Annotated in this window: 48 protein-coding genes and 1 tRNA gene (1 of these 49 running past the window's edge); 20 read left to right on the forward strand and 29 right to left on the reverse strand. The window is 57.0% G+C overall.

Annotated features, from left to right (window positions below; all coding sequences use genetic code 11):
* Positions 1-383: 383 nt before the first annotated feature.
* Entirely contained in the window at positions 384-881 is a 498-nt protein-coding gene (locus ACTU46_RS14150) for a MarR family winged helix-turn-helix transcriptional regulator (RefSeq protein ID WP_443382893.1), read from the reverse strand.
* A 164-nt stretch (positions 882-1,045) separates the two neighbouring features.
* Here ACTU46_RS14150 and ACTU46_RS14155 point away from each other — a divergent pair, with 164 nt between their 5' ends.
* Positions 1,046-2,113 (forward strand): substrate-binding domain-containing protein, encoded by a 1,068-nt coding sequence (locus ACTU46_RS14155; RefSeq protein ID WP_443382896.1) that lies wholly within the window; start codon positions 1,046-1,048, stop codon positions 2,111-2,113.
* On the opposite strand, the gene ACTU46_RS14160 is transcribed toward ACTU46_RS14155, so the two are convergent.
* The 7 genes from ACTU46_RS14160 to ACTU46_RS14190 all read right to left on the reverse strand — a co-directional run bounded on the left by ACTU46_RS14160 (position 2,106) and on the right by ACTU46_RS14190 (position 8,502).
* Positions 2,106-3,293 carry an SLC13 family permease gene (locus tag ACTU46_RS14160; protein ID WP_443382899.1) on the reverse strand — a complete coding sequence of 396 codons (1,188 nt, stop codon included), beginning with the start codon at positions 3,291-3,293 and terminating at the stop codon, positions 2,106-2,108. The genes ACTU46_RS14155 and ACTU46_RS14160 overlap by 8 nt on opposite strands.
* A 13-nt stretch (positions 3,294-3,306) precedes the next feature.
* Positions 3,307-3,966, reverse strand: a complete 660-nt coding sequence (locus ACTU46_RS14165; protein WP_443382902.1) for an AmiS/UreI family transporter — start codon at positions 3,964-3,966, stop codon at positions 3,307-3,309.
* Between the two features lie 98 nt (positions 3,967-4,064).
* On the reverse strand, positions 4,065-5,492 hold the full coding sequence (locus tag ACTU46_RS14170; RefSeq protein WP_443382905.1) for an amidase: 1,428 nt from the start codon (positions 5,490-5,492) through the stop codon (positions 4,065-4,067).
* A complete protein-coding gene (locus ACTU46_RS14175; RefSeq protein WP_443382908.1) occupies positions 5,485-5,667 on the reverse strand; it encodes a hypothetical protein in 183 nt (60 codons plus the stop codon). The genes ACTU46_RS14170 and ACTU46_RS14175 overlap by 8 nt, the downstream gene beginning before the upstream one ends.
* 576 nt (positions 5,668-6,243) lie before the next feature.
* Complete coding sequence (locus tag ACTU46_RS14180) at positions 6,244-6,897, reverse strand: hypothetical protein (RefSeq protein WP_443382911.1); 654 nt, start codon at positions 6,895-6,897, stop codon at positions 6,244-6,246.
* Between the two features lie 133 nt (positions 6,898-7,030).
* A complete protein-coding gene (locus ACTU46_RS14185; protein WP_443383042.1) occupies positions 7,031-7,750 on the reverse strand; it encodes an AAA family ATPase in 720 nt (239 codons plus the stop codon).
* 8 nt (positions 7,751-7,758) lie between these two features.
* A complete protein-coding gene (locus ACTU46_RS14190; RefSeq protein ID WP_443382914.1) occupies positions 7,759-8,502 on the reverse strand; it encodes an AAA family ATPase in 744 nt (247 codons plus the stop codon).
* A 144-nt stretch (positions 8,503-8,646) separates the two neighbouring features.
* Between ACTU46_RS14190 and ACTU46_RS14195 the strand changes: the two genes are divergently transcribed.
* A complete protein-coding gene (locus ACTU46_RS14195) occupies positions 8,647-9,897 on the forward strand; it encodes a YibE/F family protein (protein WP_443383045.1) in 1,251 nt (416 codons plus the stop codon).
* A gap of 28 nt (positions 9,898-9,925) precedes the next feature.
* Here the strand turns inward: ACTU46_RS14195 and ACTU46_RS14200 are convergent, their stop codons facing one another.
* Positions 9,926-11,497: a bifunctional metallophosphatase/5'-nucleotidase gene (locus ACTU46_RS14200; RefSeq protein WP_443382917.1), complete on the reverse strand. Its 1,572-nt coding sequence runs from the start codon at positions 11,495-11,497 to the stop codon at positions 9,926-9,928.
* Positions 11,498-11,809: 312 nt separating this feature from the next.
* On the reverse strand, positions 11,810-12,376 hold the full coding sequence (dcd, locus tag ACTU46_RS14205) for a dCTP deaminase (protein WP_443382919.1): 567 nt from the start codon (positions 12,374-12,376) through the stop codon (positions 11,810-11,812).
* Between the two features lie 104 nt (positions 12,377-12,480).
* On the opposite strand from dcd, the gene ACTU46_RS14210 reads away from it, so the two are divergent.
* Positions 12,481-12,554, forward strand: a tRNA-Gly gene (locus ACTU46_RS14210).
* Between the two features lie 159 nt (positions 12,555-12,713).
* On the opposite strand, the gene wecB is transcribed toward ACTU46_RS14210, so the two are convergent.
* Entirely contained in the window at positions 12,714-13,874 is a 1,161-nt protein-coding gene (gene wecB, locus ACTU46_RS14215) for a non-hydrolyzing UDP-N-acetylglucosamine 2-epimerase (RefSeq protein WP_443382922.1), read from the reverse strand.
* A gap of 400 nt (positions 13,875-14,274) precedes the next feature.
* On the opposite strand from wecB, the gene wecC reads away from it, so the two are divergent.
* Positions 14,275-15,528, forward strand: a complete 1,254-nt coding sequence (gene wecC / locus ACTU46_RS14220; protein ID WP_443382924.1) for a UDP-N-acetyl-D-mannosamine dehydrogenase — start codon at positions 14,275-14,277, stop codon at positions 15,526-15,528.
* 594 nt (positions 15,529-16,122) lie between these two features.
* Here wecC and ACTU46_RS14225 read toward each other — a convergent pair.
* The 4 genes from ACTU46_RS14225 to ACTU46_RS14240 form a co-directional block, all read right to left on the reverse strand.
* The gene (locus tag ACTU46_RS14225) at positions 16,123-17,667 is read right to left on the reverse strand and encodes a glycosyltransferase family 4 protein (RefSeq protein ID WP_443382926.1); all 1,545 of its coding nucleotides are present in this window, start codon (positions 17,665-17,667) and stop codon (positions 16,123-16,125) included.
* Positions 17,664-18,965, reverse strand: coding sequence for a glycosyltransferase family 4 protein (locus ACTU46_RS14230; RefSeq protein WP_443382929.1), 1,302 nt, complete (start codon positions 18,963-18,965; stop codon positions 17,664-17,666). Before ACTU46_RS14230 ends, ACTU46_RS14225 begins: the two co-directional genes overlap by 4 nt.
* A gap of 201 nt (positions 18,966-19,166) precedes the next feature.
* On the reverse strand, positions 19,167-20,747 hold the full coding sequence (locus ACTU46_RS14235) for a VanW family protein (RefSeq protein ID WP_443383048.1): 1,581 nt from the start codon (positions 20,745-20,747) through the stop codon (positions 19,167-19,169).
* Positions 20,748-20,932: 185 nt separating this feature from the next.
* The gene (locus tag ACTU46_RS14240) at positions 20,933-22,114 is read right to left on the reverse strand and encodes a glycoside hydrolase family 3 N-terminal domain-containing protein (RefSeq protein ID WP_443382931.1); all 1,182 of its coding nucleotides are present in this window, start codon (positions 22,112-22,114) and stop codon (positions 20,933-20,935) included.
* Between the two features lie 105 nt (positions 22,115-22,219).
* Here ACTU46_RS14240 and ACTU46_RS14245 point away from each other — a divergent pair, with 105 nt between their 5' ends.
* The 5 genes from ACTU46_RS14245 to ACTU46_RS14265 all read left to right on the forward strand — a co-directional run bounded on the left by ACTU46_RS14245 (position 22,220) and on the right by ACTU46_RS14265 (position 29,534).
* Positions 22,220-22,684, forward strand: a complete 465-nt coding sequence (locus ACTU46_RS14245; RefSeq protein WP_443383051.1) for a universal stress protein — start codon at positions 22,220-22,222, stop codon at positions 22,682-22,684.
* Positions 22,685-22,702: 18 nt separating this feature from the next.
* Positions 22,703-22,900: a DUF2613 domain-containing protein gene (locus ACTU46_RS14250; protein WP_443382933.1), complete on the forward strand. Its 198-nt coding sequence runs from the start codon at positions 22,703-22,705 to the stop codon at positions 22,898-22,900.
* Positions 22,901-22,913: 13 nt separating this feature from the next.
* On the forward strand, positions 22,914-26,153 hold the full coding sequence (locus ACTU46_RS14255) for a DUF3367 domain-containing protein (RefSeq protein ID WP_443382936.1): 3,240 nt from the start codon (positions 22,914-22,916) through the stop codon (positions 26,151-26,153).
* Positions 26,154-26,500: 347 nt separating this feature from the next.
* Positions 26,501-27,376 (forward strand): hypothetical protein, encoded by an 876-nt coding sequence (locus ACTU46_RS14260; RefSeq protein ID WP_443382939.1) that lies wholly within the window; start codon positions 26,501-26,503, stop codon positions 27,374-27,376.
* A 358-nt stretch (positions 27,377-27,734) separates the two neighbouring features.
* Entirely contained in the window at positions 27,735-29,534 is a 1,800-nt protein-coding gene (locus ACTU46_RS14265) for a heparinase II/III domain-containing protein (RefSeq protein WP_443382942.1), read from the forward strand.
* A 20-nt stretch (positions 29,535-29,554) separates the two neighbouring features.
* Here the strand turns inward: ACTU46_RS14265 and ACTU46_RS14270 are convergent, their stop codons facing one another.
* The 6 genes from ACTU46_RS14270 to ACTU46_RS14295 all read right to left on the reverse strand — a co-directional run bounded on the left by ACTU46_RS14270 (position 29,555) and on the right by ACTU46_RS14295 (position 36,730).
* Positions 29,555-30,379, reverse strand: coding sequence for an SGNH/GDSL hydrolase family protein (locus ACTU46_RS14270; RefSeq protein ID WP_443382945.1), 825 nt, complete (start codon positions 30,377-30,379; stop codon positions 29,555-29,557).
* 255 nt (positions 30,380-30,634) lie between these two features.
* Complete coding sequence (locus ACTU46_RS14275; RefSeq protein ID WP_443382948.1) at positions 30,635-32,803, reverse strand: hypothetical protein; 2,169 nt, start codon at positions 32,801-32,803, stop codon at positions 30,635-30,637.
* Entirely contained in the window at positions 32,803-33,744 is a 942-nt protein-coding gene (locus tag ACTU46_RS14280) for a hypothetical protein (protein WP_443382950.1), read from the reverse strand. The genes ACTU46_RS14275 and ACTU46_RS14280 overlap by 1 nt, the downstream gene beginning before the upstream one ends.
* Before the next feature lie 579 nt (positions 33,745-34,323).
* Positions 34,324-35,043 carry a hypothetical protein gene (locus ACTU46_RS14285; protein WP_443382953.1) on the reverse strand — a complete coding sequence of 240 codons (720 nt, stop codon included), beginning with the start codon at positions 35,041-35,043 and terminating at the stop codon, positions 34,324-34,326.
* Positions 35,044-35,082: 39 nt separating this feature from the next.
* Positions 35,083-35,898, reverse strand: coding sequence for an ABC transporter ATP-binding protein (locus ACTU46_RS14290; protein ID WP_443382955.1), 816 nt, complete (start codon positions 35,896-35,898; stop codon positions 35,083-35,085).
* Positions 35,882-36,730: an ABC transporter permease gene (locus tag ACTU46_RS14295; protein WP_443382958.1), complete on the reverse strand. Its 849-nt coding sequence runs from the start codon at positions 36,728-36,730 to the stop codon at positions 35,882-35,884. Before ACTU46_RS14295 ends, ACTU46_RS14290 begins: the two co-directional genes overlap by 17 nt.
* Before the next feature lie 134 nt (positions 36,731-36,864).
* Between ACTU46_RS14295 and ACTU46_RS14300 the strand changes: the two genes are divergently transcribed.
* The 4 genes from ACTU46_RS14300 (at position 36,865) to ACTU46_RS14315 (ending at position 42,185) form a co-directional block, all read left to right on the forward strand.
* Complete coding sequence (locus ACTU46_RS14300; RefSeq protein ID WP_443382961.1) at positions 36,865-37,632, forward strand: DUF6270 domain-containing protein; 768 nt, start codon at positions 36,865-36,867, stop codon at positions 37,630-37,632.
* Entirely contained in the window at positions 37,632-39,278 is a 1,647-nt protein-coding gene (locus tag ACTU46_RS14305; RefSeq protein WP_443382964.1) for a hypothetical protein, read from the forward strand. Before ACTU46_RS14300 ends, ACTU46_RS14305 begins: the two co-directional genes overlap by 1 nt.
* A gap of 55 nt (positions 39,279-39,333) precedes the next feature.
* A complete protein-coding gene (locus ACTU46_RS14310) occupies positions 39,334-41,211 on the forward strand; it encodes a glycosyltransferase family protein (RefSeq protein ID WP_443382967.1) in 1,878 nt (625 codons plus the stop codon).
* Between the two features lie 296 nt (positions 41,212-41,507).
* Positions 41,508-42,185: a DNA alkylation repair protein gene (locus ACTU46_RS14315; protein ID WP_443382970.1), complete on the forward strand. Its 678-nt coding sequence runs from the start codon at positions 41,508-41,510 to the stop codon at positions 42,183-42,185.
* A 69-nt stretch (positions 42,186-42,254) separates the two neighbouring features.
* On the opposite strand, the gene ACTU46_RS14320 is transcribed toward ACTU46_RS14315, so the two are convergent.
* Positions 42,255-43,136 carry a class I SAM-dependent methyltransferase gene (locus ACTU46_RS14320; protein WP_443382973.1) on the reverse strand — a complete coding sequence of 294 codons (882 nt, stop codon included), beginning with the start codon at positions 43,134-43,136 and terminating at the stop codon, positions 42,255-42,257.
* Positions 43,137-43,184: 48 nt separating this feature from the next.
* On the opposite strand from ACTU46_RS14320, the gene ACTU46_RS14325 reads away from it, so the two are divergent.
* The 3 genes from ACTU46_RS14325 (at position 43,185) to ACTU46_RS14335 (ending at position 46,704) form a co-directional block, all read left to right on the forward strand.
* Positions 43,185-43,754: a helix-turn-helix domain-containing protein gene (locus ACTU46_RS14325; protein WP_443382976.1), complete on the forward strand. Its 570-nt coding sequence runs from the start codon at positions 43,185-43,187 to the stop codon at positions 43,752-43,754.
* Between the two features lie 332 nt (positions 43,755-44,086).
* Complete coding sequence (ctaD, locus tag ACTU46_RS14330) at positions 44,087-45,838, forward strand: aa3-type cytochrome oxidase subunit I (RefSeq protein WP_443382979.1); 1,752 nt, start codon at positions 44,087-44,089, stop codon at positions 45,836-45,838.
* A 332-nt stretch (positions 45,839-46,170) separates the two neighbouring features.
* Positions 46,171-46,704, forward strand: coding sequence for an excalibur calcium-binding domain-containing protein (locus ACTU46_RS14335; protein WP_443382982.1), 534 nt, complete (start codon positions 46,171-46,173; stop codon positions 46,702-46,704).
* Between the two features lie 10 nt (positions 46,705-46,714).
* Here the strand turns inward: ACTU46_RS14335 and ACTU46_RS14340 are convergent, their stop codons facing one another.
* From ACTU46_RS14340 to ACTU46_RS14355, 4 genes are all read right to left on the reverse strand, one after another.
* The gene (locus ACTU46_RS14340; RefSeq protein WP_443382985.1) at positions 46,715-47,554 is read right to left on the reverse strand and encodes a PhzF family phenazine biosynthesis protein; all 840 of its coding nucleotides are present in this window, start codon (positions 47,552-47,554) and stop codon (positions 46,715-46,717) included.
* A gap of 65 nt (positions 47,555-47,619) precedes the next feature.
* A complete protein-coding gene (locus ACTU46_RS14345) occupies positions 47,620-48,570 on the reverse strand; it encodes a GlxA family transcriptional regulator (protein WP_443382988.1) in 951 nt (316 codons plus the stop codon).
* Positions 48,571-48,702: 132 nt separating this feature from the next.
* Complete coding sequence (locus ACTU46_RS14350) at positions 48,703-50,130, reverse strand: amidase (protein ID WP_443382991.1); 1,428 nt, start codon at positions 50,128-50,130, stop codon at positions 48,703-48,705.
* Positions 50,111-50,296, reverse strand: a complete 186-nt coding sequence (locus tag ACTU46_RS14355; RefSeq protein ID WP_443382994.1) for a hypothetical protein — start codon at positions 50,294-50,296, stop codon at positions 50,111-50,113. Before ACTU46_RS14355 ends, ACTU46_RS14350 begins: the two co-directional genes overlap by 20 nt.
* 632 nt (positions 50,297-50,928) lie before the next feature.
* On the opposite strand from ACTU46_RS14355, the gene ACTU46_RS14360 reads away from it, so the two are divergent.
* The gene (locus ACTU46_RS14360) at positions 50,929-51,273 is read left to right on the forward strand and encodes a DUF485 domain-containing protein (protein WP_443382997.1); all 345 of its coding nucleotides are present in this window, start codon (positions 50,929-50,931) and stop codon (positions 51,271-51,273) included.
* 3 nt (positions 51,274-51,276) lie between these two features.
* Positions 51,277-52,920: a solute symporter family protein gene (locus tag ACTU46_RS14365; protein WP_443383000.1), complete on the forward strand. Its 1,644-nt coding sequence runs from the start codon at positions 51,277-51,279 to the stop codon at positions 52,918-52,920.
* A gap of 69 nt (positions 52,921-52,989) precedes the next feature.
* Here the strand turns inward: ACTU46_RS14365 and ACTU46_RS14370 are convergent, their stop codons facing one another.
* The 3 genes from ACTU46_RS14370 to ACTU46_RS14380 all read right to left on the reverse strand — a co-directional run bounded on the left by ACTU46_RS14370 (position 52,990) and on the right by ACTU46_RS14380 (position 55,940).
* Positions 52,990-53,679: a YczE/YyaS/YitT family protein gene (locus ACTU46_RS14370; RefSeq protein WP_443383002.1), complete on the reverse strand. Its 690-nt coding sequence runs from the start codon at positions 53,677-53,679 to the stop codon at positions 52,990-52,992.
* A gap of 279 nt (positions 53,680-53,958) precedes the next feature.
* On the reverse strand, positions 53,959-54,441 hold the full coding sequence (locus tag ACTU46_RS14375) for a DUF4383 domain-containing protein (protein ID WP_443383005.1): 483 nt from the start codon (positions 54,439-54,441) through the stop codon (positions 53,959-53,961).
* A 341-nt stretch (positions 54,442-54,782) separates the two neighbouring features.
* Positions 54,783-55,940 carry an acyltransferase family protein gene (locus ACTU46_RS14380; RefSeq protein ID WP_443383007.1) on the reverse strand — a complete coding sequence of 386 codons (1,158 nt, stop codon included), beginning with the start codon at positions 55,938-55,940 and terminating at the stop codon, positions 54,783-54,785.
* Between the two features lie 62 nt (positions 55,941-56,002).
* On the opposite strand from ACTU46_RS14380, the gene ACTU46_RS14385 reads away from it, so the two are divergent.
* On the forward strand, positions 56,003-57,262 hold the full coding sequence (locus tag ACTU46_RS14385) for a porin PorA family protein (RefSeq protein ID WP_443383010.1): 1,260 nt from the start codon (positions 56,003-56,005) through the stop codon (positions 57,260-57,262).
* Positions 57,263-57,671, forward strand: partial view of a hypothetical protein gene (locus tag ACTU46_RS14390; protein ID WP_443383013.1) — the beginning only. It continues 1,157 nt past the right edge of the window; the window shows 409 of its 1,566 coding nt (coding positions 1-409); the start codon lies at positions 57,263-57,265; its stop codon lies off the right edge, out of view. It abuts the gene before it with no gap.

The raw sequence follows: 57,671 nt of genomic DNA on the forward strand, positions 1-57,671 counted from the left end.
CGCAGCCTCAGGTCCCTGACCTGAGGCTTTGTGCTTATCGACGCTGCGCCCAGCAGCCCCCGGAAATACCGGTCTCTCGTCCGTTCTGCCAGCTTAGAAGTTCATCCGCGATCTACCAGACGAAGCGTCAACCTCCGCTGTTGGCCAAATAGTGAGAGCCAATAACCAGCACTTAAGCCAGCGAAGTCTCGGAAAACACATCTCCCGCGCCGCCAAGCTATCGGGGGACTAGATGCCGGTTCTGCAGGCAAGAAACCGATCAGGCCTCGAGGATCAGGACTGCGGATGTTGATTGGAACATTCGGAGGCGAGTGAGTGTCAAGGCGCCACGGCCCGCTCTCAGTGCCGGATCAGCGCCCACGATCACACCGGCCAAAGTAGTCCTACCTCCCAGCTGCAGGATCCACAGTCACTGTCTGGAACGCTCCCAGCAGCTCAATTAGTGCCGACCGGTTGATATCCGAGCTTCCTATGAGCTCTTCGACAGAGAGTTCCAAGGTGCCGAGATGATTCTGGATACTGCGGTGAGCCGCTTTTCCCTGCTCACTGATAAACACCTCGACCTTGCGCCGGTCCGTCTGGCTTGCCTCCCGGTACACCAGGGAATTGGTGACGAGCTTGTCGACGGCACGCGTCAGGGATGCGCCAGAGCATCCTGAGGCGGCAGATATCTGCGACATGGAGCTTCCGTTGTTGTGCTCAATGCTGTCAAGAACCATCCACTCATCCAGCGTGAAACCCTGCCGAGAGACACACTCCGCCACCATCGCGGAAAAAACCTTGGTAGTGTGCACAAGTACCGTGACCAAGGACTCACTACCAGGGGACGATGTGATGTAATTAACCGTGGCGAGGTCTCGATGGCTCTCTGAGATGGTCATCGGCAGGGGCTCCTTCGGTCGCCAACCTTATGGCTTGGTCCCTCATTCTACTTCACGGACTCTTTTTAAACACCAGGGTTCAGGATTCTCAATAAGTCCCTGTCCCTCTCTTCGTGGTAGGTAGCCTATTTCCACGAGATTAACAGCGAGGAGGTTCCATCCCCATGAGCGGTGACTCCTATCGGATCGGCATGCTTGTTCCCTTCCAGGGCCCCGGAGGAATCTTCGGCCCCTCCTGTGTCGCAGTGTCTGAACAGGCCAAAAATGAAGTCAACCAGCATTGGGGCATTGGTGGCCGTCTCGTGGAACTGGTGTACATAGATGCCGGCCAAAGGCCCGAAAAGATCGTCGCTGAGGTGGCACAGCTCTTGGAAAGCGGCCGCCTCGACGCGGTGACCGGGTGGCACATCTCATCGATTCGCAAACTATTGGTCCCGGTATTACGCAACCGCATCCCTTATGTCTACACATCCTTATCGGAAGGGGATGCCCCAACCCCCGGGGTCTATCTCATTGGTGAGAATCCCGAGCAACAGATCTTCCCCGCTTTGAAGTGGATGCGCGAACACCTCGGTCATCGCAGGTGGCATGTTATTGGGGCCAGCTATATCTGGCCAGTTAAGTCATTGGAGAAAACCGCTCTCGCCGCAGGGGATCTCGGTCTGGAGATTGTCGGCAGCACCCTCGTGAAGATGGGCCAGGGCTCGGATCCGTTACTTCCCCACGCCGTGGCCGCCAGCGGATGCGATGCGGTACTGATTCTCCTCGTTGGCCAGGACGCGGTGGATTTCAACCGGAGTTTCGCAGCGGCCGGACTACACCAGTCAATTGCACGCTACAGCCCGCTGATGGAGGAAAATATGCTCCTGGCCAGCGGGCCGGAGGCGACAGACAACCTCTACTCCTCTGCGTCATATTTCCGGACGCTGACCAGTCCGGCTGCTTTGGATTTCCTGGGCCGCTACGTCGCCACACAGGGAGTTAATCCACCCGCACTCAATAATATGGCACAGTCCTGCTACCAGGGGATCTATACCCTCGCGGAGCTTTCCAAGCACACCCAAAGCACAGATATCGCTGATTTCAATCGCAACATCGACGACCTGGTATTTGACAGCCCCCGCGGGTCGGTGATGTTCCGCAATAACCAGGCAATCCAGTCGGTGAATATCGCGCGGGCAGATGGTGTGGATTTCGATGTCCTCGGCACGTTGAAGCCAACATTTAAATGACCTGGATAGCCAGGGCCGCTGTCGGCAGGAGCAGCGCGAACGGGGTCAGGACAACGCCCAGCATCATATAGGTGCGCCACCGGAACACCACCCCGGCCCTGACCAGCTGGTCGTGCCATAGCAGTGTGGCCAGCGACGCCCAGGGGGTGATCAGCGGGCCGGCGTTGACGCCGATGAGCAGCGCCAGATACCCCGTGGATGTGTTGACCGCAGGTTCCAGTGCTAAAAATGCCGGGATGTTGTTGATGAGATTACTGGCCAGAGCACCCGCTGCCGCAATCGCGAATAGCCCCGCAGAAGACTGTTCCGCCGCCCCCAATAAGGCACGGATCGTCTCCGCCCCGCCGAGGGAATTTACGGCCGTGGCCACCGTAGATAGCGCGGTGGCCAGGAGCAGGGAAGGCCAGGGGACCAGTGAGAAGGAGATCAGGTCACGGCGCATCACTGCACTGAGGCTAAACAGCACCACCGCAGCCACGGTGCTGGATATCCAGTACGGGATGGGCGAGGCTAATGCCGGAAGAAGCATCCCCAACGTGATCAGGGCAGCGAGAAGAAGAGGGTCACCGGGCATCCTTGCCGGTGACGGACGCAGCGTTCTCTCCGATTCAACCGGTGACCGGGCATAGACCGCCCAGGAAGCGACAACGACGACCGCGATGGCCACCAGCCCAGGAAGAAGTGCCTGGCTAATGTAGTCCGTTGCCGTGGAAAAACCCTGGCCACTTAACGCCAGCAGGTTCGTCAGGTTCGATACCGGAAGCGGCAGTGAGGCGATATTGGCAATCCACACGACGGCGAGTGAGACCGCCATAAGATTAAGACCGTTGCGCTTAGCCACCGCTACTGCCAACGGAGTAAGCAAAATAGCTGTCGTGTCCAGGGAGAGAAACACTGTGACGATGATGCTCAGCAGGATCAGTCCTGCCCACAGTGCATGTTGGCGCATGCTCGCTGACGCTGGGGCGACATGTTCCAGCATCTGGGTGACCACATCGAACACACCGATCTGGGCGGCAATATTGACCACCACTGACATGCCGATGACGAAGACGAAGATCGGCACCAGCCGGCTGGCAAGCGTGGCAGCCTCGGACAGATCAGTAGCCAGGAGGAGCACGGCGCCCGCGAGGGTTGATCCGAGAGCCAGGATATTTAGTTTCCCGCCTAGGACACCCATGATTCCCCTGACATCACAGGGCAGGCACAGACATCTTTGTGCTCTGAGGCACTGCTGCAGCAGTTGTTTTTCTGCGGAGAGGTGCTGCTACGGCCACATAAATATAGATAATAATGCTCACAATCTGCACGATGCCGACCACAGTGATGGATGTCGATGACCACGAGCCGTGAATCATCAACAAGCCAGGTATCGATGCAGTAGTCACCGAGTGAATGATCGCAAGTAGCCCGGCAGCATCGCTCAGCTGTTGCACCCCAGTAATCAGTGCCAGGAAGAATGAGAAGAACAGCACAGTCCAAGCCACCCAGAGCCACGCTATGGGTGAATTGCTGCCGTCAGCAAAGTTGACTACAGCCAAGACTGCTGCGATCACTGCTGCCCATCCGCAGTACCATCCCAAGGCGGTACCGGTGCCACCGAACAGGGAATTAGCGCCGACAGTCAGATAGGTGAATCCAAACAGCGTGTATCCGACAGCGGCGAAGCCTGCCGCTCGGTAGTCAGGTGAGGTGGGAGACACTGCGGTGAGATGCAGAATTGCAGCGAACACGAGGAGGAAACCGGTCAGGAGATTGATCGGGATTGCGGCTTTGGCATCGATACAGCCCAGAAAGACGAGTCCATTGACCAAAAGCACGGCCCCCACAAAGAGGAGAGCGAGACTAGCCATGATGTTGCTCCGATACTTCCGTGGAGTGAGCGGGAATAAACCCCGGGGGCTGGCAGCACCGGCCCCCGGGGTGTTGGATCGAGACGAGAGATGGGTGCTTACTGTGCCGGAACAGTGGCGCCGATAGGTGCGCGGCGCCCCTCCATCGGGTTGCCCGCTTCAATCTGTGAACCGACCTTGAGCACAGTCGCTTCATCGAAGGCTCTGCCGATGATCTGCAGGCCGACGGGGAGCCCGTCGTTGAGACCAACCGGAACTGTTAGCGCGGGCAGACCGGTGAGGTTGCTCGGGCCAGTGAACCGGATGAAGCTGTCGATCAGATCAACGGCGGTGCCGTTGAGGTCGGCGACCGGGGATCCAATATCGGGGGCCATCACCGGCAGGGTCGGGGCAATGATGACATCTACGTCTTGCAGGGCCGCGTTAAATTCTTGCTTGATCTGGCGGCGGACCTGCTGTGCCTGCAGGAAATCGACAGAGGAGAAGAGCTCTCCCAGCTCGAATAGGAACCTAATGTCGTTCCCGAAGTCATCCGGCCGATTCTGCAGGTCAGTGTGGTGAATGGCAGATGCCTCGGACAGGCTGGTGGCCAGCTCCGTCCACTCCGAATATGCCAGGCTCGGGATAGAGACTGTCTTAAGCCGTGCTCCCCGACTGACCAGGTCTTCAATCTGCTTGCGTACGAGTTGTTCGATCGGTGAATCGACATCCTTGAAGAAGTAATCCTCTTCCACACCGATGACCAGGCCCTTGGGATCTCCCCCAAGGTTGGAGGAGTAGTCATTGACGGGGACATTGACTGAGGTCGGGTCCCGATAGTCGTACCCTGCGATCGCTTGGAGTGTCGCGGCGGCATCCGCGACGCTCTTCGACATTGGGCCGATGTGGTCCAGACTCCAAGCCAGCGGGAAGCAACCGTACTTGGCGACACGGCCATGGGTGGGCTTGAGGCCTACCAGCCCACATGCGGCAGAAGGAATACGGATGGAGCCGGCGGTATCGGTACCCAGCGAGGTGAAGGTCATGTCTGCTGCCACTGCAGCTCCCGAACCGCCACTGGACCCACCGGGCACCTTGTCAAGGTTCCACGGGTTATGGACGGCACCGAAGTGCGGGCTGTTGTTGTCGATACCCCATGCATATTCATGCATGTTTAGCTTGCCAGTCAGAACCACACCGGCTTCACGGAGCTTTTTCACCACAGAAGCATCATCCTGGGAAACAAAGTCACCGTGGATCTTGGAAGCCATGGTGGTGACTTCACCGCCGACGTAGATATTGTCCTTGATCGCCATGGGGATACCGTGGAGGGGACCACGGTAGTTGCCATTCGCGATTTCCTCCTCAGCGACCTTAGCCTCTGCCAGTGCCGATTCGTCCCGGAAACTGATATAAGCATTGACGGTGTCATTGAGCTCATGTGCATGATCGAGCAGACTCTGCGTCAGCTCCACCGGTGAAACTTCCTTGCTCTCGATCAGGCCGGCAACCTCAGTCGCGGTTTTGTGCAGAAGTTCCCTAGACAAGGTGATCACCTCCGGGGATGTTACGCAGAGCAATATCTGCGTCATCTAGGTTCATATTCTCCAGGCCATCCTTGAGTTCCTGGATCTGAGCCCACTTCGCCTCGATTTTCACCAGATGCTCCTCAGTGGGATGAATTCCCCTATCCGCAAGCACATCTTTGACCGAAATACTCATCAGCTTTCCCTTATCTTTTGAGACAGGAGGGCAGACCCCGCAGGTGCACTGCAGACCACCACAGGATTGTGTCCATATGAATTAGTTCCAAATGAACTATTTCCAACCATAGGTGATCTATGGCACATATTCAAGCATTTATGTTCTGCATCTCAATGATTCCCTCGCAGATTCCCTAAACAATGAGCACAAGAGCGTTGCCGCCCGTACCCTTTTCTGACTTCGACATCCGGAACGCTTTGCACATCTCAAGCAGCTGCAGACGGGGAGGAATCATCTGCGCAACATCCAAACTGCGACGGCTGGCTCGGCATCCACTGATCACCGCCAGGGCCTTGTTGCGCCCAGCCCATTCCCAGTTGACCCACTCATCCCCTGGCTGCCACCTTCACGAACTGGTTACGCCTGTCCGAAACCTCCTAGCCACGACCCTTCTGCCTTGGCCACCTGCCTATCCAGCCCTCGGAAACTTCACGGCCCAACTGCCAGCAGCAGGTCACGCAAACAAGCAGCCTCAGGTTCCATGAACCTGAGACTGCTTGCTTATCGACGCCCACCCGGGCCCGGCGATCAGCTCTAGGAAGGCTTCTCCCCGATCATGTACTCTTTGCCCTCAATGTAAGCACGGGTGAACTCAGGCTCACTACCATTCCAATTCACTCCGCCAAGGGTGAAATCAACCCAGCGAGCAGTGTAACCACCGGTAGCACAGTCCGGTACACAAGTTTTCGCTTTAAGGAGAGCTCGCCCCGACGCACCGTTGATATTCCAGGAATGCCAGGTGATCTGATCAAGAATCGAATGAGCATCGCCGCAGAAGAGGATGATTGCACCGGGATACACTTCCCCATCGGGCATGTAGCAGTTGTACAACACCGGAGTCGGCTGCACCACCGGCACCGGAGCAGGTGCCGGAGCCTGCTGTACCGGCGCCGGTCCCGGGATGATGCCCGGCAGCGGGTTCGGGATCAGACCCTGCTGCACGGCCCAGGCACCACCTGCGGCCGCAGCTCCCAGCACGCCGGCAACCACGATTCCATCGACCAGAAGATCGCTATCAGCGGAGGAGCCACTGCTCAGTGAACTTCCTGGCTCGTCTTCGAGCACCAGAGACTCACCTGCCACACTCTCTGCCATGGGCGGTTCAGGTAGTTCTTGCGCCCCCGCTGGGCTGACCAGCGCACTGATTCCGATGATGCCTGCACATGCACTGGCCAAGAATTTACGCACAGTATTCTCCCATGGTTTGTTCCGATAACTATCAGGAGATTCTAAACCTTGGAGCGGACATGTAAATGAGCACCGCAGCCAGATGCTCGAACACACCACCACACCGCACCCCCATCCAGCCCCAAAAACACCCTCACCCCTCCCCAGTCACCTCAACCATGAACTCGGCAATACCCACCGGATCAGCCAGGAAGTCCCGGAGTGCTCGATAGGCCGTGGTCTCGGCCACGTCCAGGCCCCGGCGGAATTTGCCTTCTGCGGTGAACTCCCAGATATCTGCGCCGGGCAGTGCCACCAGCACCGGCGAGTGGGTGGCGATGACCAGCTGTGCCCCTGCCGATGCCGCGCGGTGGAGCTCGGCAAGCAGCGTCATCTGACGGATCATCGAGAGGCCTGATTCCGGCTCGTCGAGGAGGTAAAGGCCGTTGCCGTGAAAGGATTCCTGCACCACCTGCATCACGGATTCCCCATGAGACATGTGGTGCAGGTCGGTCACTCCCGGCGCACTGGATCCGAATTCGGTGGCCACGTTGTAGTGGGATTCGGCGCGCAGGAAGTAGCCGTCCATGGCTCGGTTTCCCTTGGTCACGGTGGCGATGTTGCGCAGTGGATTTTTCCGGCTTTTCATCTCTGCGCCGAAGGGGCCACCGTAGTCATTGAAGTTGCAGCTCACCGCTATCCCTTCCAGCAGGGTGGACTTTCCTACCCCGTTTTCCCCGGTGATCAGGGTGATCGGCTGGTTGAAGGGAAGACTGCCGTGGGATTTCAACGCTTTGAAGGCCGGCACCTTGAACACCCAGTCAGGGGTCTGGAATCCAGGCCGCGGCGAGGCGTAGAGGTGGTAATCGTAGATGAAAGGCTTCACGCGTCCTCCCCCAAATCCACCACGCCATCCCCAATCAGGTACGCCGCAGTTCCCTCCGGATCGGCAACAAACTCTCGTGCCGCGCGCACCGCTTCGGCATCCTCAAAGTCCCGGCGAGAGATCCCCGCAGCACCTATCTCGAGGATGCCTGCTCCGGGTATAGCCATGAGTGCTGGCGAGTGGGTGGCCATGATGATCTGGGAGCCCTCGGCTGCCAGGTGGAAGAGTTTGCCCATGAGTTCCAGCTGGCGCAGGACAGAGAGTCCTGCTTCGGGCTCGTCGAGGAAGAACAGTCCGTCGGTGTGGAATCGTCGCTCGATCAGTGCCATCAGGGACTGTCCGTGGCTCATTTCCAGCAGGTCATCCATGCGTGGAACTCCCGGCGGTGTCACCAACCCGGCATAGTGCCCAGCCACGTTGTAGAAAGATTCACCCCGCAGGAAGAAGGCGTCCTTGGGGTTGCGGGAGCGGCTCAGCGTGATCCATTCCTGCAGCGAAGATACTGATCCACTTCCTCCAAAAAGAGTGTGCCGGGACCCGCCTTCCGGGTTGAGGCCCATCCCCACCGCCAGGGCTTCAATGAGGGTGGACTTTCCTACCCCGTTCTCCCCGGTGATCACCGTGATCGGAGATCTGAATTCCAGCGGTGTTGTGGCCAGAGCTCGCACCACGGACAATCTGGCGAGATAGGATTCCAGATTGTCGGGCGAAACTTCGAGGCGCGCGGCGTTAAGAAACACACTTCCAACTCTAGGTTCTTCTGTCCCGCGGAGCCGGCCTCATCCACCACAAACATCCACCACAGCACCATCCATCATCACCCCACCACAACAACCACAAATCAGCCACCACAACCAAGGAGATGACGTGGGCCGTCACGCGGTATCAGCACACCAAAAAACTCCGCCACATCAGGCAACTCCGCCGCACCACAGTCCACCCGCTGGCGGCGCATCCTCCTCGGATTCCTGATTCTCTGCGGCATCGCCACCATCTCCGGCGCCTTCCTGCTCTGGCCGCCGGCTGAGGAGCCGGTGGTCTCCCCGGAGTTCAGCAACACTTTCGCGCTGAACCATACCCAGGTCAACGGCGAGGTCACCTCGGTCACCCAGGGTGCCTGTCAGTCCGCGGCCACGGGCACAGCCTTCGAGGGCTCCCCCATGGCTTCCCTGGAGATACCTACCGAGACCTGCGACAATGCCCTGGTTCAGATCCAGAATGGTGAGAACGAGGGCAAGCACACCCTGCTGATCACCTATGGTCAGCCGGGCGAACCGGTCTTCCACGAAGGCGATGAGATCCGTCTCTCGGAGACCATGGGTGCCGATGCTTCGCTCACCTACAGTTTCACCGATTATCAGCGCGGCAATGCCCTGCTCATCTGGGGTCTGCTCATCGCCGCCGCGATCATCATCTTCGCTGCCCTGCGTGGTCTCCGCGCGCTGGTCGGTCTGGCGATCACGCTCGGGGTGCTCGGTATCTTCCTGCTCCCGGCGCTGGTCCACGGCGGCCCGGCACTGCCGCTAGCGGTGGTCGGCGGTTCCGCCATTCTTTTCCTGGTGGTGCTGCTGGTGCACGGCTTCAATTGGAAGTCCTGTTCCGCGCTCGCCGGCACGCTGATCTCGCTGGGTATCGCCGCGGTGCTGGCCTCCCTGGCGATCGATACCACCCGTCTCAGTGGCCTGGGTGATGAGTCGAATCTCCACATTCTGCTCTATCTGCCGGAGGTCTCGGTCACCGGTCTGATGCTCTGTGGTTTCATCATCGGCGCCCTCGGCGTGCTCAACGATGTCACCATCTCCCAGGCCTCCACCATCAATGAGCTCGCGGAGATCGAGCCCGATGCCTCCCCCACCCGACTCTTCCTCGCCGCGATGAAGGTCGGCCGCGACCATATTTCCTCGATGGTCTACACCCTGGTGCTCACCTACACCGGCGCCGCACTCCCCCTGTTGCTGCTCATCTCAGTCTCGGAGCGCCCGCTGTTGCAGACCCTGACCAGCGATATCGTGGCCACCGAGCTGCTGCGCTCCGGCATCGGCGCCCTGGCATTGACCCTCGCGGTCCCGATCACCACGCTCATCGCCGCCGTAGTGGTCCCCAACCGCACGCTGCTTCTCGACGCCGCGGCATAGGCAAAGCGCGCCGCTCCCCGGTCTGCGGCTACCGGCCGAAGATCTGCTGGAACAGCTGGGCCACCGAGCCCGCTACCGCACCAAACAGGTCGGCAATCGCCGCCACCAGTGAGGTGAGCGGGCCGGCGGAAGAGCCACTCGAGCCGCCCGCACCCGGCTGCTCGATGTCTTCACCAGTCAGCAGTGCCACGAAGGCATCCACATCGGTGACCATCTTGGTGGTCAGCAGCGTGTTATCCAGGAAGGCATCGGTGCCGTCGCCGCCTTCCTGCAGGAACTGGCTGATCGCCAGGGTGTAGGTCGCGTTCGGATCGAGTGCGCTGCCGTCTTCCATGGTCACGGAGGTCACGCGCTCACCGAAGGCGGCATCGGCCTCAAACTCGAAGCTCAGGCCAGCCACCCGGGGGAATCCATTGCCGCCGGCGGGGTTGGAGGCAATGCCCTGCTCCAGGCCGAGGAGGATCTCCTCGCCGGTGGCTTCCACCGCCACGGCTTTGTTACCGAAGGGAAGCACCGAGTAGGCATCACGCAGGGTGATGTCGCCGGCGGGGAGCTCAGTGCGGATGCCGCCACCGTTCTGCCACCCCAGCTGGGTGTCAAAGTGCCGGCGGTAGGAGTCCGCCACCATGATGCCGAGTTCTGCTCGGTCCAGAGCCACCTCGGTGTGGGCGATCACGCCACCCAGGCGATCATCCAGATCCTGGTAGTAGGCCTCGGAGCGCGCGGCCCAGGTGGGCTCTTCGGGAACGGTCTCATCCAGACGGATGACCGCCGGCTCGATGGTGGTCTCACCGGTGGCTCGGTCGGCGGTGATGTCCAGGTGGACCACCGCACCGTAGTCGGCGTCCGGCCCGACGATATAGCGGCCATCAGCGGTCTGGTGGACCTCGGTGGGCAGTGAGGCGCCGTTCTCCTCCCGCAGCGCCGCATCCAGCTCCGGCACGGCCTCCATCACGGCGATGGTGTTGACCCGGGAGACCTGGGTCAGCAGGATGATCGCGTCGACGTTCTCGCCCTGCAGCTTATCGACGCCCGCGCGGGCACTCCCGATGAGATCATTCTCCAGCACCTCCCGGGCCGCGGAGGTCCGGTCAAGGTCAGAGGTCAACGCGACAAAGCCCAACCGCACACCGGATTCCTGCACCGATACGGTGCCATCCGGACTGAAGGGCGAGCCGTCCGGGTTGACCAGGTTCGAGGAGATCCAGTCGTATTCAGCCAGCTCAACCATGTCGAGCGCATGCTCGGCACCATAATCGAAGTCGTGGTTGCCGAAGTTACCCACATCCACCCCGAGCTCATTGAAGGCCTCAACGAAGGGGGCACCCTTGTGGATGGCGTTGAAGGAGCTACCTCCTACCAGTTCGCCGCCCATCACCAGGGTCGGGTCGCCTTCCTGAGCTCGCAGCTGCTCGAGCACATGAGCCAGCCGGGCGATGCCGCCGAACTCCTCGCCACCCCTCTCGCGGGGTTCGAATTCCTTGAAGTCCTGGAAGTAGGCGATGTCGCCGTTGACCACATCAGTGGTCTGGGCATGCGCGGGTGCTGCCAACGCAGCGGTCACACAAAAAGCGGTGACGATGCTGAGACATTTCTTCATTCCGACAACATTAAATTCATAGCATGAATCAACAGCAAAGTTTCCGGGTCAAGTGAGGGAACTCCTGAGGAAATATGTCCCCCGCCAATCAAATGAGACCAACCGCAATATATCCAGGCCAGCCACTCTTGTCCGCCAACCTCGGGGAAGCTCATAGTGCCGCTGAAACTTCGACAATCACCTTCGCCATCCCCCAACCCTAAGCCGCTTATCGACGCCGCGGCATAAGCAAAGCGCGCAGCCCTCAGGCCGCGCGCTTCCTGTCATTCGACAGACAATGTCTCATAGAGACTGAACCCCAGGTTTTTCCAGCTAGTTCCGAAAGTTCAGGTACGCCCGGGAGGGAGTAGGACCACGCTGACCCTGGTACTTCGAGCCCAACTTTCCAGAACCATAGGGCACCTCAGCGGGAGAGGTCATATTGAAAAGTGCCAGCTGGCCGACCTTCATTCTCGGCCAGAGCATGATCGGCAGGTTCGCCACATTCGAAAGCTCGAGAGTGATGTGACCGGTGAAACCCGGATCAATGAAACCGGCGGTGGAGTGCGTGAGCAGCCCCAGGCGCCCCAGCGAGGACTTACCTTCCAGACGACCAGCCAGGTCGGCAGGCAGCGTGAACTTCTCCAGCGTCGAGCTGAGCACAAACTCACCCGGGTGAAGCACGAAGGGCTCATCCTCTTTAACCTCGACCAGGCTGGTCAGCTCATCCTGCTGCATCTTCGGATCGATGTGGGTGTACTTCGAGTTATTGAACACCCGGAAGAATCGATCCATGCGCACGTCAACGCTTGAGGGCTGCACCAGGGACTCATCATAGGGTTCGATTCCGAGATTCCCGGAGTCAATGGCGGCACGAATGTCACGATCTGAAAGAAGCACGTCCCCGAGTCTACGTCACCGCATTACAGACCCCGAGTTCCCATCTACATTCAGTGCGGGTGTAAAGTAGTTCTGTAGTTCCTCGGAGTACTCCGAATGACTGTGCCGATGTAGTTCAATGGTAGAACATCAGCTTCCCAAGCTGAATACGCGGGTTCGATTCCCGTCATCGGCTCCATACAGAATCCCTTCCAGTTTTTCCGGAAGGGATTCTTGCTGTTCACAGCTCGAATTGGAGCCAAAGAAGCCCCTGCCCTTCCCGAACTTTTCGGGAGGACAGGGGCCGCACTCATTGCGGAGAAGAAATCTAGGCGCTCTCCGATCTAGAGCTGAAAGCTCAGTGCTGCATTACCTTGGGGGAAAAATCCTCAGCGCGTTCGCCGACGCCAACGAGCTCTGCGATAGCTGCCACGGCACGCTCCGCAGCTCGACCATCACCATAAGGATTGACGGCATTGGCCATCTGGTCGTAGGCCTCCGGGCCATCCAGCAATGCAGATACTTCTTCGACGATCCGATCTTCACCGGTGCCGATCAGACGGACAGTTCCTGCAGTGACTGCTTCCGGACGCTCGGTGTTTTCCCGCATGACGAGCACCGGCTTACCTAGGCTAGGCGCCTCTTCCTGAACTCCGCCGGAGTCAGTCAGAACGATGTCTGCACGGCCCATCAGCTTAGTGAAACGGTCATAAGGAGCCGGTTCAGTAATCAGAATGTTGTTGCGCCCCTCAATCTCCGGGAAGACCGCAGCTCGAACCGCCGGATTGAGATGCGCCGGCAAGACCAGGAAGACTTCAGGATATTTCTCAGAGATCCGGCGCATTGCGCGGCCGATCGCGGCCATATCTTCCAGATTCTCACGACGGTGAGTGGTTACCAGAACCATTCGACGATCCTGAGCAATGAAGGACTTCAGCCGTTCATTCGTGAACTGGGTATCCCAGGAAACAGCCTCAAGGAGTGCATCAATCACGGTATTGCCGGTAACCACGACATCCTCGGCGGGAACAGCCTCACGCAGAAGATTATCTCTCGACATCTCGGTCGGAGCCAGGTGCAGAGAGGATACCTGGCCGATGAGCTTGCGGTTCGCTTCCTCCGGGAACGGAGAGTCCAGGTTTCCGGTGCGCAGACCAGCCTCTAGATGAACAACCTTGATCCGTCGGTTGAAGCCGGCGATAGCGGCGGCCATCGCGGTGGAGGTGTCGCCTTGGGAGATCACGACATCAGGTTGCTCTTTCTCGATGACCTCATCTAGGCCCTCGATCGCACGGGCAACAATGCCGTTCAATGACTGGCCCTGGCGCATGATGCTCAAGTCATAGTGCGGGGAGATTCCGAACATACCATTGACCTGGTCCAGCATCTCCCGGTGTTGGCCGGTCGAAACGACGACAGAATCCAGCCTCGGATCCGCTTCCAGAGCCTTAATGACGGGGGCAACCTTAATAGCCTCGGGGCGGGTGCCGTAGACGATCATGATCTTTGGGGTTGCCATCAATATCCTTCACAGTTCATAAATGGACTCACACTTCGCCAAGTGGGATTCAGTCCTGAGTACGTAAAATCAAATTCAATGGAACTAATTCTGTCCCATTAATAAAAATCTTTCAAAGACTAACACGGAAATTTATAGACACAACTCAATGGAAAGTAAGATTTTGATAATCAGTACCAACTGTAGAACTTCGCGCCTCAGCCAAAACCTGATCATTCCTCTACACACGCACTAGCTGAAATCCCTTAGATTCCCCTAAGTACACATCACAAACAATGCATTGGTAGCTTATAAGCAAAGAGTCTCACCCCATACGGCTGCTTTGAGGGTTCCCACAGAATCCACATGGATTGTAAACCCCGACCTTTAAGCTCGCCTACTAGCGGAAAGATGAGTTGGAATGAGTATCTATTCGGTCGCTTTTGTCGGCCTCGGTTATATCGGACTACCCACTGCTGTCGTCCTGGCAAACAGCGGCGTGGATGTCACAGGTGTGGATGTCAAGGCTGAAAATGTTGAGCGAATCAATAGGGGCGAAGTCACTATTGTTGAGCCGGGCTTGGAAGAAGGGCTCAAGGACGCTCTCGCATCCGGTAACTTCCGTGCCACCACGGACATGATCCACGCAGATGCATACATAGTTGCAGTTCCCACGCCCTTCACCGACGACTATCACGTCGATATGAAGTACATCTTCTCCGTTGCCGAGTCTATTGCTCCCAAACTTGAGGGCAACGAACTTGTGATCCTTGAGTCCACTTCGCCTCCGAAAACCACCCGACGCATGGCGGAGAGGATCCTCGAGCTTCGTCCCGATCTCATTGCTGATGGCGAGCCGAACCCAGACAACAAGCCAGTTATCTACTTTGCGCATTGCCCTGAGCGGATCCTTCCCGGCAACGCTATGAAAGAACTCATCACTAATGACCGAATCATTGGCGGTGAAACCGCAGAGGCAACCCGCCGAGCAACGGAGATCTACAGTTCCTTCTGCAAGAGCGAACTCCTTGCAACCGATGCTGTTACCGCTGAGATGGCAAAGCTGACAGAAAACTCTTTCCGCGATGTAAACATTGCATTCGCAAATGAACTCTCACTGATCTGCGACAATCTTGGAATCAATGTTTGGGAACTCATCGGGCTGGCTAACCACCACCCTCGAGTCAATATCCTCCAGCCAGGTCCTGGCGTCGGTGGACACTGTATTGCTGTCGACCCGTGGTTCATCGTCTCCTCCGATCCGACAAATTCACGTCTGATTCGTACCGCTCGAGAAGTTAATGATGGTAAGCCCGAATGGGTCATTGAGAAAGTCACCCAGGCAGTCAATGAAACTGGTGCTAAAAAGATCGCAGCGCTGGGACTCGCATTCAAAGCAAACATTGACGATCTCCGGGAATCTCCCGCATTGAGCATTACCCAGAAGCTTGCAGCGAAGTTCACTGACTGCGAAATCCTGGCTGTTGAGCCTAATGTATCTGAGCTTCCGGCCACGTTCGCGGGGGAAGGCAACGTTATGCTCACTGATTACACCGAAGCTATCGATACTGCAGACGTTATCGTGTTACTCGTCGACCACAACGAGTTCAAAACAGTCAGCGCTGCACAGCTCAAGGGCAAAGCAATTATCGACACAAAGGGATTGTGGGTCTGAGCCAACTCCGAAGGACGACTGCGAGCAACTTATTTTCTCTGGTGGCGAGATCCGAGACAGTTGCCGCAGTACCCTGCGTGCCATGACCACAACGGAATACATCGTCCTCTGCGGGATAGGCACATTTCTGCCGAAGCGGTGTCAGGGTCTCGGCAACGATCTTCATCGTGATAGGCCTGTGCGAGCTGACCGGAACAGGATGCATTAGCTAACCTCTGAATTCCAGTATCGTCATGTCCGTCACTCCATTTTCACACCGAAGTCATCTCCACGATTATCTGGGCGCTCGAGATCTTCAGATCCCAGTAAAGTGCTCCTCGCTAGTTACGCTAGCCCTGCTTGAATCGCCTTCGTCAGGGTCCGCGATAGCAGTTGCTCGTAGACACTGTCTGGAAGCATTCGAGAGGATGCCGGAGACATCCCCATACCCAATTTGCTAACATTACAAACCATTTGAGAATTAGCAACAAGCTAAATAAGCGGCTCCGATCAGACACAATCTCCGCACTTGAACCAGTGTTTAGAACTTTGCTGGTTTTCCCTAAATCCCCTTAACTATAATAGATTTAGAACAACGCCGAACCGTGCAATGTTTCAGCCCCGCAACGCCTCGTACGCTTCAAGATATCGCTGGGCATTAGCGTTCCATGTACGAGACGCCATCCAAGATTCACGAGTGATCTCGTCTTCAGCCGGTATCAATTGGTATCGGATTGCCTTAGCCAGGGCGTCTGGATCCTCAGCGGCGACATACTCCGCAAGCTCTCCGGTTACCTCACGTAATGCCGGCAGATCAGACGCAACTACGGGTACTCCCAGTGCCTGTGCCATCAGAGGTTTGATCGGAGTTACAGTCCGGCATACTGGGATATCTTTACGTGGAACTACAAAGACATCTAGTGCTGCGTACCATTTCCAGATCGTCTCCTGCGAACGACGTCCAGTGAAGATGACACGGCCATTTAACCCAAGGTTCTCGGCCAACTTCTCCAGGCCGGGCCTTGCGGTGCCTTCCCCGACGATCAAGACCTTCACGTCTGTGGGCAGAAATTTGAGAGACTCGATCAAGGTATTGAGCCCCTCATAATCAACTACAGAGGTAATTGTGCCGATGATGGGAGTATCTGGCAGACCCAGCTCACTACGAATAGCCGAGCGGTCGAACTGCCTGCCGATGATGTCCCCGTCAATTGCGTTGGGTACAACGTGGATCTTTGCGGTTTCAATTCCCCGGGAAACAAGTTCAGCTTTGGATACTTCACTCAGCGCGACCACTACAGAAGCTGCATACATACAGTGGTTTTCCTGGTTCCTGGCCAGCTTGAAGAACTCAGATTGCTTGGCACGCTCCGCGTCTTTATCAGGTTGCCGTGAAAGCCAGGTGCTCTCCAGCTCTCCGCGTACTTCATAGACCCAGGGAACCCCCAGTTCCGCAGCAGCACGCGAAGTGACGAGTGCGTTCTTGAAATCTGTGGTGGTGTGCAGGACCGTCGCCCTGAACTTTCTTGCCCGCTTCACAATCATTTTCACTGCCAAATCATCGCGATCCTGCAGACTGAGCGGATAGAACCACGGCAAGAGTCGTTCATAGCTGACGCCATCGATGTGCTGGGTCTCAGAGGCCGGAAGTTTGCCCACCAAAACCGGATAGGCCACCCTCGTCACAGCATGTACTTGTACTCCCGCTCCCTGGAGCGACTTCAACACGTTCTGGGAACGGACAGTGTAGCCGGAGTGAGTAAAGGGCTGGCTATTCGTAAGCACATGAAGCACCCGGATTTCGGCATCAAGAGCAATGAAACCAGTACCCGCCGGCGGCACCTCCTGCAGCTGTATCAGGCGCTCCCTGGTGCGCTGCGCCAGATGCTTCTCCGACCGGGAAGCTTTGTCGCCGAGAGATTCAATCAGCGTAATGCCTTCACTGAGTTCGCCCCTCTCAATCAGCTCTCGGGCCTCACTATGACTCGTGGAAACTCGAGCGAGCGCCCCGACCGGGACCTTGGACAATATACGGTTCTCAGAGGTCCGAACCCGCTCCGCCACCTTATTCAGAAAGCCAGCGGGGTCTTCGGTGGCAAGCCGAGTCGCGGCTGAAACCAGCAGCGAGAGATTTCGAAGGTCAAAAACAGGATTGATCATCGCTGTGCAGCTTTCTTCAGCAGTTCAAACAAGCGCGGCGGGACTACATTCTCTCGCTCATTGATCACCCATTCTGGGCCATCTCCGGTCACTGCCAATTTAGAACGATCCTGAGCCAAAGAAACCCAGAGATCGGCCAGTGCCTGCGGCTCCTCTGCCTCTACGACATCACCGGCACGACGCTTCCTGATGATCCCGGCGGTCTCGCCGTTGATTACACCCGAAATATGCAGCCGAGCTGACATCAGTTCATACGTCTTGGAGGGTACTGCCGAACGAAGCGGTTCCCAATCGGTGAGGTGCACCAGGGCAGTATCCGCCCAGTCGTAATACTCTTCGAGCTCATCGGCGGGCTGACGCTGCTCAAAAGTGGCCTCCACTCCCAGCTTCTTCGCTTCCGCCACCAGTGCGCTTCGGGTGGCGCCAGCTCCGACAAAACGGAGGTGGACCTTCACTCCCTGCTGCTGTGCCAGCTGGGCGGCCTCCAACGCATTTGCCAGATTCTGAGCTCTACCAAGGGTCCCGGCATAGAGCACGTTGAGCGCATCATCTGGGCCCTCTACTTTGCTCGGCGCCAGGTACTCCGTCTCCGAAGGAAAGACATTGCGCACCGTGATGATATCGGCCGCCCGGCTTTTGTCCTTCAACTGGGGACGATTGAGGAGGTCACGGCGGAGATGACTGGAGGTCACAATAAGTCCGGCAGCATCGCTGAGCACCCTCCCCATGGTGAACTTGGTTGCAGTGCTCACCAGCTGCAGTGGCCCCCGGGAGAGAATCTTTTCCCGCAGTGAGGTCCTACCGGTCCCTTTGTTCCAATCACCAGCCTGCCCCAGCAGGTCAGGCCAGTTGTCTCGCAGGTCGATCACATAGGGTGCGCGGAGAATCAACGAACTAAGGCGGGTGGTCAACGCAGTGGGAAGCGCCGGGACGGTGCCGATGATCAGATCAGGTTGGTAGCCCTTCAGTACACCAGGGCGTTTGAATACCACCCAGAGGGATCCAAGCGCCACGGTGGATTGGTTGAGCACTTTTTGGGTCAGCGAGGATCCTGCGGGCACGAAACCGCTCCGGATGATCCGTTCCCCAGATGGGCCAGATCCGACTTCCCGGTGTGAGGAGAACTTCCGTTCCCGCAACCATTCTTTGACACTCAAATTGCGCAGGTAATGCGGGGGCGGAGCAATGACGGTGACTTCATGGCCTGCCTCAACCAGCACCTTGGTCAACCAGGTCCAGCGTCGCTGCGGGACACCGTTCTCCGGATGCCAGTACTGGGAGAGGACGAGTATTTTCACCGTTGGGGCCTACATTCGATGGCTGGAGACATGACTGAAGCGCGTGGAAATCATTCACGCGCTGTATTAGAAATCAGGTTACCAGTCACAGCAAACTTTCAGGGTAGATCAGAGGCCGTTTGGCTATAGTTTTTGATGGCTTGTAGCCCTAAAACGTTGATGGCCGGCCCCAGAAAGGGGCCGACCATCACATTCATCTATTTAGGAGCAGCGCACAATCGGCTGCGGATCATAGACAGTGGTTTGAGTTTCGCGGGAGATCTCATTGCCACTCAGGTCCCGGATGATGCGGGTATCCGAGGTGGTGAAGCCCGGGGCTCCGCCGGAGGGCGAGCATTCATCGGCGGGAACGCTGGTGGTGTGTGGGGAGGTCTGTGCCCAGCGGCCGCCATTGACGGATTCAACCTCAACGTTCTTCACACCCACAATGCTCACGGTGACTTCACCGCCGCCCATGCCGGCGTCAATGCGGATCGGCTGGTCCGTGTTATTGCGGAACTGTAGATCGATGGCACCATCGTAGATCGTGGCTTCGCGGCCGGCGGGGTACCGGGAGATGTAGTAACTGTGCGGGGTATGGGTCACATCCTCCAAACCAGCGAAGTAGGCGGCGTTGTAGAGGGTGGTGGCGAACTGGCTGATGCCACCGCCGACGGCGGTGCCGGAGCGGCCATTGATAATGATTCCGCCTTCAACGAAGCCCTGGGCGGCACCACGGGGACCGGTGTACCCATTGAGGGAGAAGATCTCACCCGGCGCGACGATGGCACCGTTGACCATCTGCGCGGTCAGGGAGATATTGGTGCCGGAGGAGTCGGAGTAGCCGCCGGTGGAGAAGGAACCCATCGTCTCATTGAAGGTGGCGGCCTCGGCCTGTTCGGTGGTGAAGGAGGCTGGATCATCGATGTAGGCGACCTCGAATTCCTTCTCTCCCTCGCCGGTCACTCGGTTGGGGAAGTCTGCCAGGGTCTCCTCCCAGTTGATCTCCACGCCGTCGATATGCGGGGTGACGGCCTTGCTGCCGCTGGCGAAGGAGATCTGGGCCTCTTGGCGCTCAGCTTCGGTCTGGCCGAGGTTCTCGGCGAGGATGCCCTGGGCGGCCTCCATGTTGACGTCGGTGCGGAAAGCGCCGTCCTCGAAGTGGAAGGTGACCACTTCAGCCATCCGCTCCAGCGGGATGGTCCCGTCGATCTCATCGCGGCCATGGGCCACGATGGGTGCGGCCATCGCCTTGGCGGCAGGTCCCTCGGCGACCTCGTTGACGGGATCGTCGAGAATCGCCGGCTCCGTGATCTCGGCATCGATCTCGATGCCTGCTGGGTCGAGCCAGCGGCCGGTGACCTGCTCATCGAGCTCGGCACGGTCGATGGTCTGGCCGTTGATGGCCGGGGTGGTTTCCACTCCACCGTTGGCGATGGAGATGGTGGCATCGGCGGGTTCGCGGGTCAGCTCATCGTGGACGCGGTCCAGGGTGGGCTGGAGGACGGTGTTGTCGAGGTCGCTGACCACGTCGACCTCGAAATCGCGGAAGAGGCCCAGCAGCCGGGTGACCGGGTTCAGGGATTGCTCGCCGGCGGCCGCCACGGTTTCCGCCCAGTTGACGCTCAGGCCGGACTCCGTGGGGAGCAGCTCAGCACTCAGTTCCCCGGCGCGGATCTGGACCGGCTCAACGGTGGCTGCGCCGAGTTCCGACTCCAGGAGGGCCTGCGCCTCGGAGGTCGTCATGCCGCCGATGGCTACGCCTCCGACGGTGGCCCCGCGGGGCACCTTGTCCTTGTTCATGAAGTAGTCGGTGCCATAGGCGATCGCTGCTAGTGCGATGAGGCCGATGAGCACACCGAGGATGATTCGTGCTCCACGACCGTTGCTTTTCCCATGATTTGGCTGACTCACGTTAATAGCGTATCGCCAGGGGGGCCATTCTCATACTTAATAGAGGTGTCTCACCATTGAACGTTAATGAAAAGTTATGTCACAAACTGGGCTTGGACGCGTGCTGCGGCCTCGTGGATTCGTTCTTCGGGGATCGCTCCGGACGCAATTCCGGCCATCACCGCGTTGATTGCATCGTCCAGCGGAAGGTCACTGGACCAGAGTGCTTGATCAGCGCCGGCGGCAATAGCTGCGGCCGCGGCCTCTGAGGTGCTCATCAGATCCGTGATGGCGGCCATGCCGGAGAGATCATCGGTGTAGGCGATGCCTCCGAAGGGCACACCTTGTGGGTAGTCACCGCTGCGCAGCAGCTGGTACACCGCCGGATCGAGGCTGCTGGGCAGAGTTTCATTGCCTAGGCCCGGAACGACCATGTGTCCGACCATCGCATCACCCGGCGCGGTGGCGAAAACCTGTCCGAAGGGTGGGAGATCCTGTTCCCGCACCGTTTCGATCGGCGGGGTGACCGCGAAGCCGGTGTGGGTGTCTCCGGAGGCCTGGCCGTGTCCCGGGAAGTGCTTGAACACTGCCCGCACGCCGGTGTCAGCCATACCGGTGGCGAAGGCGGCCGCATATTCCGCAGCCACTACCGGATCCGGTGAGAAGGAACGATCCCCCACCACGTCGAGTTCAGCGATGTCCAGGTCCACCACTGGGGCGAAGTTCACGGTGATGCCGTGGTCCGCCAGGCTCTGTCCCATCTCCTGTGCCAGGGCGCGAACTTCCTCCGGACTTCTGGTGGCCGCCATCTCCCGGGGAGCCGGCCAGCTTCCGAGGACCTCAGCATGGCGCTGGACCCGGCCACCCTCGAAATCGATGGAGACCTGGAAATCTCGGCCCACCGCCTCCCGTAGAGCGGCAATGTCACGGCCGGGTTCAGTGAGAATAGCCGGATCCGCCCAGCTGGTGATGAAGATGCCACCGGCGCCCTGCTGCAGTTTGGCCAAGGCATCTTCATAGCTGGTCACGCCGACCATCATCAGGGAGGCAACCTGGGCCCGCAGTTCCGCCTGCGCCGGGGTATCACTAAAGGTGGGCGTGGCAGTACTGGATTCCGTGGTCGCCGGGTTTCCGGTGGGCTTCTCCGAGATCGGGCTACTGGAGGTGGTCTCAGATTCATCGGGGCCGGTGGTCTCCGGAGTACAGGCAACCAACAACCCACCGCACAATGCTGCAGCAGTGAGAAGGGCCACCTTCACCGAGAAATTCTTTTCCATGGTGGCCAGTCTGCCTTATTCCCACGCGGCGATCTGCAAAGCGGGCATAAGCTGGAGATACACCTACATCTAGGAGTTAACGTGAGTGATTCAACGCCGACCACCATGCTCATCGCCTATGACGGCTCCCCCGAGTCCCGACGTGCCCTGGAATATGCCGCTAACCTGCTGCGTCCGCGACACGTGGAGATTCTCACCGCTTGGGAACCGATGTACCGGCAAGCCTCCCGTGCGGTGAGCATGTCGGGGCTTCGACAAGCTGATTTCAGTGCCGTGGAGGAAGCCGATGATCCGGCCTACGCCCAGGCCCGCGCTACTTGCCGGGAGGGCGTGGCCCTGGCAGAGTCCCTCGGGCTGGAGGCCCGGGCCCATATGGTGGAGTCCGCCACCGCCATCTGGTCCGCCATCGTGGACGCCGCCAAAGAGCTGCGCCCCGATGTCATCGTCACCGGCACCCGCGCGATCAGCGGGCTGAAGTCACTCTGGCAGTCCTCGACCGCAGATAATGTCATTCACAATGCCGGGATCCCGGTGTTTGTGGTTCCGCCACTCGAAGATGACACGAAATAGCTGTAACCTGTCAACTCTATGGCTTATACATCTGACTCACTCAACCGTCGTACCCTCGGCCCGGCCATCGCCAGCGTCGTAGTCGGGGTCGCAACCGGCATCGTCACCGTACTGGGTATCGCAGCCTTCTCTGATCAGGACACCGTCCCCCAAGGCAACGCCGTGACTGCGGAAGACGCGATGCTCGGCGGTCCGGAGTATGGCACCCGCGGCTAGCACCAGGTTCCACGTGAAACGCGGGACGTTCCCCAGCCATCCAGGTTTTCTCCACCTGGGTGGCTGGTTGCTGCTTGCGGTACTGATATTCACCCAGCCCTGGGGGCTGACTGCCGCCGACACCAAGCATGATCTGGCTGCCAACCCGGCCGGATTCTTGGCCGGCGCGTTGCATGCCTGGACTGACATTTTCACCCTCGGGCAACTGCAGAATCAGGCCTATGGCTACCTTTTTCCCCAGGGCCTGTTTTTCCTGCTCACTGACTTTCTCCCCGATTGGGTGGCGCAGCGACTCTGGTGGTTGATTGTTGTCGGGGTCGGTTACTCCGGGTTCCTGCTGCTGGTGTCCCGTTTGCAGGTGGGATCAGGGGTTTTCCGGGTCCTTGCGGCGCTGTTGTTTGCACTCTCGCCGCGTACTTTGACCACCCTCACTGCCATCTCCTCGGAGACCTGGCCCGTGATGCTCGCCCCCTGGGTGCTACTGCCGCTGCTTGGACCCTTGGGACTTCGCGCCGTTGCTTTGGCGATTCTTCCGGTGGCAGCGATGGGAGCCGTCAACGCCACCGCCACCCTGGCGGCCTGTGTCCCGGCCGGATTACTCCTGTTCTGGCGAATCCTGCACCGGGCCCACTGGGGTTGGCGCGCTCTAGGGGTTTGGCTGCTGGGCTGCCTGGCGGTGAGTCTCTGGTGGATCGGCCCCTTGCTGGTGCTGGGGCGGTACTCCGCCCCCTTCACTGATCACATCGAATCTTCCTATGTGACCACCCGTTGGCTCAATCCTCTGGAAATCCTCCGCGGGACCACCAGCTGGTCCCCCTTCGTGGATACCGAACGCGAAGCCGGAAACCTCCTGGTCAGCGAGCCTGTTTTTGTATTGGCCACCGTGGTGGTTGCCGCTCTGGGCCTGGCGGGACTTGCCCTGCTCGTGCAGCGACGGGCCCCCTTTGCCGCACTCTGGGTGGCGATGCTCCTCAGCGGACTGGTGATTCTGGGACTGGCACACGGACCTATTGGGGCTTCCTGGCTCGCATTCCTGGACGGAGCTGGCGCACCACTGCGCAACCTGCACAAATTCGATCCACTGGTGCGACTGCCCTTGATGGTGGGAGTAGCGGCGCTAGGAGCAGCGCTGCAGTTGCCCTCGTCTTGGTCGGCAGTGCGTTCGCGGGCCTTTCCTCCGCGGCGCTTCGCGGTAGCGGGACTGATTGCTCTGGTTGCCCTGGCAGCGACCTCGCCGGCGTGGACTGGGCGGCTACTCCCCCGCGGTGCCTACGAGGAAGTGCCTTCCTATTGGCATGAGGCAGCCGAATTCCTGAACGAGAACGCCGCCGGCACTCGCACCCTGATCTATCCGGAGACCTCCTTCGCCCGCCAAACCTGGGGCTGGACCCGCGATGAGCCAGCCCAACCGCTGCTCGAGGTGCCTTGGGCGGTGCGCGATGCGGTGCCGCTGATTGATCCTGAGGCAATCCGTGGCCTCGATGGTGTGATGGCGGTACTTGAGGAGGATCCCGCTTCCGGAGCTGCCGCGCTGCGCCGGCTGGGCATCGGTGCGGTGCTCGTCCGACATGACCTGGAGGCTGCGCCAGCTTCGGCGGCCGCAGCTGCCGAGGAACTTCCCGGTGAACGCCACACCTTCGGCGAGGTGGAGGTGATCATGCTGGATCCCACTGCAGATATGGCCATTACCTCAGCAGATCCAGTGCGGGTAGCTGGCGGTGGTGAATCACTGGCCCTGCTGGACTCGATCTTTGGACCCGGGCCACGGGAGCTTGTTTCCGGGGATGCGGAGATTGTTACTGACACCCCGATGCTCACGGTGCGTAACTACGGTGCCCTTGAGGGTGCGGTCTCTGCCCCGCTGGCTTCCCTGGCAGAAGGTTCCGATGTGCGCAATGCAGTGAAGGACTACCCCTCGGCAGGACCTTTAACTTATGTAGAGGAGATCGGTGGCCAAGTGGTGGCCTCATCCTCAGCGGCCGATGCGACCAGCTTCGGTGGCGCTGATCCGGCACGTTCCGTGACCGCCGCGGTGGATCGACAGGAAGATACCGCCTGGTTTCCCACCCCGGGAGCCTCCGAGGGCCAGTGGCTGGAGTTACGCGGAGAGTTCCCGGATCCCATTATTGAGATCACCACCACGGAAGACACGGCGCTAGTGATCAGCTCCGGTGAGGCTTCTACAGAAGTAGACACTGCAGCTGGGCAATCAACAAAAGTGATCGTGCCAGGCGGTGCGACTAAAGCAATACGAGCGACGTTAACTGGACAGACCGGAATAGTCGAGATCGGGGTGCAAGAGCATGACATCACCCGCATAGTCAGTGTGCCGGATACGTCGCCGCATGTGCGGCAATTTCTCTTCCAACGGCTCTTTATAGACACTGGGGTGATCATCCGAGAATTCATCGCACCGCGGGATATGACGGTGGAGCTGGAGACTTCAGGAGGAGAATCCGTCCTGATTGACGATGTCACTCACTTCTCAGGGGAGACGGTGGACCTAAAAGAAGGTCAACACGAACTACGCACATTTGGCAAATGGGTGAGCATGAAGGAACCCAATTTTGATCCTTCTGTCCCGTTTTCCAGCTTCAGAGAAGAGGCTACTGTAGTTGACAATGAGCGATTGCTGCTAACTGGACGTTCGGCGAACTCTGGACTTACAGCCTCGATTAATGGAGTTGACCTAGACTCGCGAATAGTGGACGCCGGTGCGCAAGCTTTCGTGATTCCGCCTGGGTTAGGTGGCCAAGTAGAGTTTGGCTTCGCTGGAGACAGAATCTACCGGACGAGCTTATTGATTGGCAGTTTGGTTGGTGTGCTCACGCTGCTCATCATGACGGCAGTAATTTTACTGGAACGACACCGCCAGATCGAATCAGATTTGCCAGATTCAATGGTGCAGCCCTTTTGCAGATTGGCCCACATTATTGGCATTTTTGCAGGCATATCGTCGATGTTACTGATTATCGGTTGGATAGCTCTACCTATAGCCATAGCGGCTTGGGCAGTTCGACACTTCACAGTATTCCCAAGTTGGATACTAGCCAGCGGACCAGTCCTGATAGCAGGCGCGTGGCTAACACGTGCGCCATGGCCAACTGTTGGATATGCAGGAAATCAAGAGATTGTGACATGGGTTTGCATGTTAAGCATAGCGAGCCTCTTGTTTCAGGAGAAGAGATCCTTCGTAGGATCCCACCCTCCATCAACCCCGAGAAAGCTAAATCTCTCAGACCTAGCCAAGTGAGAATTCCCTAATGGGTACTTGAACTACTGAATTCATATGCGCCCCTCACTCCCCTCGGCTAATTCGCGCTCAGGCCCAACTCGATTCCTAGGAAATATCTCAAAAAGTCTATTTACTCTGCATCAAAGAAACGGATCTGGCAATCACCCGCCGATTCGATGAAAGGCACCGACAACAGACACTATGCTCCGCCCCCTGATACCATTATTCCCACAATGGGCGAAGATCATGCTCCCTGCGACCAAGAAAGTTCTAACTAAACAATCTCAATTCGCAATATTTCCAGTACACGGATAAACGCACTCACCCATGAACAGGGACAAAATCAGTTGATCAGAAAACGCATCATGAAAAAATGGTCTACCTTCGAACATTTTTCATACTCGGATAAAGAGCAGTATTTAGGTACTACACCCAAAACCGGGGTCCACACCGTGTTTATTAACGGAACACCTCTTGACCTCTTGATTGAAGACCGAGGGGCGACGACGACCCTCGTAATGTTTCACGCTGCACTCTCAAACTCGGCCATAAGAATTCCTGCATTCAAAGGACTTGGCGTGGCAAAAGATTCGAACGTGAACCTCATCTCGGTCGCGGATCCAACCATTGCCCTCGGAGATATCGACCTCGCATGGTTTCTGGGAAATTCGACCACGGGGTACTTGCCCCCCATTTTTGCAGAACTTATCTCTCACGCCCTCGAAAGCCTCCAAACGAAGCTAACAATTCTATTCGGCACTTCAGGTGGAGGTTATGCCGCAGTTAACTTTGGTGAATACTTTCCCGACTGCATAGTACTTGCCGCTGTCCCTAGATTAGACCTGACAGCGAAGCCAGATGCGAAACTGTCAACTTATTTATCCGTCGCACATAAAGCATCCAATATCGATGATTTACAGTCTGTTCAATCTGATTTTATCAGGAAACCTCTTTGGGAAAAATACAAACAGAACGGCCTCAACTTCGACCTATGTCTCTTTCAAAACCTAGGAGATACAACCTTCCTCCAGTACCAAGTAATACCCTTTATCGATCAATTGAGCACCGATCCTAGGTTGCATACAAGAGTTGAATGGTACGGCCGAAGCCATATCATCATTCCAGGAAAACCATATCGCGAAATAATTCGGACACTTGCATGCAATCAAGACCGAAAAGCATCAATAGTTGAGGCTGGCTTTTCTTCCGTGATTCAAGACATGTCAATACTCCCAGAATAGAAATTCCCATCGAAGGTTAAGAATGATTCTGAAGACATTGGCCGGCTCCAGCAGAATCCAAGACACACCACCTGGGCCATATAGACAACTGATTGCAATCCCTTCACCAAATCTTCGGGGCCCTCAGGCAATCCCATGCACCGTTTATCTCAACAATTTTTCTACTTCTACAGAAAGTCAGAGAACCTTTAAATCTTCCAATATTTTTCCATAAAGCTCCCATGACTGAAACCTCATCTTTATAAAATTGGATGGTAAAATCCATAGAAGACCTACTCCACAAATAGAGAACGCTCATTTTGCGCGACTTTGCAGTGTAAAAATTTATCTATCTCAAACATTAGACCAAAGGAGAACGATGGAGAATAACGAATCTATGCTATACGCCGGCCCCCCTCAGCGATGGGCGGTCAATTTTAGTAATGGTCTCGAGTATGTCAATACCATCGACGGATTACTGGCAGGACGGCTACGAGTTTTTTCGTATCCTCTCATCAATTTCAAAACTGATCCGTTCGTTTGGGAGGACTTTGAGAAGGAGAGCACAAATGAAACAACGAAGTTTTACCTCCACTCTCTCAAATGGATAGATCAGCTTATCCAAGATGCGATCGATAAAACCGAAACGAGTTCCGAATCAGGAGCGCTAGCTCTTACCTTCGCAAAAGAATGGTGGGAGAATAATATACTCCACCAAAAGAAATGGGCAGAAGACGAATACATTTGGGGCGGACATGGTTTTGCCCTGCGCGCCACAACACTAGTGGGACTCAGCGAGCTCTACCCCTCCGAAACTTGGCTTCGCGAGGCAGTCGGGGCACATCTCAGGAAGTTGGTCACTGATTTTGATGGTTATTGGAATCACGGTTTAGCGCAGGCATTAGCATTGATTTGCACCGCTTCTCGACTTGGAGACGAAGAGAACCTCCGATTAGGAGCACAGCGGACAACGGCGTGCCTGGATGAGATGGTTGATGAACATGGCTGCATCAATGAACAAGCGCCCGAGTACGCACGTTATATTGAGCGGTTGATTCGCGTATCAATTCGAGTATTTCGGCATAATAACATTGGAAATCCCGAAGCGCTTCAAGACAAAAAAGAAAAGATCCGAGAGTTTATCGGTCACTCGACGACACCTGGCGGCACTTTCGTCGAGCTAGGCGATTCAGTCCCTCGCAGACCAACCTTCATGAACGAGAGCCCGGCAGAATACGTTCTATCTAATGGGGCTCGTGGCGTTCCAATTCCCAACACAAAGGTTTACGATCAAGGGTTTGTCTTTGGCCGTTCAGGGTTCGGAAGTCTCCGTCACCCTTCTGAAGAGACCTACTACACGCTTCGTTTTGGCCCGCAGAGAATTATTCATGGTCACAATGATCATTTGAGCCTTACATATTGGGCAGAAGGCCGGAATGTGATTGTTGATCCCGGACATGTCGGGTACTCGCCGGGGCCAGATAGAACCTACGTAAGAAGCCACGCTGCTCACAACGTTGTAGTCGCTCGCGATCGTAAGCACGACTGGTCCGCTCATACGAGTCTTACTGCTCAAGGTTCTGGCGAAAACTGGCAATCGTTCGTATTAACGGATGAGGCGTACAAGGATTTGCCACGCACGAGAGCCACTTGTTTCTCCGATTGTGGTCCATTTGTGGTCTACGATGCTGTGGATGGTTTAGAATCCGCACCATACCTCACTCAGCGTTGGAATGTTGCACCTGAGTTTCAGTTTAAAGGTTCAAACGCTGAGGCAGTCTGGTTTGAATCTGTTGTTGACGGGCTGAAATTTTACATTCTGCGTTACAGGATAGTTGGCGACGATCTACACCAATCCACTTCAGTTGACTTGAGTTTTGGTGACCGAGAAAAAATGCTTGGTCTAGTTGCAAGAAATGATGACCTTGTTCCTGCATGGAATGTTGGCTTCGGAGCCACTACCAATGAATATCGAGTGATAACTGCCGGCTTCGTTGTTCCCGCGGATTCTTCTGTAGGTTGGTCATTTCGCGAATCCTCACCGGGAATCGCAGTCCTACGAATTCATATTGGTCCAAAGTCTTGGGCTTTCGATTGCAATATTTCGGACGTCAAGATTTCCGGGAGATCAATCCCTACACCAGTACGCTACGGAGGAGAGGGGATTAAGCACGGCTAGCTGAATCGACTTGGATCGGTCTAGTAGTGAAGTTCTTCTTTAATAAAAGCAAGGACTCGTTGAGCAATAATGTCTTGACCAGCAGAATTTAAATGCAACTCATCATAAAAGTAGCCTGCTGGATTGTCCAAATAAGAAGATAAATCAAGGAACGGATAATCAGCGTCCTGCCCGATTTGTCTGATCACCGATTCGTATTCCTTTTTAAGAGCAAGGGCCCGCCCATACCGGCGCCGATTCCGTGAATACGTGATGCGAAGCCATGAATCTGTATTAAAATCCCCCTCACGACGTGGTGTCAATGCCAAAGAAAAATTGATTCCTATTCCATCAAGGAAAACTTTAACCGCGTTCAATAGCGCTTCAGCATCACTCAGACGTCCTTCCCAGCTTGACTCAACGTTCAGGGGAAGAATTGGGGCATAGGTCTTACTGTCGTTCCAATACCCACCGGGGTACCCGTAGGCTAATGCGTCTGAAAATGGAGAAAACAGCAAAACATGATCCCCCGGCTTGGCCAAAGTTGGCAGCTTTCCAAAGATCATCAGACAGGCTTGAAGCATTGTCGTGCCCGAATAGCCAGCATTATAAACGTTCAAATTTGCACATCGGTCTATCTGAGCTGCAAATCGCTTCTCCTCAATGGAATAGGACGACTCAACAAATGAATCTCCAATAACGTACAGTGATGGCATTCTAGGGTCATGGACGCCGCCACCACATATGAACCCGTGTTGATCAGTCGCCAGACGGTAGTCAATATCATCAAGTGAACCGTCTGTACGTTCCAGATATTGTTTAGAAGGACGAAGGAAATCAACACGCTGTCCACGTTGTTCTTTCAATCTGATTGTTCTTTTGGCGTCCAATGCTTACTTTCTCTCATATTTACCGTCACAACTGATTGCGTATAACAATTCGAACGGCAGACAGGACCAGATGATCAATGCCCCTAGATCAGAAAAGTTCTAGGATAACATTAATTATCGACCAACCATAAGAATAGAGTGGACTATCGGACACGGGTCTAATACATTCCACTCGACGCCCTCTTCAGTAAGAGGTATGGATTTTAGAAGCGCAGCATGTACTGCAGGGCCCTACGAGATCTCAAGAGCTTTTTGCCACTTTACAAAAGTCGTGTCAATATCCCACTTTCCGACAAAATCTCGGGAATCTGTTCCTAATCGTAAAAACATTTCATGATCCCTCATTTCAAGAATTCTCTCTACCGCAAACTGCAAACTCGGGTACACATTGTTCTCACCAAAAATCTCTAATGATCCCTCACGAGACCAGACAACAGGAACACACCTAGAAGCCATGCCCTCCGCAGGAGCAAGGTGAAAACTTTCGGAGTCGCTAGGAGACAAAATGATTCCTATGTTACGCAACCAAGAAGCCATGTCAGCGCCAAATGGTTCAAAAACTACTCTTTCCTTGAGCACTGGATCTTCTGTTACTCGCGCAAAAAGTTCAAGATAAAGCTGCTTCTGCACTGGGTCTTTCCACTCATAAGGATACTCCCAGGGAGCTCGTCCCCGAATGAAAAGACTATATCGATCGTCTACCTCGAGAAGACTCTCAAGCAAGTTCACAGCGCGGTCAGGCCGTTTCAAAAACGGAACCATCCCCGCCATCCCAAGGTTGAACTGAGCACCAGCAAGCTTCGGACGATCAAAATCGACCAAATCGATTGAGTTGGGAATCACCATGGTTTCCAGGGCATCAATTGGAAGCTGCGACTCGGCTCTTTGCCGATAAAAATCCGAGACAAAGACCATGATGTCAACGTTCGTAAAGTCAATGTTCGGCAGCCACGCCCCACGCAATTCGAAACCATGCAGTCGAGAAACCAACTTCTTCTCGGTCGGCAGATTATTCGAGTACCAAGCCAGGGAAGGCCCTGCCCACTCGCAGAACACGACATCTGCCCACTGCGCAAGCCGCTGGCTTTCCGACTCGTCGTGTTGATGCAGAGACTCCCAGCGGTCAAGCTGTACATCATAATTGGGATGTTGATTTAGCTTATCCATAAGCTCACCCATAAACTTGAAATCATGCGCAGCTATTACAACTCGCGTGGAGTTGCGGTCTTGTACTTCAGCACGTTTGCATGGCACTGCCCCCGCACGCTCAAAATAGGTTCTGAATCGTTGCTTCGCGGCGTCCATTGAATAAGTACGCGCTGCGTTACGGATGCGGGGACGTAATGCATCCATGAATGGCAAACCATCTGCAATTATTTTTGCTGCTTCCGCAGTGCTGCTGGTCCCACGAATGAAGAACGGGTACTCCTCTCCAAAGAAATCAATATTATCACCGTTGAGATTCACGACAGGAATTGTCCCAGCCGCAGAATATTCAAGTGCTTTTGTTGAGATCTCGAGACTCGCATCAAGGATCGGGTTCCGCCAACCAATACCGATATGGGCTTCTGAAAGAAGGCGAATTGATTCGCTACGTGAGACTCCACCAAACCATGTGATCCCACTTTCGGGATCTGCATGTGCGGCTTCAAGAGCAGCTTTCATCCTTTCAATCCAGTGTGGATCCGTCCGGTCCCGATTGAATTTATCACCAACTACATGAAGCTCCGCAGGAACTCCGATTTTTCTGAGTTCGGCAGGAAGCTCAAGCATCTCCAGGGTCTTCCAGTCTTTCGCAAACTTTCCTGAATAGACGAGCTTAAGCACGTCCCCTGGCTTACGCCCCCTCTCTACGCTGCCTTCATCAAAGGCTGAGGTCGGAATCATTGGCCGCATCAGCACTGCTTTTCCTGCTGCCTGCGGGGCTATTGCCTCAAGGTAGGATCGAGCTGCCTCAGTCTGCGCAAATAGTCGGCGGCTATGATGCGCAATCCGTCCAAGCCTTACTTTGTTCTTATCCGAAATCTTTTCGGGCGGAAATGGTAGGTCTGTAATGTATGCCCAAAGTTTTGGTCCAACGATTGAAGATCTACATAGCTCGTTACAAATATCCATTCCCCTCGCAACTACCGCAGTTGCATTGGTAGATTGGACCAGATCAGCAATTTCAAACTTCGCTTGTTCATGTGTTAAAGCAGTATCTGTAGAGGGATTATGGAGTTCAACGTTCCGAATTTTCTTCAGTCCGCCCACCAACCGGTCATTTTCTGGTCGCATCTTAAGTTGAAGGTGAACTTCATCAAATACTCCGGCTAACGTCTCGGTGATAGACATCAACCAAATAGATGATCCATCTACAACGTTGGGGCTAATATCTCCATAGATAACTACAGCACTCATCAGTTTTCATGCTCCGAACTATAAGTAAGTATTGCTTGCAATACCGGCAAATCGACATCATTTTCCCAGCGAACATTAGCTTTTCCATTTTCCACTAAAATGTCAGCATTCTTCCTCAAAGACCAAGTGAAATGGCGTGTTATCTCGCTGGCAACGACGATCACAACTACGCCGTCTTTCTTTGCTTTACGCAGTAAACTAGCAATAGAACGAAATTTACCACTACCCTGCGCATCCAACGTGCCTCTCCAGGTACCCGAGTCAAGATAGTTTTCCTGAATCACCAAATAGCTGGCTTGGCTAGGCAGAGAGAGCTGCGCACCGCCCAACCCAACTCGTTGAATACTTGCGATGGGCGCTAGGTGGTTTTGTAGTTCTTGATCTCCAATTATTGAGAGAATTCTCAAATTTTTCGAAGGAAACGCTCCGAAAATAAGGCCATACTTATATGAGCTCTCTTCGGCCATTTCCTGATGCGCTGCCATTCGTCCCGCCTGATGCGCAGCGGGTTTTCCCTTGATCTCAGTCGCCTCAATCATCCTTGGATCGAAGTAGTTGGTGGTCTCAGCTTGATCTGCGTGATGCATAAGATCCAAATGATCAGCAATGTTCGCTTCCAATTTTGCGACATCACGTTGAATCTGCTCTTCCAATCGATGCCCCGTACCGACACTTTCGCTGATGTTTCTTAAAGATTCCGGGATGGTGGTGGTGAACTTATGAACTTGTCTCTCAAGCTTTGCGATGCGCGCGCGACGCTCCCCTTCCATTCGCCTGCTCCACCGAACCTGTATCACCGCAAAAAATAGCAAAGCCAGAAGAGCAATGCTTAGCCCCGCAGAAGTCAACCACTCTGCTGAGGAAATCACTGAAATTAAAGCCCCCATACCAACGATAATGAGTAGTAGAATATTGAATCGCCCTGATTCAAGATGCTGCATTCTTCCCACAGATTGCAACCTTTCTTTCTGAGATGACCGGAGATGTTGAAGTATCGAAAACAATACTTCACTGAAATGTACGACTCAAAAGTATTTGAAGAATGGATGCACTAGAAGCTTTCAGCTCTATAATTTCATGATTACGGATCAAAATCACGACAGAACCTGAAATTCCCTCTGTGGGTGGAGTCAGTTCCTAGCCCCTACCCTCTTCAAGTAAGTCCTCAACGATTGCAGGATTTACGTCATTCTCGATATGGATATTAGGATTTAAGTTGGTTCAGGGTCTCGTTTACACTTTCGAAGATCTCAAAATCTAGCAAAGAGATCCCACGCCGCGATCATTGGTCTACCCTTGATTGCATATCAGCTCTTACCACTCAAGTTAATAATTTTACTGAAATAGGAAAAGTCTGCCCCATCCCCCTAACTAATAGGAGAAAATGAAACTCCTTTTACTGGGGAAGCCTCTCCACTCTCTTGGACTAGCCTCCTCCCGATGGATCTCAACATGAACATTTTCTAGGCGTGCTGCCGATCACGCTACTGCAGGAAAGTATTCAGAGTGGGCACAACAATCTACTGGAACGGGGGAGCAGACTGTTGTGTTTCAGCATCTCCAGGTGCCACGTCTCCTTCTTCAGCAGCCTCCTCTGACGTTTGTATCGGTTGTGGTTCCACAGGTGCAGGAGTACCTAAAGAAGTTTGGGGTGCTTCCAGCTCCGGTGAAAATGTTTGGAGTGGAGCAGATACCGACGGGATCTGGAGGGTTCTGGTCACAGTGGTCGGGATTACGGTTTCAAACTGGGTTACCGTCACCGTGGACTCAACATAGATCGTGGTCTGCACTTCTGATTCGGGAAGGACGAAAACCGAGCGCTCTGGACCAGGGGATGTCATGGTAGTTGTAGGCGATGGAAAGGCAACCGATGAAGAGGCAACCGATGAAGAGGGTAATGGCATCGCTGGTGAGGAATCTACGACTTCATTTGGCATTCGATTCGCTTCCCTTCTATCGTCTTCAGTGGCGAGGCTGCTCCACGGAAGAATACTAAATCCACCGACCACGGCAACTGCGCCCACGACTGAGAAAGTTGGCATCCGCTGTGTTCTAGTCCGCCGGCCCGAGTATCGCAGCCACCACAGTGCCGGCACTGCGATGCCGATCCCAATCAATAGCAATCCAACGCCTTGCCGCCAATGAATTGGAAATGAGAAAATTCCACTAATAAAAGTCAGGGTCGATGCAGAAAGCGCTGTCCAAGCGAGAACCCACCATGCATAATAGGGAACTTTCATGACCGGAAGCCTCCGAAATTCTCACACGGGTCTTGATTTCTATTTCCGAGAATCGACACGACCGTACCTTTCGCTCATCAATTTAATATCTGGGGCACTGTAATATGCCTCCATCTTCTTGATGATCGCTTCAGCTTCGTCGTCCTGACCAGTGGATTTTCGATTTCCCCACACCCGGTAGGACTTTGTCACACTCTCAGCCGTACCATCAGCCACAATTCGACCATCATGAAGCCAGATCGCTCGAGTACAACTCTCTTGGATCACCGCGGCTCCATGAGAAACCAAAAACACGGTACCCGAACTTTCCAGCATCCGATTCATGCGATTTTTAGCACGATCGGTAAAGCTCATATCTCCGGTAGAGAGCGCCTCATCAACCAACAGAATTTCAGGTTGGACACTTGTTGAGATCGCAAATTTAAGCCGTGCACTCATGCCCGAAGAATATGTGTTCATCGGTCGGAAAATTGCGTCACCTATATCGGTAAATCTACAAATGTCGTCAAACTTTTGATCCACTTCCCCAGGAGTAAGACCCATTGCGAGCAATCCCAAACGGATGTTCTGAGATCCACTCAAACGGGGCTGAAGTGCTGCCGAAACGCCAAGCAAAGTTGGCTGTGATGAGACTCTGATCTCGCCTGCAGTCGGTGATTCTCCCCCTGCGATCAATCTCAGCAGAGTGGATTTACCAGACCCGTTGCGGCCAAGCACTCCGATAGATTCTCCTGCATATGCCACAAAAGACACTCCGCTTAAAGCACGAACATTTTGGCGTCCCTGATCCGGTATCCGATAATCTTTATACAAGTCACGAACCATCACAGTCACTTCATTAGTGGAGAGTTCCATACCGCTCCTCAGCTTGCCAGAAAAATATCAGACCAACACCGAATGCACCACATGTCCACGCTAAGAGATATATCCATACCTGGATGTCCGGTGTTTCGGAGTAGATGACTACGTCTCGCACAGCTTGGAGAAACTGGTACGCAGGATTTGCCACCATTACCTCCTGAATGATCGGGATCGTGGCATACCGTTCAAGTGAGAAGAACACGCCCGATGTGAAAAACCACGCTCGCCCTACAACTCCTATCAGCGCACGTAAATCGGGCACAAAAGCGCAGAGCCTGGCCACGATAAACATAATTCCAGCTGCGAATATATGGATCATTAAATAAAGCGGCATAACCAATAGAAGACGCCAAGTTGGAGGCTCACCCCACTGACAGGCAAGGGCACCAACTATTGCTACAAGCGCTGGCACCAACCCTGAGATGAAATTTCGAACCGATTGAGAGAGGACCAAAGCTGCTCGAGGAAACATGAAGGAAGAGATGATTCCCTGTGAACTCTTGATCAGATTAGTGCCCCCATTTAAACCGGCCTGCATATAGCCGAAAAAGATAACACCTATAATCAGGTAGCCAATGAAATTCTCGATACCACGAGAAGTTCGAAGCAATAGGCCGAACAAGATCCCATACATTGCTGCATCAAGGACTGGAGAAATTACTAGCCAAGCTCTTCCGAGAAGCATATCTCGCTGCGAGTCAAAAGATTTTCCCGTGGCATCCGCAGCAATGAAATACCGGCGCTTCCACAATTGACGGATATAGCGAGGAAGATTTGGGCGTACGTTTAGCCTGTAGAGAGCACTATCATCAACATACGTAAGCACCAAGCCATTCTGTTTCGAGGACGCTGACGGCCTTTCGACGTCACCACCGATATTCATCATCGACCTCCGCTAGATAAAGTATGTTCAAGTATCAACCGAATTCACTTTACTGTGTTACCAGGATCAAGTCGTAGATGATAGGAAAGCCAGTGTGTAATGATGCTCCCCCCCCTGCCACGAGAACGGCCATCTTTGGAGGTTGCGTTAGCCGGGATACCCTTTCGTTTGCCGGCGACATAAACTATCCTCTCTCTCGGTATATTGCACGCCACTCACTACTCTCCGCTGGAAAAGATGCTTCAGTCAACTTTCCAAAGTTCGAAGTAGCAAGCAAATTTCAACAACGCATTATCGAATTCGATATCAAGGGAAACCTATTCGACGAGATGGCACAACTTATAGATATCGATGTGCTTCTTTGGGATCTCAACGTCGAGAGATCCGGAAGTTGGGAGTTTCCAGATGGCTCTGTGGTGACAAACAGCCCTGATCTTCGAAAAGTTCCAGAGCTCAGGAGGGCACTGAACGAAGCCCGTAAAATTGATTTTGGTACTGAAGAACACACGTCACGGTGGAAAACAGTTGCGGGCGATTTCGTAAGCACTCTTGAGCATATCGGGATCAAAGACCGCACTCTGGTTTTGGCACCTGACTGGGCTTTAATCGACACCGCTGGTGAACCTACTCGTGAGTTGGGTGGTCTCAGCCCGCAAGATGCTCCTGCGGTTTTTGCCCCATATCTCGAGTATCTTGAGGACTTGGGGCTCACGGTTGCACGGTTTACTGGACTCGTGGCGGATCTTGAACACCGCTGGGGGCGGGCCCCATTTCACTACACTCCGGACGCCTACGAATTATTCCGCGAATGCATCGACGAATTTATCCAAGATCGGCGCGTATAATGCATCGAAAAATCAATGAACTACGCAAGGCCTTTTGGCATCTTCGTAAGGGAGGGCCCAAGCAGTTCAAGCGATGGAACCGCATTCGCATCGAGAATTCTACAACACCCAAACTACATAATTATCTGGCCACCGAGGCCCTTAGCCAAAGCACTCCTGATTTAACGAAATCTTGGCAAGAAGCTGCTACTCGAACCGAAGAAACAAAATCCGCCGCAGATATTCGACATTATCGTAATGAGTTCGCCCAAGGATGGATTCTCAACCAAGATGAGGAAGGTGAGTTCCCTAATGTCCCTCCCCACTGGCAAACCTTAAATTTCGGAGAGTGGACATTCCAATACGATCCAGATCTTGCAGTCTGTCACTTGACCAATGCCGACAGAACCCATGAAGTGCTGCTGCTCGGACAAGCTGCCGACTCCGAGAAGCAACTCCGTACATCCGAAGGCGTGGCTTCAGAACTACTAAAGACAATTTCTGCCACTAACAATTGGGACGAGTTCGACAAAGCAGTCACTTGGCTGGGTGGGCGATTCATCGCCATTGGCAGAAGATCTTCATCGCTTCGGGTCCATGTAGATGCTATGGCATCACGTTCATGTTACTGGGCCAAAGAAGGTACCCAAATTGTCCTGGCTTCTCATTCCGTGCTGGTAGCGCAGGCAACTGGTGACACCAAGAGTGCAGGATGCCAGTGGGTACTCTCCCATCCTGGCTACACCAACCCTGCAGGAAAATGCCTCCCTGGTATGATTGCACCCCACGATATAGCGCATTTAGTCATCGCCAACTGTGTACTGACTATTGAAGCTTCTAGCGTTACACACCGCAGGTTCTTTTCAATCCCGCCAGAAAGCCTCAGTGTCGAGGAAGCTACCGAACGGTATCTTGCCGAGCTCCGCTTTCAGATGGATGCAGCTTTGACATATCGACCTCGAATGGTTTTCGGTCTAACCGCTGGTGCTGATTCTCGAGCAATCCTCATAGGAACTCTCGATCTACTGCATGACGCCGATATAAAGGCGATGACATATCACTTCTTCGCACGTAACGCAGATCATTCACGCAATGACCTACTGGGAGCAAATCGATTAGCTAACCTGAGTGACTTAAAGCATCAGATCCTCGATGTCTCACCTTCACAGAGTAGCGGGCAGTTCAACAGCATGTACCAGAAGACTTTCCCCACCTGGGCGCGGTTTCCGAGTCTTGCAAGAGCCTACTATGAGAGCCTTGGAGCTGATGAGGCCTTAATCCTTGGAATCGGTGGAGAGATCGGCACCGCGTTTTACAGAGAACGCGAGTTTGACTCAATTACTCCTGAAGTGCTTGCTGGTAAATATACCCAATCAGACTTCCAACATGACCCACGTTTGATCGAGACGATGGCTGAGTATATGGAGTACACAGAACTCAGCGAGGAGAATTCCGCAGGCTACGACCTCCTAGACCTCTTCTACTGGGAACACCGCATGTCTACCTGGGCTGCTTACGGCTACTCCGAAGCGGATTTCGGTCCTCTGGTGGTGTTACCTCTAAACTCACGTCGAATCTTCCATGCCATGCTCTCGTTGCCCTTCAAAGATCGGCTTCGTCGCAGTGTCTATCAACAACTCGCTGCTTGGTCCGGCATTGCCGGCTAGCTCACCGAGTCCCCAACCTCTTACTCCTAGCTTCCATGGAAAGGCCTCATCCGCAATGAAGATCAAAAGAACGATCAGGGAAGCTCGACGCGGTTTCTGGCATCTTCGCCAAGGCGGTTTTACTCAGTTCCAAGAGTGGTTGAGGAGACGACAATTCCAGGACTCGGCCTCACCGATCAAGAAGTTCTGGGAACCGCTTGATGTCGATGAGTACACTCCTCTCTCCCGCTCCAAAGTATTCGGGAACGTCAAGGTGGCCGTCATCCTGGATGACTTCTCCATGCAGGCTTGGAGCTATGAATTCGATGTTCTACCCGTAACGCCAGATAATTGGCGTCAGGTCTTAGATACAGGTATCGATCTCCTTCTCGTGGAATCTGCCTGGAATGGAAACAGTGGGGCCTGGCAGTACCAGTTGACTGGGGCTTCGGCACCTAGCCCCGGCCTTCGTGACTTGATAGATTACTGCAGGCAAAAAGAGATTCCAACGGTCTTCTGGAACAAGGAGGATCCACCTCATTTCGAAGATTTCTTGGACACCGCTCGCCTTTTTGACCAGGTCTTTACCACCGACATCAATATGCTCAGCAACTACCAAAAGGCTCTGGGCCACAACCGCATTCAGGTGATGAGCTTCGCGGCTCAACCGGCGATTCATAATCCAGTTCGGATCCCTGGAGTTCACCAGCGAGGCGACATAGCCTTTGCTGGCATGTATTTCGCCCACAAGTTCCCCGAGCGCCGCGAACAAATGCAACTTCTACTCTCTGCAGCAGATGAAGTCTCCCCACGCATGGAGCACGGCCTGACAATTTTCTCTCGCTTCGCCGGCAGCGACGAGAAGTATCAGTTTCCCGAGCCTTTCAATCAGCATGTCGTTGGGTCACTGCCCTACTCCAAGATGCTGACCGCATACCGGGATTTCAAGGTATTCCTCAACGTCAACTCCGTGACAGATAGCCCCAGTATGTGCGCCCGCCGCATCTTCGAGATCACCGCCAGTGGCACTCCGGTAGTGAGTGCCCCTAGCGCTGCCATCCGTAACTATTTCCCTGCTGATGAAGTCCCGACCGTTGATGATGCAGATGACGCCGCCTGGACGTTGCGTTCCTTGGTGAACTCGCCGCAGTACCGCGATCGAATGGTGCATAAGGCTCAGCGTCGAATCTGGGGAGCACACACATACTCCCACCGGGCTGAGCAGGTGCTGGCTGCAGCCGGTATTGAGCACCAAAGTCTAAAACTACCAAGCCTCTCTGTAATTGTGTCCACCAACCGGCCAGAGCAGGTTGATCATGTCCTCGGTCAGATCGCCCGGCAACGAGAGGTGAAGCCTGAGGTTCTCTTGTTGTCTCATAATTTCGAGATCAACAAGTCCGAACTGGAAAGCACCTGCGCACGGCTTGGCCTGGAAAATATCCGCTCTTTCGCTGGCCCCGCGGAGTGGAGTTTGGGCTCTTGTCTAAATAAACTCATTTCCGAAGCTACCTGTGAAGTGGTGGCCAAATTTGATGATGACGACCTCTACGGGGATTTTTATCTCCTCGATCAATTAAATGCCCTGCACTATTCAGGAGCTGATGTAGTGGGCAAAGAGGCGGCATACGCCTATCTGTACTCAAATGACACCCTGCTGCTACGCCGACCAACCCGGGAGCACCGCTGGACGGACTTCGTCGCGGGGCCAACTCTGGTGGGATACCGGCGAGTCTTCGAGAAGATTCCTTTCGCAGACATCACCCACGGTGAAGACACCACCTTCCTTTCAGATGCTTTGGCAGCCGGAATGCGGATCTATGCCGCTGACCGGTTCAACTTCATCCAGGTTCGCGGCCACGGCTCCCATACCTGGTCCGCCACTGATTCCGAGTTTCTGGCCAATGGCATAGTCGAATCGTTCGGATTGAACTCGAAACATGTTGACGTGGAGTAGCTGGACTGCTCATTCTGTGGGTCTGTCGTCCTTAGAATTCAGATTATTTGAGAGCTGACCATAGAAGGGAAGGCAATGCCAAACTTACGCTGACCATCGCTAAGGCGATCCAGTCTCAATCTTCTTTTAGGACTTCGGCTCACTGACCTACTTCTTGTTCTTCAAGGCCTGAAGCGCCTGCTCAACATAATTCATCTTCAATCTATGTGGTTTGAATCGGTCTTGTTTTCATAACAATGACCTTCAATAACGTTTCCGTACCCGAAGAATTTTTACAGTTTCAGAATTGAGCTTCCATGGCCACCACAGAAGCAACCACCCTCACCGAGATCATGGCCGAGCTCGCTGAGCTGGCCGATGAGAAGTTCCTGGCGGTCAACCAAAAGCACGGCGATGATCACGCTGTGAACCTGAGCAAGCTGCGGGCCATCGCCAAGCGGCTGAAGAAGAACCAGGAACTCGCCCTCGAGCTCTGGGCCACCGGGGATTCCGCAGCACGGCTGCTCGCACTGCTGATCTGCCGGCCGAAGGACTGCTCCCAGGATGACCTGGACACCATGCTGCGGGAGTCGAACACCCCGAAGGTGCAGGACTGGCTGGTGAACTATGTGGTGAAGAAGTCCAAGCACGTGGATGCCCTGCGGAAGCTGTGGTTCGAAGACGCGGACCCCGTGGTTGCCAGCGCTGGTTGGGCGCTGACTGCGGAGAAGATCATCAAGAAGCCGGAAGGGCTGGACCTCGGCGGACTGCTGGACACCATTGAGCAGGAGATGGCCGGCGCCCCGGAGCGACTGCAGTGGGCGATGAACAACTGTCTCGCCCAGATCGGCATCGAGCATCCCTCACTATGGGAACGCGCACTGGCCATCGGTGAGCGCCTGGAAGTGCTCAAGGATTATCCGACCTCCCCGGGCTGCGTCTCGCCTTATGCGCCGATCTGGATCACGGAGATGTCCGCACGCAAAGAAGCCTGAGGCCTCCCCGCGCTGGCCCGGGCGGATGCGGCGGGGTGCCCGCGGCGTCGATAAGCAGCAGTGAAGCTTTTAGGGGCGGCGGGCGGCCCAGAGGCTGCGGGATCCCCGGATCCACAGCTCACCGAGGGTGCGCACATTGCCGGCCCCATCACCGGTGAGCTGCAGCAGGGTGTTGCGCTCAGCCTCCGGCAGCCCCGACATGGCGGCGTGGCCGAGGCGGCGCAGCTCCAGCGCCGCGAACTCACCTGCCGGCCCGTCTGCGGGGAAGGTCTGATCCGTGTTCAGCTTCTGGATGGGCAGGACCTCGAATCCGGTGGCTGCGAGTGCTGCCGACCAGTCCGGATGATCCACCGAGGGCATCGCCGGCCCGGTGGTGTGCAGCTTCGCCTCGAACTCGGCGAACTCGGCCGGGAGCAGCCGGGGTGGGGCATCCATTTCAATCACGGCCAGCCAGCCACCTGGGCGAAGTGCCTCGAATAGGTTGCGGAAGGTCTGGGCGGGGTCTCCCACCTCATGCAGCGCGGCGGCGGACCACACCAGATCTGCGGTCCCGAGCTCCACCTCTGCGGCGGCGATATCGGCCTGCAATAACTGAATCCGCTCCCCCAGTCCGGCGGCTTCGGCATTGATACGCACCTGCTGGAGCATGTCCCCATTGATGTCGATAGCCACGATCTCTGCCGCCGGGAATTGGTGGGCCAGCGCGATACTGCCGGTCCCCGTGCCGGCGCCGATATCGAGGACCCGCCTCACCTGCTGGGGGTCTCCCGAGAGCTCTGCCAGGCGGGCGGTCGCTTCCGTGAGGATGCCGGAATTGACGTGGGCGTCGAGCTCCAGGAGCTGCGCCAGGAAGGGGGCGTGCCCGTGGGAATGTGCATGCCCAGGGTGCTGCGCGTGGGTGTGGCCGTGGTGGTGGGCATCGGAGTGCGGGGAACCGGTGGAAGATGTCATTCTCCCTACCGTAGCCAACACATGCGCCAATGGCATAGGCTCTTGCCTATGAAGCAAGAACCAGATGTGGACCGACTCGTGCGGCAACGAATCAGAGCGCTGCGCCGAGCCCGGGGCTGGTCGCTGGACACCCTTGCCGAGCGCAGCTTCCTGAGTCCCTCAAACCTCAGCCGTATTGAAACCGGATCCCGGCGGATCGCCCTGGACCAGCTCATCCCCATCGCGAAGGCCCTGGATACCTCCCTGGATCAGCTCATCGAATCTCCCGATGAGGAGGATGTGGTGATTCGCCCCCACCGGAATGAACGCCGCGGAATGACGATCTGGACGTTGGCACGGGAACGCGCCCCGCATGGGCTCACCGTCGCCAAGATGAGAATCACCGAACCGGCACCTCCCCTCGAGGAAGCCAGCGTCCACCCCGGCCGCGACTGGTTCACGGTCCTCTCCGGGACCGCTGAGCTCCGCCTCGGCGATCGCCTCATCCTGGTCAAGACAGGTGAAGCCGCGGAGTTTCCCACCATGACCCCGCACGCCATCGGCGCCCACGGGAAGCAGCCCGTCACCATTCTCACGATGCTCACCCAGGATGGTCACCAGGCCCACACCTGGCACTGATATCCCGCCCTTATCCGAGAGATCTCACCCCCACGTTGCCCGGCACAATACTTCCCTTCATCACACCTTTTGGGCTGATATCGGCAGCCAAAAGCGCTGGACAGTTCCCTCTTGCGTGCCGCGAAGGCCTGAACCGCCCGACGCAGCGACAACTTCGGCAGGAGGCCACCACCCGAGCCAGATATTGTGGCCTTCACCACAGCCCAAAGTTGGACTAGGCTAACTCAGCAGTAGGTCAGGTAAAGGAAACAGCCTTGCCGCCTGCGCAAGAAGCGGCTTAAAACTTGGACAGTCCGGCGCTTGCACGGCTGTCTCGCAGTCAGGAGGACTCCATGACCGCCGTATCACCGAAGCTGGAAGATTATGTCGATCCAATAAGACCCGAACCGACAGGGCATGCGCGCACGGGCTCGAAGGCCTGGCTCATGCTCACCACCACCGACCACAAGCAACTGGGCATCATGTACATCATCATGTCCCTGGGCTTCTTCGCCATCGCCGGGCTGATGGCGCTGCTGATCCGCGCGGAGCTGTTCACGCCGGGCCTGCAGTTCCTCTCCAACGAGCAGTTCAACCAGCTCTTCACCATGCACGGCACCGTGATGCTGCTGGTCTTTGCCACCCCGATTGTCTGGGGTTTCGCCAACTTCGTGCTGCCGCTACAGATCGGCGCACCCGATGTGGCCTTCCCCAGACTGAACGCCTTCGGTTTCTGGATCACCGGTGTCGGCGGTCTTATCATGCTCTTGGGCTTTATCACTCCGGGCGGTGCCGCCGACTTTGGTTGGACCATGTACTCCCCGCTCTCAGACAAGATCCACACCCCCGGTGTGGGCGCTGACCTGTGGATCATGGGTGTCGGTATGACCGGCATCGGCACCATTTCCTCCGCCATCAACATGCTGACCACCATCCTGTGCCTCCGAGCACCCGGCATGACCCTGTTCCGCATGCCGATCTTCGTCTGGAATATCTTCGTCACGGCGATTCTGGCACTACTTGTTTTCCCGCTGTTGACTGCGGCCGCCATGGGCGTGCTCTATGACCGCAAACTCGGTGGCCACATCTTCGACCCGAGCAATGGTGGCGCCATCCTCTGGCAGCACCTGTTCTGGTTCTTCGGCCACCCCGAGGTCTACATCATCGCGCTGCCATTCTTCGGCATCGTCTCTGAAGTGATCCCCGTCTTCTCCCGCAAGCCGATGTTCGGCTACGTCGGGCTGATCTTTGCGACCCTGGCCATCGGCTCCCTCTCCATGGCGGTGTGGGCCCACCACATGTTCGCCACCGGCGCGGTGCTGCTGCCCTTCTTCTCCTTCATGACCTTCCTCATCGCCGTTCCCACCGGTGTGAAGTTCTTCAACTGGGCCGGCACCATGTGGCGGGGAAATATCTCCTGGGAAGTGCCGATGATCTTCTCCGTCGGCTTCCTGGCGACCTTCCTCTTCGGTGGCCTGACCGGCGTCATGCTGGCTGCCCCACCACTGGACTTCCATCTGGCTGACTCCTACTTCCTGATCGCCCACTTCCACTACACCGTCTTCGGCACCGTGGTCTTCGCTTCCTACTCCGGCATCTACTTCTGGTTCCCGAAGATGACCGGCCGCATGCTCGATGAGCGCCTGGGCAAGATCCACTTCTGGCTGACCTTCATCGGCTTCCACGGCACCTTCTTCATCCAGCATTGGCTGGGCAATATGGGCATGCCCCGCCGCTATGCCGACTATCTGGACTCCGATGGCTTCACCCTGTTCAACCAGATCTCCACCATCTTCGCCTTCGTCCTCGGCATCTCCCTCCTGCCCTTCATCTGGAATGTCTTCAAATCCTGGCGCTACGGTGAAATCGTCACCGTGGATGACCCCTGGGGTTATGGCAACTCCCTTGAGTGGGCCACCTCCTGCCCGCCACCACGCCACAACTTCACCTCCCTACCGCGCATCCGCTCTGAGCGCCCCGCCTTCGAGCTGCACTACCCGCACATGGTGGAACGCATGCGCCGCGAGGCCCACACCGGACAGCACGATGAGCGATATGAAAAGACCACCTCACCGACTCAGGCTGAAGCCCGGGCAGGCCAGTAGCCTGGGCTTTCCCGGAGTGAGGTGTGGCTGGTGCTGCGCTGTTGATGCCACACTGCTGGAACGGGCTCGGCAGGGGTACTCCGGTGGTGTTGGCTCTAATGGTGCGACTCTGCGCCGAGCCAGCGAGCAAAGTCACGGTTTCTCAGGAAACTCCGGCAGCCAATAGCCTTGGCGTATACCTCAGGAAGCCTGCAATTTCAGGAACTGAATTATATGTGATGGTCACACCACCTTTTAGCGGACAGTGAGATTGTTCCTTCATGCGACCTAAACAATTAGTTCGTGCTAATTTACTTAATGTTAAGTCAGCATCTAATTAGTTTGGGGTTCACGTGTTAGCACACTATGGCGGCGCTGCCGGTTCATCTGGAAAGCGCAACAGCTGGAAGAAACTGGCAGGCATCACACTCGCCTCCTTCATGGCTCTGGGGACTCTCTCCGCCTGCGGAACCAGCGCCGCTGACACCACGGAACCGGTGCCCACCACCACGGTCACGGTCACCAAAACCGCACCCACAGAAACAGTCACCACAACAGTGACCACCGAAGTCACCCCGACCCCCACCGAGGAAACCACCACCACGGAACCGGTCACTGATCCCGCCAACCTGGATGTCGATGTCAACGAAGATGACGGCCTCCGACGCGGCATCGTCTCCCTGCCTGATCCGGTGCGCGAAGTTGTCCCGCCACCGGCTCCGGCTCCCGTGCCGGCAGCTGTTCCTGCGCCCGCTCCGGCCCCCGCTGCCACCTATTACAAGAACTGCACCGCAGTCAGGGCTGCCGGCGCAGCCCCCATCTACGCTGGCTCCCCCGGCTATGCCAGCCACCTGGACCGCGATGGTGACGGCATCGGCTGCGAGTAGGGCTGCATCTTTAAGCCAGCGCACTCCCCTTAAAACAGGTGGCCACGTTTCCGCCCACCCAGATCTCGCCGGCTTCAGTGCATTCAATGGACACTGACCCGGCGCGCCCGAGGCGGGTGCCCTGGGAAACCCGGTAGCTGCCACGGACCTGGCCGGTGCGGTGCATCCACTGCGCCACGGAGGCATTCAGACTGCCGGTCACCGGGTCCTCCCCACCATCAGCGGGAACAAAGGCCCGGATCTCGAAGGCGAATTCAGAGCCCTCGGGATAAGCGCCGACCACTCCGAATTTCAGGTCACCGGCGGCGCTGTAGTCAGGCTCAACCTCGAGCACCTCCTGGGCTGAGTGCAGCTGGACCACGCACCATTCGGGCCCATTGTCCACCCACTGGTGGCCAATGACCTGCTCTTCCTTGACCCCGAGCGCAGTACACAGCTGCGCCAACTCGGCGCCATTAAGCGGGCCGTCTTTCACGGTCGGCGGGGCCTTGAAGAAGAGCTTGTCCCGCTCCTGCCGAATCTCCACCAGGCCGGCCGCGCACTCCTGGACGATCCTTCCCTCCTGGCGAGGGATACCACCGTTTTCCAGCCAGGCGTGTGCCGAGCCGAGCGTCGGATGCCCGGCGAAGGGCAGCTCGCCTGAGGGCGTCATGATGCGGACCCGGTAATCCGCCTCCCCGCTGGTGGGCGGGAACAGGAAGGTGGTTTCCGAGAGGTTCGTCCAATTGGCAATCTGGCGCATCTCCGCATCGCTGAGCCCCTCGGCATCAAGAATGACGGCCAGCGGGTTACCGCGGTAGGGCTGCGCGGAGAAGACATCCACCTGGGCAAAATCTCGGGTTCGGCTCATGGGAAACGAGTATATGCCGAGGGTTGAGGTCAGCCGAGCAGGAAAGAACGGGCGGAGCCTGTCCCCTAATGTTGGGTGCGCTGGAACGTGGAGCTGAACCTGGCCCGATATTCCGAGGGAGTGGTGTGCAGGCGGCGTTCGAAAGCCCTGCGCAGGCTCTCATCGCTACTGAAACCAGAACCCCGTGCCGCCGCGGTGACGGTATGCCCATCCAGAATCAGACGCTGCGCGCTGGATAATCTCAGTTGCTCCAACCACCGTGCCGGAGTGGTCCCCAGCTCCGTCTGAAAAAGTCGGTTCAGGTGCCGGGGGCTCACGGCGGCGTCCTTCGCCAGACTCGCCACGGTGTGATCGCCACTCAGGTCGGCGTAGATCTTTTCGAGCACACTCTGCAGGATGGGATTGTCCACTCCCGGGGTGTGCGGGACATCGGCGAACTGGGACTGCCCACCGGGGCGATGCATGAACACCACCATCTCCTGGGCGATCTCCCGGGCGACCTTCGGCCCATGATCTTCTTCCACCAGCGAAAGTGCCAGATCGATCCCGGCAGTGATACCCGCCGAGGAAAGATAGCGGCCGTCATGGACATGCAGGGTATCGGGTTCCACCCGAACCCTGGGGAAACGCCTGGCCAGATCGCGGGCGTTGCGCCAGTGAGTGGTCGCCCGGCGCCCATCGAGCTGTCCGAGCTCGGCGAGGATGAACGCCCCGGTACAGATGCTGGCTACCCGCCGGGGTGTCGCGGTGAGTGTTTCCGCGGCGTCGAGAAGCTCTCTCGGTAGCGGCTGATCAGGAAGCGAATCAGAACCGGTGATGATCACCGTGTCCAGATCGGCGGCCGCTTCAGGCGGCAAGGTATCGGCGATGCCCAGTCCATTGGAGGCGGTGACCTTTCCACCTTGCGGGGAGAACATCACCAGTTCATAACCGGGGGCACGGCTGAGTACCTCCGCGGGGCCGGACATATCGAGCATGGTCACCCCGTCATAGACGAGAAAACCCATCCGTCTCATCTCGGACTCCGCCGTATTCCTGAGCAAACCACCATTGCGCCAGCTTAGCGCGTGCCGGGCACCCAACCCCAGACCTCGAGATAAGGGAAACCCCGACGTGCGGCACAACAGCGCCCGGTGCCCACCGGAGGTTTAGGCCAGCAGACCCACCTTCGGTTGCTGCCCAGCCAACGGAGCTGACTCCTCAATGGAGCGGCCGACGCGCAGGACCGTCGGCTCATCGAAGGAACGGCCGATGATCTGGACCCCCACGGGAAGACCATCGACGATGCCAGCCGGCACGGTCATCGAGGGGTGGCCGGTGAGGTTGGTGGGCACGCAAAAGCGGGTGAACTGCGAAGCCAAGGGCAGCTCCCTGCCATTGAGCTGGACCATCTTCGAACCGACATCGGCGGTGAGCACCGGCATCGACGGTGTCAGAATCACATCGACGCTATCCAGCGCCGCGGAAAACTCCTGCTTGAGCTGCCGGCGAACCTGTTGCGCCTGCAGGTAGTCCACCGCACTGATCAGCTCACCCACCTGCAACTGGGACCGGACATCCGGGGCGAAATCCTCGCTGCGGGTGAGCATATTCTGGTGGTGGACGGTGCTCGCCTCGGCAAGGATGGTCATGGAGCAGGCCCATTCTGCAGATGCCAGCGCCGGGATGCTCACCTTTTTTAGGATCGCACCGCGCGCAACCAGATCCTCGATCACGGTGCGGATCTGCTGCTCAATGCCGGCATCAACATCGCGGAAGAAGAAGTCCTCCTCGATCCCGATGACCAGACCCCGGGGATCCGCCCCGAGCAGCGCACTGAAATCAGGAACCGCCGTATTGGCGCTGGCGGGGTCACGTCGATCAAAGCCGGCGATAGCCTGCAGGGTGGCTGCGGCATCGGCGACATCCTTGACCATCGGTCCAACGTGCCCCAGGGTCCAGGCGAGCGGGAAATCACCGTAGGTGGAGACCCGGCCATACGTTGCCTTGAGGCCCACCCCGCCACAGATCGCCGAGGGAACCCGGATGGAACCAGCGGCATCAGCACCGATCGTCATAAAGCTCATCCCCGCGGCAATCGCAGCGGCACTCCCGCCACTGGAACCGCCTGCGAGCTTCTCCGTGTCCCAGGGATTGCGCACCACCCCGTAGTACGGGTTGTCATTAGTCAACCCCCAGGCATACTCATGGAGATTGAGCTTGCCCGTGATGATCGCCCCCGCTGAGCGCAGCTTCTCCACCACCGCACCATCGTGGGTGGGGCGGAAATCTCCGTGGATCTTGGACCCGAGGGTGGTGATCTCATCCTTGAGGAAAACACTGTCCTTCAGCGCCACCGGCACACCATGGAGTGGGCCCCGGGAGCGTCCGGCCAGGATCTCCTCCTCAGCCACCTTCGCTTCTGCGCGGGCCTCCTCATCCCGGAAACTGATGTAGGCATTGATCACGGGATTGAGTTTCCTGGCGTGTTCGAGGGTCCGCTCGGTGACCTCGACCGGCGAGATCTCCCGGCGCGCCATGAGAGCGCCCACCTCAACCGCTGTCAGGGAGAGAAGATCAGTGCTCAAGGTGGTCACCGCCCGCAATGTTCTTCAGGGCGATATCTGCATCGGCGAGGTTGATCCCCGCGAGATCGCCACGCTGGCGCTGCAGCATCTCCCACCGGGCGGAAAGAACCTTGAGTTCTTCCGCTGAGGGGTGGATATTCTTGGAATTCAATAATTCCTTCACAAACAGAGACATTCATTCCTCCGGGTTTCAACGACCTTGAACATGAGCCCGAGCGCGATTGACTGTGCCAGGTGTCACAGACCCTAAGACTCCTTCGGGAAGGAAGGCCAGCTCTTTCAGCGAAGATGTCCCAATGTGCGGGACAGATGTCCCGATCCCCGCCTGGTGCCTTGGCCCTGGAGCTCCGCTGCCAAACAACGGACTGTGCCCTATCGTGCTGATCCCGCTTCCTGCTGATCCCGGTGTCCCTCATCCTCACCCGATCCGCGCTGCCACCTCCTGCCCTCGGCTCCTGCCGCCCTGCCGTAGCCGGACATCGGGACATCTGTCCCACAGATTGGGACATGATCCGGATAAGTACTGTTCTCCACATTCAGCGCAACTTAGTGTCTGTGGCACCCGGCACACATCAAGTGCGGGGAATCCCACATCTCAGGAGCTGAAGTGCGAATGTCTCAGCCGGTCGCAGCAAACTCCGTTCCTCTGCTGCACCACCAGGCGATTCCGCCACCATCGCCCAACAGACTCCTGAGCACGGCCCCCGCACACGAAGCCCACGAGGCAAGCACCATCATCCCGGTGACGTTGCCCAGCAGTGGCTTGATCCCCGGAATATTCCGGGACCGACAGAAAGTGATCACCCCATGTCCGCGACTCCACTTGTCCCCCTGGACAGCCGACGCGAGCCCACTGCCCAAGATTTCATCGATATGCAGGAAAGCCCGCAGTTCCAGGATCTTCGCTCCACCTACCGCTCCTTCGTCTTCCCGATGTCTATCGTCTTCGCCGTCTGGTATTTCATCTACGTGCTCGCCGCTGTCTATCTTCCCGAGCTGATGGGCGTGCCCTTCTTGGGTATGAACATCGGCATGTGGTTCGGCATGGCGCAACTATTCACCACTTTCCTGATCACCTGGCTGTATGTCCGCTTCGCCAGCCAGAAAATTGAACCCAAAGCGGAAGCAATCCGCGCACAGATGGAGGGTTAGAAGATGACCACGATGCACCTGGCACAATCACCCAGCACCGGAAATCCCCTGTTGAATATCGGGGTCTTCGTGGTGTTCATTGTCATCACCATGGCGGTGGTGATGAGAGCCGGCAGGACGACCAAGGAAGCCTCCGACTTCTACACGGGTGGCGCAAATTTTAGCGGTACCCAGAATGGGCTGGCCATCGCCGGCGACTATCTCGGCGCGGCATCCTTCCTCGGCATTGTCGGCGCTATCGCCCTCAACGGTTATGACGGATTCCTCTACTCTGTCGGTTTCTTCGTCGCTTGGTTGGTCGCCCTGCTGCTGGTGGCCGAACCGCTGCGCAACGTCGGCCGTTTCACCATGGCGGATGTCTTATCCTTCCGACTGCGGCAGAAACCAGTCCGGGTGGCGGCGGCTTTCTCTACGCTCGCGGTCTCTCTGTTCTATCTGATTGCCCAGATGGCCGGCTCCGGTTCTCTGGTCTCGGTCCTGCTGGACCTGCATGACACGGCCTCCCAGGCCGCCGTGGTCACGATCGTCGGCATCGTGATGATCGCCTATGTGCTGATCGGCGGCATGAAGGGCACCACCTATGTCCAGATGATCAAGGCAACACTGCTCATCGGCGGAGTCCTGATCATGACTGTCCTGGTTTTCGTGGTGCTGCGGGGCGGCATGGGGTCGATCTTTGACGCGGCCGTGGCCACGCATGCGAAATCCCAGGCAATCCTGGATCGTGGCTATGCGGCCGAGGACATCCTCAAGCCGGGCCTCCAATACGGCGGCAGCGCCATCAAACAGCTGGACTTCGTGTCCCTGGGTCTGTCCCTGCTTCTCGGCACCGCCGGGCTGCCCCATGTGCTGATGCGGTTCTATACCGTTCCCACTGCTCAGGAAGCCCGCAAGTCTGTCACCTGGGCTATCGTGCTCATCGGCACCTTCTATGTCATGACTCTGGTGCTGGGCTACGGCGCAGCTGCGCTCGTCGGCCCGGACCGGATTCTCGCGGCACCCGGTGGCGCCAACGCCGCCGCCACCCTCCTGGCACTCGAACTCGGGGGCCCGATCTTCATGGCGCTGGTCTCTGCCGTCGCCTTCGCCACCGTCCTCGCCGTGGTTGCCGGCTTGGCTATCACCTCTTCAGCCTCAGTGGCCCATGATGTCTACAATGCGGTGCTCCGCAACGGCAAGGCCACCGAGGAAGAACAGGTCCGGGTCTCCCGCATCACCGTGGTGGTCATCGGCATTGTCTCCATCATCCTGGGCATCCTGGCGATGAACCAGAACGTCGCCTTCCTGGTTTCCCTGGCTTTCGCCATCGCGGCATCAGCGAACCTGCCGACCATCCTCTACTCGCTGTTCTGGAAGCGTTTTAACACCACCGGTGCGGTAGCGTCCATGTACACCGGTCTGATCAGCTCCCTGCTGCTCATCTTCTTCTCCCCGGCTGTCTCTGGAACACCTACCGCCATGGTGCCGGGCGCAGACTGGGCGATCTTCCCGCTGACCAGCCCCGGCCTCGTCTCCATCCCCTTGGCGTTCTTCATCGGCTGGCTGGCCACGATGATCGGCAAGCCGGACAACCTGCCTGCCCTGCAGTCTGAGATGGAGGTTCGCTCCCTCACCGGTGTGGGTGTGAACGCCGCAGTCGAGCACTAAGAATCCGGCCTCCACAGGCGCATTCCTGCCGGTCCCCGGGGGCGTCGATAAACGATGCCCGCGGGGCCCTCAGACCCTGAGGGTTTCTTCCTGCTCGGTTCGGGCTGCCTGGCGGCGGTCCACGCGCACCCGGTCCTCGATGTTGGCGATCGCCTTGATCACCAGGCCCACGCCGAAAGCCGCGAAAACGGTGCCCTCTCGAACACCTTCCAGTCCGCCCAGGAGTAGGAAGGATGCGGCCACGGAGAGCAGCACCAGGGTCCAGTCGAAGCACATCTTGACTGTGCCCAGCTTGATGCGGGTGACCATGGTGATGACGGTGACCAGGCCATCGCCGGGGATATAGGAGAGCTTCGGCTTCATCTCGATGTGCACGCCCACGGCCACGAGGAGAACACCGATGATCGTCCATACCCACTGCATGGCGTAGTTGCTGGGGTTCAGCCAGCCGGTCCAGGCCATATTCAGATCGATGAACAGGCCGAAGATCAGGGTGACCGGGAATTGGAGCAGCTGGATCGGCGGGAACTTCCGGCCACGCAGGATGATCTCAATCACCAGGAAAAACAGGTTCAGCAGGATCGTGAGCATCCCCACCGAGAGCGGCGTAGCCAGGGAGAGCACGGTGGGGAAAGAGGTGATCGGCGAGGTCCCGAGGTTGGCGCGCACCGAGGCGACCACCCCGAGCGACATGATGAAGATACCGAGGGTGAAAACAGCGATGCGGCCGAGGTGGTGGAGAAACTTCGGTGCGCTCACCGTGACATCACGGCTGATAGGCAGGTGCCTTCCATTGAGTGAACGAGATTAAAAAGATAGACCATAGGTACTATCTTATTCCCCGGGTCAGATTCCGCCGAGGGCAAGGGCCCTCCGGATGGGCACGGCGAGGCTTGGTGAGGCGATCATCTGGCGGTGCCGGGGACAGCTCAATAGTGAAACCCCGCGCCAGGGGAGAAAGCCCGCCACAGAATCGCACTAGGCGGATTCTTCGACGGACTTTCAGTCAGGTGAAGCGGGGATCAAGGTGCGTACCTGTTAGCGGGTTGACATAGTCGCAGCCTCCTCAGGGGTACGGGCGTCGCGGGTGAGGCGGGGCAGGAATGACAGCACCAGCATCGTTGCGCCGAGGCCCAGGTGCAGCCAGTTATTGGCGTCATTGAGCGGAACGAAGTTGGCCGCGGAATCGACGTCCACGAACAATCCATAGAGGAATAGCGCCAGGTAGATGAGGCCACCCCAGAGCAGGAAGTGGCGGGCGCTGCCCGGGGTGCGTGAGAGCACGATGCCGGCCACGCCGAAGAGGAGGTGGACGATGTTATGGAGGATGGAGACATGGAAAATTCCCAGCAGCATCGCGTTGCCCTCATGGCCGGCGAAGTGCAGGGTATCCAGATTGCTGGTCAGTCCGGGGATGAACCCGGCGATACCGACCAGCAGGAAGACGATTCCGTAGATGATTGCGATGATCTGAAGTGGTGAGCGCCCGGAGAGCGCGCCGGAACGATTGAAGGTTGCCATGCTGACGCCTTTCTTCTCGGCCGATCGCGGAGTCGACTGGGTCAATTCACGTATCAGCGAAAAGGCACACGCCGCAGGGTACCAATATTCACATGCGCCCCATACGCCACTGTCGTGATGTATAACACGTTAACAGCCTTCCGGGGTCATGACTACGGCAGCAGGGACATCGTGACCGATGGTAGATATAGCGGTAATGGTGCGATTAACCCTCGTTGACCATGGAAAATAGGGAAAGGCCAAGTTAATACGGCCCCCGGGTGCAATGCTCCCCTGCCCTCAATCTCCCAGCCGCCCCAGATGCCCCCGAGCCGAGAGCGTCAAGCGGCCAGGGAGGTCCGCTACTCGGAGCTCACCCGCCGGTGGCGCCCCGCCTCTCCCGCCACCTTCGCGCTGAGCTCGCGTACCAGCTTTCGCGCGGGTTCCTCCACCAGCACATAGCTGGCGGCCGAGACCACCACGGACACCACGGCCACGAATACCGACATCACCGCGAAGTCGACCAGGGAGCCGCTGAAGAGGTTCATCCCCAGGATCGGGAAGGCGACGGTGAGCACCGCCAGGTGCCAGAGGAAGATGGAGTAGCTCCAACGGCCGAGCGCCTGCATCCACCAGACTTCCAGCCACTTCGAGCCCGGCGCGAGGGCGTAGGGCACCACCACGCAGGCGGCGAAGACCGTGCCGGCGATCACCCGTAGGTTGAACTCCCCCGGACTCGGATGCTCGAGTCCCAGCGGCCCGAACCATTCCTGCCCGGCCACCCAGGCGCTGAGCAGAGCCAGTCCCCACCAGAGCACGCGCACCCGCAACAGCTTATCGACGGTCGCGGGTACCCGGCCCTCGAGTTCGGCCGCCAGCAGTCCGACGGCGAACCAGGCCAGGTAGGAAAAGGGGAAGATCTGCAGATTGGGTAACCCCGATTCGGCGTTACCTGAAGAGACCACGAATCCCAGCCAGGGCCAGCCGAATCCGGCGAGGCCGAGCACCGCGATCGTCGATAAGCGCACCCAGCGGGCGCGGGCCCCGATGGCCAGGCCGAGCAGTGGCATGGCGAGGTAGAAGGCCATCTCCACCACCAGCGACCACAGGTGGGTCAGGCCCGGGGCGAGGGCATCTGGGTAGTAGAGCTGCACCATGAACAGGTTTGTCAGCGCCACCTGCCAGCTCACACCAGCCGCTTCCGGCAATAACAGCAACACTGCCACCACCAGCACCAGGTAGGCGGGGAAGATTCGGCCCAGCCGGTTCAGGTAATAGCGGCCCACGCCATAGCCCTCGGCGAAGTCCCGGCGGTGGCGGCGCCAGAGCAGAAAAGCCGAAAGGGCGAAGAATACCGGCACGAAGAAATCAAAACGCGCCAGAATATCGCCGGGGAAGGAGGCCGGGTCCATACCGGTCTGGAAGGCCACATGGGTGAGCAGGACGCCGAGTGCGGCCACTGCCCGCAAGCCTTCCAACGAGGGGATGAAGCCCGTTGCGTAGGATTGGGCCGAGTGCAAGAGTTACAACGCCGCCTTCCTTGCCTGGTGTCGTTGGGGAAAGCCTACTTCAAGGAGAGCCGTTGGCAGCCAGTAGTTCCGGCCAGTCGCGTTATCGCCGCTGGCTGAGGCACAACCGGATCTTCGTCATGCTCGGGGCCGTGATTGTGGTGCTGATTCTGGTGGCGGGCATCCTGCCGCAGTTCATCATCACCTCCCTCAAACAGCTTCCTGATGAGGCTCATTTCGAGTTCGCCACCGAACCTTCCCGGTCGCTGGCGCTGGATGCCCGCTCCTATCAGGAGCAGACGGTGCCCGCGGTGAATCGCTCCCGGGAAGAGTGTGCCGGGGAGGCGCCGGCTTTCGCCTGCTTCCTGGTGGAACAGGATGCCCAGCTGACCCGGACCACCACCTCGGAGCCGACGGATAACCGCAAGGAGATCCTGATTGAATCCTCGACCTCCCTCGCCGTGGGGGACCAGCGCCTGATCGATATCGAAGATCGTGTGCGGCTGACCCGCAACTCCGCCTTCCCGGTGCCGGAGCCGGCGTCCGCCCTGCAGATTTCAGTTCCCCCGGCCGGGCTGAATATAGATACTGGGGGTTTCAGCCGCACCGGGCTGCAGTACTTCTTCCCTTTCAACACCGAACGCGTCTCCTATGACTTCTTCGACCCACTGGCGCAGGTCCCGGCACCCCTGGACTTTGTGAACCGCGTCGAGCACGAGGGCATGCGCTCCTTCCACTTCCATCAGGATCTGGCGGCGGTGGATCTGATGTCGTCCATGGCGCACGCCTACACCCAGCCGCAGGGGATCTCCGATGTTCCCGAGCTCAACCCGCTGCTGCGTCCCGATGAAATGAGCAAGGAAGAACGCCAGGCGATCGCCTCGCTGCGGGTCGGTGGGCCGGCCGGTAATTTCTACGATGCTGCCGAGCTCGGGGCGCGTGGTTTCTCCGCGGAGGAGCGGGTCTCCCTCAGCCCCTTCTATTCCGTCAACCGCGATATCTGGGTGGAACCCAGCTCCGGGGTGAGTATCGACCACCAGGAAGAGGTCTACCTCTACCTCGCCGCGGATGCTTCCGAAGCGCAGGAGATGGCCGATGCCTGGCAGGAAGAGGGCACACCGAATCCGAACCGCACCCTGCTCGCCACCAGTCTCGCCTGGGACGAGAAGACCCAGACCGATGCCCAGACCGAAGCGCAGACCAATAAGAGCGTGCTCAAGTTGCTCGAAGTGACCTCCCTGGCTGCGAACACCATCATCGTCATCCTGGTGACCATCGGCTTGCTGATCTTCCTCCGCCGCCGATTCCGTGCCTCCCAGGAGCTGGAAGCCTAAATGAACCCCGGGCTGCGTCGCGTGCTGGTGGTGACATGGGGCACGCTGTTGCTCGGTCTGCTGCTCTATCCGATTTTTGCTCCCGGCCAGCTGGCGCTGCGCGATATGCTCGTGCTCAATCATCCGGCGCTTTCGTTGAGCGCCCTGGGTTTCGGTGATTTACCTGCCCGGAATGCCCCCCAGGATGGGCTACTAGCCCTGGTCGGGTTGGTGGTGCCAGCTTCCTGGTTCGCCCGCGTACTGATCATCCTCGGTGGTGTACTCGGCCTGATCGGGGCCAGCTGGCTGGCGCGTTACCTGCGAGCCGGGTTCTTCGGCCAGGTGGCGGCAGTGACGGTGGTGCTGTGGAACCCCTTCGTGGTGGAGCGGTTCCTGCAAGGTCACTGGTCCCTGGTGATCGCCGCCTGGA

The organism is Corynebacterium sp. A21, from assembly GCF_052266655.1.
Taxonomy (GTDB): domain Bacteria; phylum Actinomycetota; class Actinomycetes; order Mycobacteriales; family Mycobacteriaceae; genus Corynebacterium.

Coding starts and splice junctions, on each gene's coding strand:
- ACTU46_RS14150 (WP_443382893.1), bottom strand. CDS start 881: ATGACCATCTCAGAGAGCCATCGAGACCTCGCCACGGTTAATTACATC.
- ACTU46_RS14155 (WP_443382896.1), top strand. CDS start 1,046: ATGAGCGGTGACTCCTATCGGATCGGCATGCTTGTTCCCTTCCAGGGC.
- ACTU46_RS14160 (WP_443382899.1), bottom strand. CDS start 3,293: ATGGGTGTCCTAGGCGGGAAACTAAATATCCTGGCTCTCGGATCAACC.
- ACTU46_RS14165 (WP_443382902.1), bottom strand. CDS start 3,966: ATGGCTAGTCTCGCTCTCCTCTTTGTGGGGGCCGTGCTTTTGGTCAAT.
- ACTU46_RS14175 (WP_443382908.1), bottom strand. CDS start 5,667: ATGAGTATTTCGGTCAAAGATGTGCTTGCGGATAGGGGAATTCATCCC.
- ACTU46_RS14200 (WP_443382917.1), bottom strand. CDS start 11,497: ATGAAGAAATGTCTCAGCATCGTCACCGCTTTTTGTGTGACCGCTGCG.
- wecB (WP_443382922.1), bottom strand. CDS start 13,874: ATGGCAACCCCAAAGATCATGATCGTCTACGGCACCCGCCCCGAGGCT.
- wecC (WP_443382924.1), top strand. CDS start 14,275: ATGAGTATCTATTCGGTCGCTTTTGTCGGCCTCGGTTATATCGGACTA.
- ACTU46_RS14225 (WP_443382926.1), bottom strand. CDS start 17,667: ATGATCAATCCTGTTTTTGACCTTCGAAATCTCTCGCTGCTGGTTTCA.
- ACTU46_RS14235 (WP_443383048.1), bottom strand. CDS start 20,747: ATGAACAAGGACAAGGTGCCCCGCGGGGCCACCGTCGGAGGCGTAGCC.
- ACTU46_RS14240 (WP_443382931.1), bottom strand. CDS start 22,114: ATGGAAAAGAATTTCTCGGTGAAGGTGGCCCTTCTCACTGCTGCAGCA.
- ACTU46_RS14245 (WP_443383051.1), top strand. CDS start 22,220: ATGCTCATCGCCTATGACGGCTCCCCCGAGTCCCGACGTGCCCTGGAA.
- ACTU46_RS14250 (WP_443382933.1), top strand. CDS start 22,703: ATGGCTTATACATCTGACTCACTCAACCGTCGTACCCTCGGCCCGGCC.
- ACTU46_RS14260 (WP_443382939.1), top strand. CDS start 26,501: ATGAAAAAATGGTCTACCTTCGAACATTTTTCATACTCGGATAAAGAG.
- ACTU46_RS14265 (WP_443382942.1), top strand. CDS start 27,735: ATGGAGAATAACGAATCTATGCTATACGCCGGCCCCCCTCAGCGATGG.
- ACTU46_RS14275 (WP_443382948.1), bottom strand. CDS start 32,803: ATGAGTGCTGTAGTTATCTATGGAGATATTAGCCCCAACGTTGTAGAT.
- ACTU46_RS14280 (WP_443382950.1), bottom strand. CDS start 33,744: ATGCAGCATCTTGAATCAGGGCGATTCAATATTCTACTACTCATTATC.
- ACTU46_RS14285 (WP_443382953.1), bottom strand. CDS start 35,043: ATGAAAGTTCCCTATTATGCATGGTGGGTTCTCGCTTGGACAGCGCTT.
- ACTU46_RS14290 (WP_443382955.1), bottom strand. CDS start 35,898: ATGGAACTCTCCACTAATGAAGTGACTGTGATGGTTCGTGACTTGTAT.
- ACTU46_RS14300 (WP_443382961.1), top strand. CDS start 36,865: ATGATAGGAAAGCCAGTGTGTAATGATGCTCCCCCCCCTGCCACGAGA.
- ACTU46_RS14305 (WP_443382964.1), top strand. CDS start 37,632: ATGCATCGAAAAATCAATGAACTACGCAAGGCCTTTTGGCATCTTCGT.
- ACTU46_RS14310 (WP_443382967.1), top strand. CDS start 39,334: ATGAAGATCAAAAGAACGATCAGGGAAGCTCGACGCGGTTTCTGGCAT.
- ACTU46_RS14315 (WP_443382970.1), top strand. CDS start 41,508: ATGGCCACCACAGAAGCAACCACCCTCACCGAGATCATGGCCGAGCTC.
- ACTU46_RS14320 (WP_443382973.1), bottom strand. CDS start 43,136: ATGACATCTTCCACCGGTTCCCCGCACTCCGATGCCCACCACCACGGC.
- ACTU46_RS14325 (WP_443382976.1), top strand. CDS start 43,185: ATGAAGCAAGAACCAGATGTGGACCGACTCGTGCGGCAACGAATCAGA.
- ctaD (WP_443382979.1), top strand. CDS start 44,087: ATGACCGCCGTATCACCGAAGCTGGAAGATTATGTCGATCCAATAAGA.
- ACTU46_RS14340 (WP_443382985.1), bottom strand. CDS start 47,554: ATGAGCCGAACCCGAGATTTTGCCCAGGTGGATGTCTTCTCCGCGCAG.
- ACTU46_RS14345 (WP_443382988.1), bottom strand. CDS start 48,570: ATGAGACGGATGGGTTTTCTCGTCTATGACGGGGTGACCATGCTCGAT.
- ACTU46_RS14355 (WP_443382994.1), bottom strand. CDS start 50,296: ATGTCTCTGTTTGTGAAGGAATTATTGAATTCCAAGAATATCCACCCC.
- ACTU46_RS14360 (WP_443382997.1), top strand. CDS start 50,929: ATGTCCGCGACTCCACTTGTCCCCCTGGACAGCCGACGCGAGCCCACT.
- ACTU46_RS14365 (WP_443383000.1), top strand. CDS start 51,277: ATGACCACGATGCACCTGGCACAATCACCCAGCACCGGAAATCCCCTG.
- ACTU46_RS14375 (WP_443383005.1), bottom strand. CDS start 54,441: ATGGCAACCTTCAATCGTTCCGGCGCGCTCTCCGGGCGCTCACCACTT.